The 57671-nt window shown below is 34.2% G+C and carries 50 protein-coding genes and 2 tRNA genes (1 of these 52 running past the window's edge); 34 read left to right on the top strand and 18 right to left on the bottom strand.

What is annotated here, in order from left to right; all coding sequences use genetic code 11:
- The 5 genes from RMO83_RS05535 to RMO83_RS05515 all read left to right on the top strand — a co-directional run.
- Nucleotides 1-969 carry the 3' portion of a U32 family peptidase gene (locus RMO83_RS05535; RefSeq protein ID WP_310558681.1) on the top strand. Its footprint begins 906 nt before the window's first position, so only the last 969 of its 1875 coding nucleotides appear in the window; the start codon falls outside the window, past its left edge; the stop codon is at nt 967-969.
- Nucleotides 970-1181: 212 nt separating this feature from the next.
- Nucleotides 1182-1655, top strand: a complete 474-nt coding sequence (locus RMO83_RS05530) for a hypothetical protein (protein ID WP_310558680.1) — start codon at nt 1182-1184, stop codon at nt 1653-1655.
- Nucleotides 1656-1796: 141 nt separating this feature from the next.
- Complete coding sequence (locus RMO83_RS05525) at nt 1797-2114, top strand: DUF6370 family protein (protein ID WP_310558679.1); 318 nt, start codon at nt 1797-1799, stop codon at nt 2112-2114.
- Complete coding sequence (locus RMO83_RS05520; RefSeq protein WP_310558678.1) at nt 2115-2690, top strand: Crp/Fnr family transcriptional regulator; 576 nt, start codon at nt 2115-2117, stop codon at nt 2688-2690.
- 194 nt (nt 2691-2884) lie between these two features.
- The gene (locus tag RMO83_RS05515; protein WP_310558677.1) at nt 2885-3601 is read left to right on the top strand and encodes a pirin family protein; all 717 of its coding nucleotides are present in this window, start codon (nt 2885-2887) and stop codon (nt 3599-3601) included.
- A 142-nt stretch (nt 3602-3743) separates the two neighbouring features.
- Here the strand turns inward: RMO83_RS05515 and RMO83_RS05510 are convergent, their stop codons facing one another.
- Nucleotides 3744-5372: a hypothetical protein gene (locus tag RMO83_RS05510; RefSeq protein ID WP_310558676.1), complete on the bottom strand. Its 1629-nt coding sequence runs from the start codon at nt 5370-5372 to the stop codon at nt 3744-3746.
- A 226-nt stretch (nt 5373-5598) separates the two neighbouring features.
- Here RMO83_RS05510 and fabD point away from each other — a divergent pair, with 226 nt between their 5' ends.
- Nucleotides 5599-6471: an ACP S-malonyltransferase gene (gene fabD, locus RMO83_RS05505; RefSeq protein ID WP_310558675.1), complete on the top strand. Its 873-nt coding sequence runs from the start codon at nt 5599-5601 to the stop codon at nt 6469-6471.
- Nucleotides 6472-6557: 86 nt separating this feature from the next.
- A complete protein-coding gene (locus tag RMO83_RS05500; protein WP_310558674.1) occupies nt 6558-6974 on the top strand; it encodes a hypothetical protein in 417 nt (138 codons plus the stop codon).
- 69 nt (nt 6975-7043) lie between these two features.
- Here the strand turns inward: RMO83_RS05500 and galE are convergent, their stop codons facing one another.
- Both galE and RMO83_RS05490 read right to left on the bottom strand, forming a co-directional pair.
- Nucleotides 7044-8057 carry a UDP-glucose 4-epimerase GalE gene (gene galE / locus RMO83_RS05495; RefSeq protein WP_310558673.1) on the bottom strand — a complete coding sequence of 338 codons (1014 nt, stop codon included), beginning with the start codon at nt 8055-8057 and terminating at the stop codon, nt 7044-7046.
- 2 nt (nt 8058-8059) lie between these two features.
- Nucleotides 8060-9193 (bottom strand): DegT/DnrJ/EryC1/StrS family aminotransferase, encoded by a 1134-nt coding sequence (locus RMO83_RS05490; protein WP_310558672.1) that lies wholly within the window; start codon nt 9191-9193, stop codon nt 8060-8062.
- 154 nt (nt 9194-9347) lie between these two features.
- Between RMO83_RS05490 and RMO83_RS05485 the strand changes: the two genes are divergently transcribed.
- The 10 genes from RMO83_RS05485 (at nt 9348) to RMO83_RS05440 (ending at nt 17467) form a co-directional block, all read left to right on the top strand.
- The gene (locus tag RMO83_RS05485; protein ID WP_310558671.1) at nt 9348-10589 is read left to right on the top strand and encodes a glycosyltransferase N-terminal domain-containing protein; all 1242 of its coding nucleotides are present in this window, start codon (nt 9348-9350) and stop codon (nt 10587-10589) included.
- Between the two features lie 337 nt (nt 10590-10926).
- Nucleotides 10927-11124: a hypothetical protein gene (locus RMO83_RS05480; protein WP_310558670.1), complete on the top strand. Its 198-nt coding sequence runs from the start codon at nt 10927-10929 to the stop codon at nt 11122-11124.
- A 539-nt stretch (nt 11125-11663) separates the two neighbouring features.
- Nucleotides 11664-13028 carry a phage integrase SAM-like domain-containing protein gene (locus RMO83_RS05475; protein ID WP_310558669.1) on the top strand — a complete coding sequence of 455 codons (1365 nt, stop codon included), beginning with the start codon at nt 11664-11666 and terminating at the stop codon, nt 13026-13028.
- 275 nt (nt 13029-13303) lie between these two features.
- Nucleotides 13304-14053, top strand: a complete 750-nt coding sequence (locus RMO83_RS05470; RefSeq protein WP_310558668.1) for a hypothetical protein — start codon at nt 13304-13306, stop codon at nt 14051-14053.
- Between the two features lie 85 nt (nt 14054-14138).
- A complete protein-coding gene (locus RMO83_RS05465) occupies nt 14139-14417 on the top strand; it encodes a helix-turn-helix domain-containing protein (RefSeq protein WP_310558667.1) in 279 nt (92 codons plus the stop codon).
- A 4-nt stretch (nt 14418-14421) separates the two neighbouring features.
- Nucleotides 14422-14850, top strand: coding sequence for a hypothetical protein (locus tag RMO83_RS05460; protein ID WP_310558666.1), 429 nt, complete (start codon nt 14422-14424; stop codon nt 14848-14850).
- A gap of 72 nt (nt 14851-14922) precedes the next feature.
- Nucleotides 14923-16224 (top strand): hypothetical protein, encoded by a 1302-nt coding sequence (locus RMO83_RS05455; protein ID WP_310558665.1) that lies wholly within the window; start codon nt 14923-14925, stop codon nt 16222-16224.
- A gap of 33 nt (nt 16225-16257) precedes the next feature.
- On the top strand, nt 16258-16413 hold the full coding sequence (locus tag RMO83_RS05450) for a hypothetical protein (protein WP_310558664.1): 156 nt from the start codon (nt 16258-16260) through the stop codon (nt 16411-16413).
- Between the two features lie 10 nt (nt 16414-16423).
- Complete coding sequence (locus tag RMO83_RS05445; RefSeq protein WP_310558663.1) at nt 16424-17101, top strand: hypothetical protein; 678 nt, start codon at nt 16424-16426, stop codon at nt 17099-17101.
- Nucleotides 17102-17167: 66 nt separating this feature from the next.
- Nucleotides 17168-17467 (top strand): hypothetical protein, encoded by a 300-nt coding sequence (locus RMO83_RS05440; RefSeq protein WP_310558662.1) that lies wholly within the window; start codon nt 17168-17170, stop codon nt 17465-17467.
- 164 nt (nt 17468-17631) lie between these two features.
- Here RMO83_RS05440 and RMO83_RS05435 read toward each other — a convergent pair.
- The 3 genes from RMO83_RS05435 to mutS all read right to left on the bottom strand — a co-directional run bounded on the left by RMO83_RS05435 (nt 17632) and on the right by mutS (nt 20807).
- Nucleotides 17632-17717: transfer RNA gene (locus tag RMO83_RS05435), tRNA-Leu, on the bottom strand.
- 273 nt (nt 17718-17990) lie between these two features.
- A tRNA-Gly gene (locus tag RMO83_RS05430) sits at nt 17991-18063 on the bottom strand.
- 137 nt (nt 18064-18200) lie between these two features.
- Nucleotides 18201-20807 (bottom strand): DNA mismatch repair protein MutS, encoded by a 2607-nt coding sequence (gene mutS / locus RMO83_RS05425; protein ID WP_310558661.1) that lies wholly within the window; start codon nt 20805-20807, stop codon nt 18201-18203.
- A 152-nt stretch (nt 20808-20959) separates the two neighbouring features.
- Here mutS and RMO83_RS05420 point away from each other — a divergent pair, with 152 nt between their 5' ends.
- The 3 genes from RMO83_RS05420 to RMO83_RS05410 all read left to right on the top strand — a co-directional run bounded on the left by RMO83_RS05420 (nt 20960) and on the right by RMO83_RS05410 (nt 26382).
- Nucleotides 20960-21424, top strand: a complete 465-nt coding sequence (locus RMO83_RS05420; protein ID WP_310558660.1) for a DUF1573 domain-containing protein — start codon at nt 20960-20962, stop codon at nt 21422-21424.
- Between the two features lie 70 nt (nt 21425-21494).
- On the top strand, nt 21495-22031 hold the full coding sequence (locus RMO83_RS05415) for an RNA methyltransferase (RefSeq protein ID WP_310558659.1): 537 nt from the start codon (nt 21495-21497) through the stop codon (nt 22029-22031).
- A 43-nt stretch (nt 22032-22074) separates the two neighbouring features.
- Complete coding sequence (locus RMO83_RS05410; protein ID WP_310558658.1) at nt 22075-26382, top strand: T9SS type B sorting domain-containing protein; 4308 nt, start codon at nt 22075-22077, stop codon at nt 26380-26382.
- Between the two features lie 14 nt (nt 26383-26396).
- On the opposite strand, the gene folK is transcribed toward RMO83_RS05410, so the two are convergent.
- Nucleotides 26397-27533 carry a 2-amino-4-hydroxy-6-hydroxymethyldihydropteridine diphosphokinase gene (gene folK / locus RMO83_RS05405; RefSeq protein ID WP_310558657.1) on the bottom strand — a complete coding sequence of 379 codons (1137 nt, stop codon included), beginning with the start codon at nt 27531-27533 and terminating at the stop codon, nt 26397-26399.
- A 135-nt stretch (nt 27534-27668) separates the two neighbouring features.
- Between folK and sppA the strand changes: the two genes are divergently transcribed.
- Together sppA and RMO83_RS05395 are read left to right on the top strand one after the other, a co-directional pair.
- Complete coding sequence (gene sppA / locus RMO83_RS05400) at nt 27669-29429, top strand: signal peptide peptidase SppA (RefSeq protein ID WP_310558656.1); 1761 nt, start codon at nt 27669-27671, stop codon at nt 29427-29429.
- Between the two features lie 183 nt (nt 29430-29612).
- On the top strand, nt 29613-32234 hold the full coding sequence (locus RMO83_RS05395; protein ID WP_310558655.1) for an AsmA-like C-terminal region-containing protein: 2622 nt from the start codon (nt 29613-29615) through the stop codon (nt 32232-32234).
- 89 nt (nt 32235-32323) lie between these two features.
- On the opposite strand, the gene RMO83_RS05390 is transcribed toward RMO83_RS05395, so the two are convergent.
- Nucleotides 32324-33118: a DUF2797 domain-containing protein gene (locus tag RMO83_RS05390; RefSeq protein ID WP_310558654.1), complete on the bottom strand. Its 795-nt coding sequence runs from the start codon at nt 33116-33118 to the stop codon at nt 32324-32326.
- A gap of 155 nt (nt 33119-33273) precedes the next feature.
- Between RMO83_RS05390 and RMO83_RS05385 the strand changes: the two genes are divergently transcribed.
- Together RMO83_RS05385 and RMO83_RS05380 are read left to right on the top strand one after the other, a co-directional pair.
- Entirely contained in the window at nt 33274-34800 is a 1527-nt protein-coding gene (locus RMO83_RS05385) for a GH3 auxin-responsive promoter family protein (protein ID WP_310558653.1), read from the top strand.
- A gap of 1 nt (nt 34801) precedes the next feature.
- Nucleotides 34802-34927 carry a hypothetical protein gene (locus RMO83_RS05380; RefSeq protein ID WP_310558652.1) on the top strand — a complete coding sequence of 42 codons (126 nt, stop codon included), beginning with the start codon at nt 34802-34804 and terminating at the stop codon, nt 34925-34927.
- Nucleotides 34928-35004: 77 nt separating this feature from the next.
- Here RMO83_RS05380 and serB read toward each other — a convergent pair whose 3' ends face one another.
- The 5 genes from serB to RMO83_RS05355 form a co-directional block, all read right to left on the bottom strand.
- Entirely contained in the window at nt 35005-36240 is a 1236-nt protein-coding gene (gene serB, locus RMO83_RS05375; RefSeq protein WP_310558651.1) for a phosphoserine phosphatase SerB, read from the bottom strand.
- Nucleotides 36241-36376: 136 nt separating this feature from the next.
- A complete protein-coding gene (gene clpX / locus RMO83_RS05370) occupies nt 36377-37609 on the bottom strand; it encodes an ATP-dependent Clp protease ATP-binding subunit ClpX (protein ID WP_310558650.1) in 1233 nt (410 codons plus the stop codon).
- Nucleotides 37610-37689: 80 nt separating this feature from the next.
- Nucleotides 37690-38361 (bottom strand): ATP-dependent Clp endopeptidase proteolytic subunit ClpP, encoded by a 672-nt coding sequence (gene clpP, locus RMO83_RS05365; protein WP_310558649.1) that lies wholly within the window; start codon nt 38359-38361, stop codon nt 37690-37692.
- Between the two features lie 211 nt (nt 38362-38572).
- A complete protein-coding gene (locus RMO83_RS05360; protein ID WP_310558648.1) occupies nt 38573-39898 on the bottom strand; it encodes a trigger factor in 1326 nt (441 codons plus the stop codon).
- 123 nt (nt 39899-40021) lie between these two features.
- A complete protein-coding gene (locus RMO83_RS05355; RefSeq protein WP_310558647.1) occupies nt 40022-40363 on the bottom strand; it encodes a phage holin family protein in 342 nt (113 codons plus the stop codon).
- Between the two features lie 86 nt (nt 40364-40449).
- Between RMO83_RS05355 and RMO83_RS05350 the strand changes: the two genes are divergently transcribed.
- Nucleotides 40450-41772, top strand: a complete 1323-nt coding sequence (locus tag RMO83_RS05350) for a T9SS type A sorting domain-containing protein (RefSeq protein ID WP_310558646.1) — start codon at nt 40450-40452, stop codon at nt 41770-41772.
- Nucleotides 41773-41835: 63 nt separating this feature from the next.
- Here RMO83_RS05350 and RMO83_RS05345 read toward each other — a convergent pair whose 3' ends face one another.
- Nucleotides 41836-42597, bottom strand: a complete 762-nt coding sequence (locus RMO83_RS05345) for an alpha/beta fold hydrolase (RefSeq protein ID WP_310558645.1) — start codon at nt 42595-42597, stop codon at nt 41836-41838.
- Between the two features lie 310 nt (nt 42598-42907).
- On the opposite strand from RMO83_RS05345, the gene RMO83_RS05340 reads away from it, so the two are divergent.
- The gene (locus RMO83_RS05340; RefSeq protein WP_310558644.1) at nt 42908-44263 is read left to right on the top strand and encodes a hypothetical protein; all 1356 of its coding nucleotides are present in this window, start codon (nt 42908-42910) and stop codon (nt 44261-44263) included.
- Nucleotides 44264-44315: 52 nt separating this feature from the next.
- Here RMO83_RS05340 and RMO83_RS05335 read toward each other — a convergent pair whose 3' ends face one another.
- The 3 genes from RMO83_RS05335 to RMO83_RS05325 all read right to left on the bottom strand — a co-directional run bounded on the left by RMO83_RS05335 (nt 44316) and on the right by RMO83_RS05325 (nt 48265).
- Nucleotides 44316-45170 (bottom strand): DUF4249 domain-containing protein, encoded by an 855-nt coding sequence (locus RMO83_RS05335; protein WP_310558643.1) that lies wholly within the window; start codon nt 45168-45170, stop codon nt 44316-44318.
- A gap of 3 nt (nt 45171-45173) precedes the next feature.
- Nucleotides 45174-47453: a TonB-dependent receptor gene (locus RMO83_RS05330; RefSeq protein ID WP_310558642.1), complete on the bottom strand. Its 2280-nt coding sequence runs from the start codon at nt 47451-47453 to the stop codon at nt 45174-45176.
- 95 nt (nt 47454-47548) lie between these two features.
- Nucleotides 47549-48265, bottom strand: coding sequence for a pyridoxine 5'-phosphate synthase (locus tag RMO83_RS05325; protein WP_310558641.1), 717 nt, complete (start codon nt 48263-48265; stop codon nt 47549-47551).
- Between the two features lie 134 nt (nt 48266-48399).
- Between RMO83_RS05325 and RMO83_RS05320 the strand changes: the two genes are divergently transcribed.
- The 8 genes from RMO83_RS05320 to murI all read left to right on the top strand — a co-directional run bounded on the left by RMO83_RS05320 (nt 48400) and on the right by murI (nt 57147).
- On the top strand, nt 48400-49059 hold the full coding sequence (locus RMO83_RS05320) for a CBS domain-containing protein (RefSeq protein WP_310558640.1): 660 nt from the start codon (nt 48400-48402) through the stop codon (nt 49057-49059).
- Between the two features lie 3 nt (nt 49060-49062).
- Entirely contained in the window at nt 49063-49947 is an 885-nt protein-coding gene (locus tag RMO83_RS05315; protein ID WP_310558639.1) for an NAD kinase, read from the top strand.
- A 160-nt stretch (nt 49948-50107) separates the two neighbouring features.
- Complete coding sequence (locus RMO83_RS05310) at nt 50108-50782, top strand: DUF6089 family protein (RefSeq protein WP_310558638.1); 675 nt, start codon at nt 50108-50110, stop codon at nt 50780-50782.
- A 4-nt stretch (nt 50783-50786) separates the two neighbouring features.
- The gene (locus tag RMO83_RS05305; protein WP_310558637.1) at nt 50787-51527 is read left to right on the top strand and encodes an isoprenyl transferase; all 741 of its coding nucleotides are present in this window, start codon (nt 50787-50789) and stop codon (nt 51525-51527) included.
- The gene (locus tag RMO83_RS05300) at nt 51460-54228 is read left to right on the top strand and encodes a POTRA domain-containing protein (RefSeq protein WP_310558636.1); all 2769 of its coding nucleotides are present in this window, start codon (nt 51460-51462) and stop codon (nt 54226-54228) included. Before RMO83_RS05305 ends, RMO83_RS05300 begins: the two co-directional genes overlap by 68 nt.
- A 35-nt stretch (nt 54229-54263) precedes the next feature.
- Nucleotides 54264-55748 (top strand): OmpH family outer membrane protein, encoded by a 1485-nt coding sequence (locus RMO83_RS05295; RefSeq protein ID WP_310558635.1) that lies wholly within the window; start codon nt 54264-54266, stop codon nt 55746-55748.
- Nucleotides 55749-55764: 16 nt separating this feature from the next.
- Entirely contained in the window at nt 55765-56265 is a 501-nt protein-coding gene (locus RMO83_RS05290; RefSeq protein WP_310558634.1) for an OmpH family outer membrane protein, read from the top strand.
- Between the two features lie 105 nt (nt 56266-56370).
- The gene (murI, locus tag RMO83_RS05285; RefSeq protein ID WP_310558633.1) at nt 56371-57147 is read left to right on the top strand and encodes a glutamate racemase; all 777 of its coding nucleotides are present in this window, start codon (nt 56371-56373) and stop codon (nt 57145-57147) included.
- Nucleotides 57148-57155: 8 nt separating this feature from the next.
- Here murI and RMO83_RS05280 read toward each other — a convergent pair.
- A partial coding sequence (locus tag RMO83_RS05280) for a gamma carbonic anhydrase family protein (protein ID WP_310558632.1) occupies nt 57156-57671 on the bottom strand: 516 nt, incomplete at its 5' end.

The raw sequence follows: 57671 nt of genomic DNA, 5'->3' as shown, positions 1-57671 counted from the left end.
AGGCACCAATCTATCGGTTCTTGGGAAAGTCCAAAATCGAAAGGACAGTACATTGGTAAATTGATCAAAACCACTGGAAACGCTTACGAAATCGAAAATGGCGAATTACTTAACAATGGCGACGGATTGTGTTTCATCAACGAAAACAAAGAAGCTGACGGAATTTATGTCAACAAAGTCGAAAACGGTTTGGCTTATCCCAATGTGTTGAAAGAAATCAAACCCGGAACATTCATTTACCGGAATAACGATGCGGCTTTCATCAAAATTGTAGAACGAGAAGACAGCGCAGTTCGAAAAATAAGCACTACTTTAGTACTAACCGAAAACGAAAACGGTTTTGAGCTCATCGCCACCGACGAAGACGGAAATGTGAGCAGCGTAAATTTGGTTCATCCAAAAGAAAGAACGAAAAACAACGAATCTATCGAGGAGAATTTCAAAATCAATTTGGCAAAAACTGGTTTCACGCCTTATAAAGTTGATGAAATAACCATTCAATTCTCCGAAAACTGGTTTCTTCCTATTTCCAAAATCAACGAAATGCGAAGAACCGCTTTCGAACAATTATCCGAAATTCGTGTGGCAAACTACAAGGTCAAAGAACACCAAATGATCAAAACCTCGCATCCTTATCCAGAAACGAAACTGGATTTTATGTACAATGTTTCGAACAAATTGGCACGAAAATTCTACGAACGTCACGGCGTTACCGAAATTGAAAAAGCATTCGAATTGCAATGGGATCCTGGAAAATCTCGTGTAATGACCACCAAATATTGCATCAAATACGAACTAGAAAAATGCCCAAAGTATCACAAAGACACCATGGAAACCAAACTTAAAGAACCTTTGGTTTTGAAACAAGGCGAACTCGAATACAAACTCAAATTCAATTGCAAACCTTGCGAAATGGAAATTTGGGAAAAAGATGCCGAATTTGAAATCGAGGAAGATCATTTACATTAAAATAATTAACCACTAAGTACACAAAGGTTACGCTAGGTTCGCAAAGATTTATTTTAAAATCTTTGCGAACTTTTTCTTTTGGCTAAAAAGCAAGAACTTTGTGTTCTTTGCGCAAATCTTTGCGACTTTGTGGTTAAATAAAATCTGCTGTCTCTGCAAAATCTGCTTGAGAATACATTAGTTTTTTTATCTTTACTCTCAAAAAAAATTAAATGGAGACTAAAAGTAGTATAACAAAATATTCAATTATTGCTGGAGTTTTTGTTTCCGCTATTTTTCCATTTTTAATCTTTCCAAAAGAGAGTAACTCAACCCTTTTCATTCAAATCTTAGATTTTGGCACTTTTTGGAATCCTGTTTTTTGGGGAATTCTTTTTCCATTGTTTATTATTTTTCTTTTTTGGAATTCAGCTAAAAAAATCAGTTCTTCATTAAATCAAATTTCTTATTTAAAAGCATGCTCTCAATTTTCATTTGAAGTTAGTTCAAAACTCTTGATAGCTCTTTTTGTAACTTATATAACAGGAATGTTAATTAATGGAATATCATCCGTGTTACAATCTCAAATTCCTTATCAAATTTTATTCTCTATCTTAGTAGTTTTATTTTTATCATTTCTACTAATGATTATGACTTTTATAAGTAGTTTAATAGTTATAAAAATGAGTCAAAATCCTCAGCCTTAAATTAATAAAACAATTCCCGGTAAGCGCGCAAAGAATTATACATGGTTCGCAAAGGATTATTTCAAATCTTTGCGGACTTTGCAGTTAAATAACTATTTTTGAATCGTATTTTCTAAGCTATCCATTATACTTTGCCTCCAAATGAAAAAAATCATCATCCTTTTTATTGTATTACTTAGTTTTTCTGTTGTCGCTCAAGAAACAAAAGAACAACAAAAACAAATTGTGGAAGCCTCCTGCGGACAATGTCAATTTGGAATGGAAGGAAAAGCCTGTGATTTGGCTATACGTATAAATGGAAAATCCTATTTTGTCGATGGAACGGATATTGACCATCATGGTGATGCGCACGCTGCAGATGGATTTTGTGCTAAAGTCAGAAAAGCAGAAGTGGTGGGCGAAATAGTAGACAATCGTTTTAAGGTGACTTATTTCAAATTGTTGCCCGAAACAAAGTAAATGGAGCTCATCCTTCAAAATATCGCCAAAATCGTTGCGCTAACTCCTGAAGAAGAGTTTTTATTTTTGTCTAAAACAACTACTCATAAATACAAGGCCAAAACCGTTTTGCTCAACGCTGGCGAAGTGGCAAATTATACTTATTTTGTCAATTCTGGTGTTTTGAGAAGTTTTAATATCAACGACAATATTGTAGAACACGTTTTGAGTTTTGCTTGTAGCGGTTGGTGGATTAGCGATATGTATAGTTTGCTTTCGCAAAAACCGGGAAATCTCTTCATTCAGGTTCTGGAAGATGCCGAAGTGGTTTTATTGTCTAAAGAAAACCAGGAAGCACTCTATAAAGAAATCCCTAAACTCGAACGTTTCTTTAGAATTCTAACCGAAAATTCATTGGTAGCACATCAAGAAAGATTGATGGATAACTTGAGTTTAACCGCCGAGGAACGTTTCCAAAAATTTTGTCGCAAATATCCTGATTTAATACAGAAAGTTCCCCAAAAACAAATCGCCTCCTATTTAGGAGTAACACCAGAATTTTTTAGCAAAATGAAAAGCAAGCTACTAAGAAAGTGATCAGTGGTCAGTATAGTAGTGGTCAGTCCTAATAAGAATCTGTTTTATGGTGAACAGTTATATTTTTATTAGACAATATCTCAATGAATACTAAACCACTGAACACTGAACACTATTTTCTTAATCTAGGTTAAGTGTCTTTTGCTTACTTCCATCGTAAATTTGTATCACAATAATCACAAAAATTATATAGTATGAAAACTACCCTTTTACACAAAGCAGATACAAGAGGACACGCAGATCACGGATGGCTCAACGCTTATCATAGTTTTAGTTTTGCCAGTTGGTACAACCCAGAAAGAATTCAATTCGGAATGTTGCGTGTTTTAAATGATGATACCGTTTCTGGCGGAATGGGTTTTGGCACACATCCACACGACAATATGGAAATTATTACCATTCCGTTGGAAGGCGATTTAGCTCACAAGGACAGTATGGGAAATGAATCCATCATAAAAACGGGCGATGTGCAAGTAATGAGTGCAGGAACTGGTATTCGACATAGTGAATTCAATCCCAATGCAAGCGAGCGAACCAAACTTTTTCAGATTTGGGTATTCCCAAAAATCAGAAATGTGGAACCTCGTTACCAACAAATTACTCTAGATATAACCGAACAAAAAAATAATTTTGTCCAAATTCTTTCGCCAAATCCTGATGATGCCGGAGTTTGGATCCATCAAGACGCTTGGTTTCATTTGGCCAATTTTGATGCAGGATTCAGTAAAACATACGAATTGAAAAAAGAAGGAAACGGTCTTTATGTTTTTGTGATTTCAGGAACAATAACGGTTGATGGTCAGGAATTGGAAACGCGTGATGGCTTGGGAATTACTGATTTCGAAACCTTAGACTTCAAAGCAACCACCGATGCGAAATTTTTGTTGATGGAAATCCCGATGGAACAGTAATTAATTTTTCATTGTTGAATAACCAATATTCCGTTAAAAAATCAATTGTCAATTTTAAATAAAAAAGGGAAGTTCTACTATTGAACTTCCCTTTTTTATTTTTGACAAACATCTTCGAACTATTTTAATAATAGCATAGCCTTTACTTTTTCAAGCTGATATTCTCAAAGGTAGAAACATCAACAATTTCTTCACTATCTATATCGAAGGAAATTTTCACCAAATCCCCAACTGCAGTAATGGGCAATTGATTGGATATTTGAGACGAACCTACAAAAATATTAGGATAATCTTTTACCGTAAAATAATAAAAACTATTTCCGTTTTTGACATCATTCTGAATTCGAACCACAACCGATTCGACTACTTTTCTTGCGGATTTTTCACCTGAATTTATTTTATTTCCTGAAGAGTTAAACGCTGTTTTATAAGCTGTTAAAGCCTCACGCATAGTATTTCCTGTCCCAACAATGGTGTAATCTGCAATGGAAACCATAGCATACATTTTTACCAATCCGCCATTGTCTTTTAACGTCATTACATAAGTTGGAATGTTATTAATGTTATATGGAATAGGCAACGAAGCTTGAAATCCTTTCTCTTGCACTTTTCCCTGTGCCGAGCTTTGCGCAGCAAATTCTGTGGCACCACTTTGCTTGTAAAAAGTAGTTTCTTTAGTTCTTGTATCTACTAAAACAAATCCGACTGCAGATTCATCTTTTCCTACCGAAGTAATTCCGGTGTACCAATAGGATTTATTATCTTTTCCATAAACTAAGGTTAAATCTTCTGTAATTTGAAGTTTATTTTCGTTAGAAAAATTCCAATACCCTTTTACATATTCGCCCCAATCATTCAACTGATCTTTAATAAATGAAATAGGCTGAATTCTATCTACCCATAGTGGTGTATTCTTAATATTATATTCCTTTATAGCTCCATTTTGCGCATTTACAACTACAACACCTGTGGCATCGTTGCCAGAAAAGCCAACTTTTTTAGCATATTTTGTAACTACCCAGTAAGGCACTCCATCGTCGTCAATTTCAAAACTAAAATCCGCTAAACCTAAGGTGTTATAACCATTAAAATATAAATATCGGTGCAAATTACTGCCAAAATAGGCTTCCCTTTGGTATTTTAAAAATAGTGGTTTTCCGTTTACTTCTTGTACTAATTTCACATCACGTTCATTTGTTGCCGACACCATCACGTAACCAGTTGTGCCTTGTTTGTTGTTTAACCATTTAAAAAAACCCGAATGCTCTAAAGGTGCAATCCAATATAATTTGCCGTTCACTTTCTGAATAAAAAATTCTTCTAATTGTGCCTGACTGCCCAATGCAGGTTGCGATCCTAATATTTTTTCGCCTAATAAATGCGCTAAACTTTCATCTACAACTCTAATTTCATTCATAGAAATTGGAGCGATATGATTGGTCAACTTTTCGCCGTTTGCCACTTTCCCAATTAAATTTCTAAAGTCTTGATTTCTAAAAACAGGGTGCGATGTAAAAAAAGGAAGTACAAATGAATATATAATAGAAATACCTATTAATAAAGCTGGAATTTTCCAGAAAACTGTTATTGGTTTGTAACTTTTCCCGTCAGAACTAATTGTAAATTTAGAAAAAGAGAAAAATAATATGGCAGCGATAATTAAAAGTAAGGCTGTAACTCCTACAAAACCATAATTTAATACTGGCAGCGTTAGATAAAAGTAAAATACCGTGATTAATAGAATAATTGCGATGGGGAAAATTTTTCTCATTTTAAATTCTGTTTAGTTTTACACATATTAGACATTTGTTTTTTTAGTTTGTTACAAAGTAAGTATTTTTGTTTTTTAGAATTAAATCAAATCAACGAAAATATATTAAAATAAATTTGTTTACTTCTTATCAGTGGCAAATCATATCGATTTGTTTTACAATTGAATAAAAAACTATTACTAATCATCAGTACACAATGATACTGCAACAATTTCAGCAAAAATTATGAAAGCATACGTATTTCCCGGTCAAGGCGCACAATTTATAGGAATGGGCAAAGACTTATATGAAAACTCCGAATTAGCAAAATCACTTTTCGAAAAAGCCAATGAAATTTTAGGTTTCCGAATCACAGACATTATGTTTGAAGGCACATCCGAAGAATTGAAAGAAACCAAAGTTACTCAACCAGCCGTTTTCTTGCACTCGGTGATTTTAGCTAAAACTTTAGAAAATTTCAAACCAGAAATGGTAGCGGGACATTCTTTGGGCGAATTTTCAGCATTGGTTGCTAATGGCGTTTTGTCGTTTGAAGATGGACTACAATTGGTTTCAAAACGGGCGTTGGCGATGCAAAAAGCTTGCGAAATAAAACCTTCGACAATGGCGGCAGTAATAGGATTAGCTGACAATATCGTGGAAGAAGTTTGCGCTTCGATTGACGGAATTGTTGTCGCTGCCAATTACAACTGCCCGGGACAATTAGTAATTTCAGGAGAAACTTCAGCCGTTGAAAAAGCTTGTGAAGCAATGAAAGCGGCTGGGGCAAAACGCGCTTTGTTGTTGCCTGTTGGTGGTGGTTTTCACTCTCCAATGATGGAACCCGCAAGAGAAGAATTGGCCGCAGCCATTGAAGCGACAACATTCTCGTCACCGATTTGCCCTGTATATCAAAACGTGACAGCAACTGCGGTTTCTGATGCCAATGAAATCAAGAAAAACTTAATCATACAACTGACAGCTCCTGTACGATGGACACAATCCGTGCAACAAATGATTGCTGACGGAGCGACTTTGTTCACCGAAGTGGGTCCAGGAAAAGTATTAGCGGGATTGATTGGAAAAATTGATAGAGAAGCAGTGACGGCGAACGCTTAAAATTAGTATTCAGTGGTCAGTCCCGAAGCTTCGGGATAGTTACTAGTTTTTAAATAAATATTATTCTATTTTATAAATCTAAATTCATGGGACATTATTTGAAAACTATTCTTGGCTTTCTTTTTTTAGGCATCGCAATTATTTCTTGTTCTGAAAAGAATTCTGAAAATCCCGAAGAAGTATTTTTCTTATGGTCAGGAACCAAGCCGACAAATGAGGTCAAATTAATAAACGGAAAATATTGGCAGTCAGCACATTTTAGTAATGAGTATAAAATGTATTTAGAACTAAATGCTACTAATAATTGGACCTCAGAATTTATAAAACAAAATAATTTAAAACTTTTAACCTCAACATCACTAGACATACCTAACGATGCACCAGCTTGGTTCAAAGTAAAATCTGGCTTTAAAATTTTCGTTCCTTCAGAATTTAGTCGAGGATCCCTTTACTTTGTAGATGAAAAAACGGGAAATATGTTAATTTACGAAATCCAATTATAACCAAAAAAACCTAAATCATCAGCTAGATAATTTAGGTTTTTTTATTCTAAAAAAACTGAACACTGATCACTAGCTCCTGACTTTCTGTTCCCATTTCCACGCGCTTGCCATTGCTTCATCTAAGGTAGAATCTGCTTTCCATCCTAGAACATTATTTGCTTTATCGGTATTGGCGTAAGCCGAAGTAATATCGCCTTCTCTTCTATCTACAATTTTATAAGGTAGTTTTTGTCCACTTACTTTTTCGAAAGAATGAATCACTTCCAAAACTGAGCTTCCTGTTCCTGTTCCCAGATTAAAAATCTCGACTTTGTCCAAATTCTTTTTATCCAACAAACGTTTCATAGCAATAACGTGGGCTTTCGCCAAATCGACTACGTGAATGTAATCGCGAACACAAGTTCCGTCAGGCGTGGCGTAATTGTCTCCGTAAACTGATAATTCGGTACGTAAACCCAATCCTGTTTGGGTGATAAACGGCACTAAATTTTGCGGAACTCCCAATGGCAATTCACCAATTTCCGCCGATGAATGTGCTCCAATCGGGTTGAAATAACGCAACAAAATCGCATTGATATTGGTTGCTTTGGCAGCATCTGTTATAATTTCTTCGCCTATTTGCTTGGTGTTTCCGTATGGCGACATTGCAGGTTGTATAGAAGCATTTTCGGTAATGGGCATTTTTTCGGCTTGACCGTAAACCGTGCAAGAAGAACTAAAAATGAAGTTAGATTGGGGTAATTTTTGCAATTCTTGGAGCAAATAAACCAAACTATTGACGTTATTTTCATAATACAACAGCGGATTTCCGACGCTTTCGCCAACTGCTTTTGAAGCCGCAAAATGAATTACTCCTGAAATGTCTTGATGCTTTTTGAAAAAATCCTGAACATTTGCTTTCTCGCGCAAATCCAATTTTTCGAAAAGTGGTTTTTTGTTTGTGATAGCAACAATTCCTTTTAAAACTTCTTCGGAAGAATTCGAAAGATCATCAACAATTACAACCTCAAAACCTTGATTTTGCAATTCGACAACGGTATGCGAACCTATAAAACCCAATCCTCCTGTTACTAGTATTTTCATAATTATTTATCTAAAAATTCTAAAACTGAATCCGTTATGAATTTAATTTGCTCATCGTCTAATTCGGTGTGCATTGGCAAGGCAATCACTTCTTTCACCAATCGATTGGTTACGGGAAAATGGTCTTCTTTGTAACGCACATCCAAATAGGCTTTTTGTGAATGCAATGGAATTGGATAATAAATCGCACAAGGAATTCCTTTGTCTAGCAAATGTTGCATCAAAGCATCACGATCGGCATCAATAATTCGCAATACATATTGATGAAAAACATGGCAATCGCAAATGTCACAAATAGTAGGTGCTATTATGTTTTTATGTCCAACAAAAGCTGCCGTATATTTTCTAGCAGCATTCTGACGGGCTGCGTTGTATTCGTCCAACAAAGGCAATTTGGCATTCAAAACGGCTGCTTGAATACTATCTAATCTTGAATTTACGCCCACTACATCGTGATGGTACCGTTCGTACATTCCGTGGTTTACAATTCCACGTATTTTGTGTGCCAAGGCATCGTCATTGGTAAAAATTGCTCCACCATCGCCATAACATCCTAGATTTTTAGAAGGGAAAAACGAAGTCGCTCCAACATGTCCAATTACTCCCGCTTTCTTTTTGGTCCCATCAGAAAACTTGCAATTAGCTCCAATAGCTTGCGCATTATCTTCAATTACATACAAGTTGTATTCTTTGGCAATAGCCATAATCGCTTCCATATTGGCGGCACGACCAAACAAATGCACAGGAACAATCGCTTTCGTTTTTGGCGTAATCGCTTTTTTGATTGCTTCAATAGAAATGTTCATATTAAACAGATCTACATCGACCAAAACGGGTGTCAATTGCAGCAATGCAATCACTTCCACGGTGGCGGCAAAAGTAAAATCGGCAGTAATAACCTCATCACCAGGCTTTAAATCAAGTCCCATCATTGCAATTTGCAAAGCGTCGGTACCATTGGCACAAGGAATTACATGTTTTACATCAAGATATTTTTCGAGATTTTTTTGAAATTGGTGAACTTGTGGTCCGTTTATGTAAGTGTTGGTGTCAAGAACCTCTTGGATTGAAGTGTTTACAGTGTCTTTAATTTTATCGTATTGACTTTTTAAGTCAACCATTTGCAATTTTTTCATTTAAATCTATTGTTTAAAGTTCATTTAAAACAAAATTTGCCAAACTTTCGCAATATTAGCCCGTTTTAAATTCACAACAAAAATAGGGATTTTAGGAGAATGATTTTATAGATAATTAAAAGAAAACGTATTTTTACCACAGAAATTTTTTGATATGCTTTTTATCTACAACCTAATCGTTCAAATTGCGAATTTTTTATTGAAAATCATCGCTCAATTCAGTCCAAAAATTAAACTTTTTGTCGACGGTAGAAAAGATGTTAATACTAAAATTCGAGAGAAAATAAAACTTTTCGACAAAACCATTTGGTTTCACGCTGCTTCATTGGGCGAATACGAACAAGGTTTGCCTGTGATTGAAAAAATAAAAGAGAAATTTCCCCATCACAAAATTGTAATTTCTTTTTTCTCGCCTTCAGGTTATGAAGTTCGTAAAAACAATACAATTGCCGATGTTACGGTTTATTTGCCTTTAGACACGAAAATGAAGGCCCAAATGTTTCTAAAATTGGTTCATCCAGAAATGGTTTTCTTCATCAAATATGAATATTGGCTCAATTACTTGAATGAACTTCGAAAACTCGAAACTCCAACCTATTTGATTTCTGGAATTTTTAGAGAAAACCAAATGTTCTTCAAATGGTACGGCGGATTTTACAGAAAAGCGCTTGAAACATTCACCTACTTTTTTGTACAAAATGAAAGTTCTAAAAAACTTTTATTTCAATTAGGAAAAACTAATGTTGCCGTTTCTGGCGATACTCGTTTCGACCGCGTAGCTACAATTTTAGAAAAAGACAACTCTTTGGCTTTTATGGATTCCTTCACTTCGTTCGGAAAGACAAAATGGACAACAATTGTTGCGGGAAGTTCTTGGCCAAAAGACGAAAGTTTATTAGTGGAATATATCAATCAAACTACTGAGAAAGTCAAATTCATCATTGCTCCGCACAACATCAAAAGTGAACAAATTCAAGAATTAAAAAATTCAATTTCCAAAAAAGTAGTTTTATTTTCAGAAAAAGAAACTAAAAATTTAGCCGATTTTGATGTCTTCATTATTGATACCATCGGAATTTTGACCAAGATTTACAGTTATGCTGACATTGCCTATGTTGGTGGCGGTTTTGGAAACCCTGGGGTTCACAATATATTGGAACCTGCAGCTTTCGGTATTCCGATTGTTATTGGTCCAAATTTCAGCCATTTTGCAGAAGCAACAGCATTAGTGAATATGGAAGGTTGCGTTTCTATTGCTAATAAAAACGAACTTTCTGACGCTTTTTCGAATTTAATTAGAAATGAAGACATTCGACACGAAAAAGGCCATATTTGTAGCACTTTTGTGCAAATGAACAAAGGAGCAACCGCTATTATTTTGAAACATATTTCATAAGATTAATTATAATAAATTCGACTCCTAACTTTCAAACTTATTAATTGATTTTAAATAGACCGAAATACAGGTTCACAAAACATACTAAATGAGTTGACTTTAGTTATCCAGAAAAATAAACTTAAAGAAATAGCCCGGAAATAAGGATAAAAACAGCGTTCGGTTAGAATGTCGATCATTTATTAAGTTTTTATTTATAAAGTCAAAATCCTAATAATTCTATGTTAAGATCTCGAAAGAAAAAAAAAATGAAAAAAATAATGAAAAAATATTTTAACTATTAAAAAATTTATATCTTTGCCCCGAATTAATAATTAACCTTTTATAATTAAGTAAGATGAAAAAAGTACTTTTAAGTTTAGCCATTGTTGCTGTTTTGACTGTTGTATCATGTAAACCAAAAACTGAGGAAACTCCAGTTGAAGCTGTAGACACTACTGCTGTAGCTGTTGATACTGCTGCTGTAGCTGTTGATACTGCTGCTGTTGTTGCTGATACTACTGCTGTTGCACCTGCTGCAACTCCAGCTAAGTAATTCTAAATTACAGAAAAAAAAAGCTACGCAATGCGTAGCTTATTTTTTGCCTTTAACTCAAAAATTCCAAATTAGCATTTAAATATTTACTTTGAAAGCAATTGTAATTTTCTGAAAACAGAAAGCCATACACGACGAGTGCTATGGCTTTATTGTTTAATTTATATTGTCTTCTGATTGCTACTAAAAACTTGATTTTTGTCAGTCAAAATATACTAGGAGACAGTTTGGCAACAAGGCATAAAAAAACCGCAAAGAATTAACAATTAAGTCTTTACGGTTTTCAAGAGTACTCAGAGCGGGACTACATAGCACTCTATTTGGCAGTTTTCAACACCCTAAGAAAACCCCAATAAAAAACCCCTAAACACCAATAAAATCAACTATAACAAAGGATTTAAAATATTTTTAGTTATCGAATGAAAACTAATAAAAACTAATATTATCTTATAACGGTTTGGAAAATGTTTGGAAACTTTCCAAACCTATTATTTAATTTATTATCTTTGAATTGTTCAAAACGTTTAAAAGTTCAAAAAATGGCAAAAGTAAATTTTAGGTTAAACAGTAAGGCAAATAAAGAAGTTTCTATTTATGTATATTTAACCTCAGGGCGTGGAAATTTTATTGAATTAAAGACTGGATTTTCAATAAATCCAAAAGAATGGAGCAAAGAAACCAAACGCCCGAAATACACAACCACAGAAAACAAACTAATTTTTAACAACCTCAAAAAATTAGAATCATTTATTTTTAACAACCTCAACAAAGATTTAGGCACGGGTGTAATTATTGACGGTTACTGGCTGGAATCAAATTTAGTAGAATGTTTTAATAGAGTTGAGAAAGTTGACTCGGGTTTAATCTTAAACCACACTCAGTATATTATCGATAATGCAAACACCCGCAAAGTACAAGGGCGCAATAAATTAGGATTGTCCCAAAGTAGAGTAAAAAGTTATAACACTTTTAAAAACCTTTTTGATAACTATCAAACTGTTATCAAAAAACAAGTTCACTTTTTAGACATTAACAAAACCTTTGTTGACAAATTTATAAACTGGCTCGTTAATACAAAAGGGTATTCTATGAATTATGCGGGAAAACAAATTGACAATCTAAAAACTGTTTGCCTAGATGCTGAAAAATTAGACATTCCAACAAACCCGTTTATTAATCAAATACAAGGATTTTCTGAAAATGATGACGATCGATATATTCAAACTTTATCATTCGTGGAGCTGGAGCAAATACGCACCGCCGAAATTACTAAATCTGAATTAATAAACGCCCGCAAATGGTTATTGATTGGGTGTGAAATAGGACAAAGACAGTCCGACTTAATGAATGTTACACCCGATAATATTAGATATAAAGGCGGGAATATGTATTTAGACATAATCCAACAAAAAACAAATAAAAACGTCACTATTGGCATAATTGCGCCCCACGTTAAGGACATTTTAGAGAATGATTTCCCGCATAAAATTAGCAGTCAAAAATTAAATACCTACATCAAAAAAGTTTGTGAAACTGCAAAAATTAATGAAATGGTAGAGGGGCGAAAATTAATAGTAACTAAAACAGGAAAACGAATTTTAAACATAAAAGGCAAATATATTGACGAAAGTATAAACCGCAAAAAGTTGGATTTTTATCATAAATACGAATTGATAACTTCGCACTCTTTTAGGCGGTCTTTTTGTACGAACTACTATAAAAAAATACCAACCGCCGTGTTAATTGGTATTTCGGGACACTCAAAAGAATCGTTATTTTTATCATACATAAACCAACGGGAAGACAAAGACACGAACGCCGATTTATTTATGAAATTTTATGAAGACCTCAACAAAGACAAACCCGCTCAAATGGTATTGCTACCCAACGGTACAAATGAATAAAAAATAGTTTTTTGGATTTAAAAAAAAAGCAATAGTGTAACAAAATATGTTACATAAGTAATACAAAATATTACATTTTATTGCCAAAAGAAAAACCCTTAAAAACTTAAATTATGAAAACGCAAAAACAAAATTTTTTAGATTTAACCATTAGATTAATAATAGCAATTGCAAAGTATTTTAAAATCAAAATAAAGCACTATTTATTAAAATTTTCAACACGAAATTAATACCATAATAACCACGTTCAAAGCGTAATCAATACAGGCAATAAAATGAAATTTGACAGTCCAGAAAACCCAATTGAAATGATAGAATTTATCATAAATAGTTTAATCGATTTTTCTAACAAAAACGAATATGATTATAAATTATATAATTCATTTGCTAAGAAAAAAGGCAAATCATTTAATCGTTATTTTTCTCAAATAGACAATGAAACTGACAAAGAAAAAATAATTTCAGATTTAAAGACAAACTTTCATTTTTCTATTAGAGATATTGTTACTGATTTAATGGCAAAAAAAAATACAATTGGGGATAATTTTGATGAGGGTGTAACTTATTATATTGCACAACCTATACCTGATAACAGAATACGAGGTTATGAAAGTAACTACAAAGAGTTGATAGAATTGTTTTTGGATAAAGTACAAATTGAAACAGTTCCCCCGACAGTTCCCGCCCCCGAAAACATTCAAATAGAAACAGTTCCCCCAATAGTTCCCGCACCCGAAAATAAACACCCTAAAATGTTTATTAACAATGGTTTCAAAATGTTTGAATACATTTTAAACAATCATATTACTGAAAATCGAGGGCGTATAAATGATATTAGTTTTTATTATTGGAAAATGCACAATGACAATTTTATTATTCAAAAACCCTATCCATTTGTAGAATGGTTTACAAAATTATACGATGTTGAAAGTTTTCAAATTAAAACATTAAATACAATTCAAAACCCTAACAGATTAAAACATTATTCAAATTCATTAGATTGGTTTAAACTTCAAAACCAATAACAGCCTGTAAAAAGTACAATTTCAGACTTTAAACAGTACAACCGTATTAAAACCTTTGCCTTATCAATAATTAAAAATATTAGATATGGCACAAGTTCAATTTATCCAAACAACCCCTCAGGAACTACAACAACAAATTAACGAGGGCGTAAAAATCCAGTTACAGGAATTTTTAAAACATTTCGCACCTATCCAACCAAAAGAATATTTGACCCGCTCAGACGTGGCGAAAATGTTTAACGTGGATATTTCCACAGTAGCCAACTGGCAAAAGTCAAAACGATTAAACCCGCTCGGGATTGGTTCACGTGTATACTTTTTACGATCTGAAGTTGAGGCAAGTCTTAAACCCCTAAACGTTTAAGATTATGAATTCAACAGGCAACACACCGCAATACATTAGACACGTTTACAAGTTAACAAACGAGTTAAAAAGTTATTCAGTTTATCAATTTGATGAGGTTACAAACGGATCTCTTTTATTGACTGAAATACTTAGAATTGAAAAATTTCAAGGCAAATCTTGTACAACCCGTGTAGATGACTATTTGAGATTAAGAACCGACCCAAAGAGCTGGTCACGTTCGCAATTAATTACAGGATTGCGACCTACTACAATTGACAATTTATTTAGTGGGGATTGTAAACCGATTGGCAAAAATTCAACTGTAAAAACTCTATTAATGTTTCTGTTTTCAAAAGATAGAAAAACGTTAACAATCGACGTTTACAGGGGATTTTACCCAAATCATAACGGAATACTTCAGAATATTATTAGCACCTACAAAACAAACTAAAAGGCACAAAAAAACGAGAGTTGTTCAGGCTCTCGTTTATACTTTGTTCAAAAGTTCAGTTTTCAACAGGCAATGTTAAAAAACCTCTACAAAGATAATCAATTGATCGACTTTATAAAAATAATAATTAAGGAAATGCGCCCCTCTATTTTAGAGATTAATCCCTTATTAGATTTTTACGATACCATTAACCTAACTACTGGAGAAATGAAAACCACAAACAGGAACGGAAAAAAGGTAACACCCTCAAAAAACGCCTCTTACAAAGGTTTAGAGTTTAAAATTTATGATACTGGAACTATTACACTTTCGGGAAGTTTACATAAATACTGGAATGACGGGGCGCACAATTACAATGACTTTAATAATGAGGCGGTTTTGTTTGTTTTGAGTGACCTAAATACAAAATTCGATATTGACCCAAACAAATGTATTTTGAAGTGTTTAGAGATTGGAATTAACATAACGCCCCCAGTACCCACAAATGAAATTTTAGACAATTGTTTACTACACAAAACAAAACCTTTTGAATATCAAATAAATTCAGATGAGGGCAAATATAAACAGGTGCAGCACTCCCAATACATTATCAAAATTTACAATAAGGCATTACACTACAAATCAAAAGGGTTTAAGGTTAGAACCGAGATAATGCGTTTTGAGATTAAATATACTAAAATGCAAAAGATCAATGACAAAGGTATTTTTAGTTTACAGGATTTAATTAATTACGGTTTACAAAACTTCAAAGATGAGGTTTTGAATGAATGGAAAAATGTATTGTTTTATGATAACACTATCCAAATTGACCCTTTAACTACAAAATTAAAAAAGGCAGTTTTAGAATATTCAAACCCAAATTACTGGACTGGATTACTGGCAAACAATCAAAACAAAAACTTTACCTATCACAAGAAACAATTAAAAAAAATCATTGAAAAAAACTCAAACAAAGTCCAGGATTTAACCGCCCAAATAATGAGTGAAAAGATTGATTTTTTAAATAGTAAGACTATCCAAATTGACCCTTTAACTATACTGTCAAAACGGATAGTATTGAATTATGAGAATGACACTAAAAAACACCTTTGTAAAGTGACTGGTTTTAATATTTCGATGCAAAAGGAAAACAGTATTTTACTCTCACATACTGGACTAAAATACTACTACAAAACAGATAAAAGAATCTTTGAACAAATCAAAAGACGGTACTTATCAAAAATTTGGTTTAAGTCAAATTTTCAAACCCAAATTAAGGAACTGGCGCACAATATCAGGAATACAAATAGTAATCAAAAAATAAAACAAAGTAGGATTTATAAAGAGGGACAAATTACCCTACTGGAACAATTTGAAAGTCAATTACCAGAATGAATAATCAGTAACATTTAAACAAAAATAGAAATTATGGAAAATCGAAAAGAACAAATTGAAAATCTCGAAAATGAGATTGCACAAAAACAACAAACTCTAAATGAGTTGAGAGATGCTGAAGATCAGGAACAGCAAGAAGACCCCGATCAGGATATTATTAATGAATTTGTAGACAACCTAAACATTTAAAAAAACGACTATGAAACGTATTTTAATACACGAAAACAAAAATTTATTGATTGAAATTTGTAAAGACCTCAACCAATATTTGCCACACTTGGAACAAGTCAAAAAGACTTATGAGAAATTACAATTAGGTAATTTTAATGATGACATTTTAAAACAGATTGTTAGATCAGGAACTGGACAAATTGAAAAGTTATTCAATGAATCCCTAAACGATCAAGTTGAGAAAGCGGGAATTTCAAACACTATTTTAAAAAGTAATATTTTGAAAGACTCGGAACAGTTGTATTTTTCTTTTTTAGAAAAGACTAGAGAACTGAAAAGATTTACACCCGAAACATTTAGTAGAAAAAATTATTTAAAATTAAATGTTATTTCGTTTCAAAATGGAATTTTCTATTTGAGTGACGAAAACAAAGAGCAAATTATCGAAAATGAATGTAGAATCTACATTGAAAACGAAAAAGAAAAGGAGTTATTCGATAATCTACAAAACTTCATTGAAGCCTATAACAAAGTTTCAGACAATTTAAAGGAATTAGAATTTAAATTTAGATATGAACAAGGCAAAGGCGTTACAGCAATAGCAAACGGTTTCTTATGGCTGGAGTTAGACAATACTTATTCAATAAGATTAGAAACTTTGAAATTTGCTACAAACTACAAAGAAATGAGTTTGAAATTTAATTAATAATCCAGTATTCAAAGGGAGCGCAAAAGTTCCCTTTGAATTCTACTTTAGAACAAAATAGAAATTATGACAATAAGAAAAAAAACAGGCGGGCGCATAGCTGGAACACCTAACCGCACCACAGCAACCACAAAAGAAAAACTTCAAAAAATAGTTAATGAAGAGCTGGAGAAATTAGGCAAAATTATAGAACAATTAGAACCGATTGACCGAGTTAATGCAGTCACTAAATTAATTACATTTCTTTTACCTAGACCTCAGGAAACTACCTTAAAAGGCGACAAAGAAACGCCTTTAGTGATAACGAATTCTGAAGACCGAGAAAAAAGAATTGCAGAATTAATCGCAAAAGCACAATCAAAATAATATTTCAATTATTCAAAACTAAACCTTTCAGAAATGAGAGGTTTTTTTTATGGTAAAAAGTTTAAAAAAAAGAGTGTTTTTAAAATGGTTTGGAACGGGTTTGGAAACAAGGCATAAAAAAAACCGCAAAGAATTAACAATTAAGTCTTTACGGTTTTCAAGAGTACTCAGAGCGGGACTTGAACCCGCACGAACATTGCTGTTCACTGGATTTTAAGTCCAGCGTGTCTACCAATTTCACCATCCGAGCGTTTTGCTTTTATATGTTATATCTAATTTTTTGAAAAAATTAATTAAATAAAGCACCATCCAAGCATTTTCAATTTTCTATTTTGATGTTATATTTAATTTTTAGAAAAAATTAATTAAATACGCACCATCCATGCATTTTTGCATTTAACTGTTTTATCTAATTTCTAGAAAAAATTAATTAAATACAGCACCATCCGATCATTTTTCTTTTTGATCTTAAATTCAATTGAAAATTCAATTAAATCTAAGAACTATTAAGAGTATGCTTTTGAGCGAAAAACGGGGCTCGAACCCGCGACCTCGACCTTGGCAAGGTCGCGCTCTACCAACTGAGCTATTTTCGCATTATATTTTTTAAAAGAACTTAATTGTATTGCGGATGCAAATTTAATACATTAATTCAATTACACAAGCGTTTTTTATAAAAAAAATACAGTCAAAAGCTAAGCTTCTGATAACTTCAACTTTAAAGGTAATGAAACTATTTTTTAACTAACATTCTCTTTATTTCATTGAGTTTCATTAAAGCTTCAATGGGTGTAATTGTGTTGATATCGAGACTAAGAATTTCCTCTTTGATTTCTTCTAACAAAGGATCGTCTAAATTGAAGAAACTCATTTGCATATCCTCTTTAGATGATTTAATGCCGCTCAAGGCTTCACTGGAATGATCTTTCTCCAATTTCTTCAACAATTTTTGCGCTTTCAAGATTACGATTTGTGGCATTCCGGCCATTTTCGCCACGTGAATTCCAAAACTGTGGGCACTTCCACCTTTTACCAGTTTTCGAATAAAAAGTACGGTATCTTTTAATTCTTTGACAGAAACGTTGTAATTCTGTATTCTGGGTAAGGATTCACTCATTTCATTCAACTCATGATAATGCGTCGCGAAAAGCGTTTTCGGCTTTGATGGATGTTCGTGCAAAAATTCGGCAATCGCCCAAGCAATAGAAATCCCGTCGTATGTGCTCGTTCCCCTTCCTATTTCGTCTAATAGCACCAAACTTCTATCTGAAATATTGTTCAAAATAGAAGCGGTTTCGTTCATTTCGACCATAAAAGTAGATTCTCCTATAGAAATATTATCCGAAGCTCCAACTCTGGTGAATATTTTATCTATAATTCCCATTCTCACGCTATCTGCTGGAACAAAACTTCCCATTTGAGCCAAGAGCACTATTAAAGCTGTTTGACGCAAAATAGCCGACTTTCCAGACATATTCGGACCAGTAATCATTATCAGTTGTTGCGTTTCTCTATCCAAAAAAACATCATTAGCAATATAAGGTATTCCAACAGGCAGTTGTTTTTCGATTACAGGATGTCTTCCGTTTTTGATATCTAATTCGAAAGTTTCGTCTAATTCCGGACAAACGTATTTGTTTTCGATAGCCAATTGTGTAAACGAACACAAACAATCCAGTTGCGCCACCAAATTCGCATTCATTTGAACGGGTTTGATGTAAGTTGCAATCCAACACACCAATTGCTCGAATAACTCGACTTCTATTTTGTGAATTTTTTCTTCGGCACCCAGAATTTTAGTTTCATATTCTTTTAATTCTTCGGTGATATAACGTTCGGCATTGACTAAAGTTTGTTTTCGAATCCATTCTGCAGGAACTTTATCTTTGTGCATATTGCGGACTTCGATATAATAGCCAAAAACATTATTGAAGGATATTTTCAAGGAAGAAATCCCCGTTAATTGGGATTCGCGTTTTTCGATTCCTTCGAGAAATTCCTTACCACAAGTTGATATCGCTCTTAAATCATCTAACTCTTCGTTGATTCCTTTGGCAATGGCATTTCCTTTGGCAATGGCCACCGGAGCATCTTGATTTAAAACCGTTTTAATTTTTTCGCGCAATAAATCGCAGCCGTGAAGGCTGTCGCCAATGATTTTAACAGCTTCTTGTGGGCTTGCCAACGCCAGCGTTTTTATTGGAATAATAGCATCCAAAGATTCTTTTAAATAAATGATTTCCCGAGGTGACACTTTTCCTGCTGCAATTTTCGAAATCAGTCGTTCTAAATCCGAGATCTGTTTTATTTGCTTTTGAATATGTTGCAAAACTTCCTGATTTTCTTTCAAATAAGAAACTACTTGATGGCGGTTTCTTATCTTAATAGCATCTTTCAACGGCAAAGCCAACCAACGTTTTAACAAACGACCACCCATTGGCGAAAGCGTTTTGTCAATCACATCGAGCAGCGTGACCGCATTGGGATTATAACTGTGATACAATTCGAGATTTCGAATGGTGAAGCGATCCATCCAGACGTAAGCGTCTTCGGCAATACGTTGAATAGAAGTAATATGCTGTACTTTATTGTGTTGTGTTTCGGACAAATAGTATAAAATAGCTCCGGAAGCAATAATTCCTTCTTGCAATTCTTCAATTCCAAAACCTTTAAGAGAAATGGTTTGGAAATGCTTTGTCAAGATTTCAAAAGCATAATCTTCTTTGTAAATCCAGTCTTCCAAATAAAAGCTATGATAATCCTCACCGAAAGTTTCCCTGAAATCGTTTTTTCTATTTTTTGGAATTAAAACTTCGCTTGGATTGAAATTCTGCAAAAGTTTATCAATATATTCTGCATTGCCTTGCGTAGTAAGAAATTCGCCTGTAGAAACGTCCAAAAATGAAATGCCAATGGATTTATTGGCAAAATAAATGGCCGCCAAAAAATTATTTGTCTTCGACTGCAAAACCTCATCATTCATCGAAACACCGGGAGTTACAAGCTCTGTAACTCCACGTTTCACGATGGATTTAGTCATTTTTGGATCTTCGAGTTGATCACAAATCGCCACCCGAAGTCCAGCTTTGACTAGCTTTGGCAAATAAGTATTTAAAGAATGATGCGGAAAACCGGCGAGAGCCGTTTCGGTTTCTGAACCTGCACCACGTTTGGCTAGCACGATTCCCAAAATTTTTGAAGCACGAACGGCATCTTCGCCAAAAGTTTCATAAAAATCGCCCACTCTAAACAACAAACAGGCATCAGGATATTTCCTTTTGATTTCGTTGTATTGCTTCATTAAAGGCGTTTCCTTGACCAATTTTTCTTTTGATGACAAAATGTATTCTTTAAAATTTAATAGAAAGCGAATTTATAAATTTTATGGCGAAAAATGAACGCTCTAGAACTTTAAAATATTTTTAAGAAAAATTTAGGATGGAGTTTCGATATTTTCTATAAATTTGTAAATCAATTTTAAAAAAATTAACAATGAAAAAAATTATTGCACTTTCAATAGCTCTTTTAGCATTTACTTTTTCAAATGCTCAAGAAACGTCAAAAGTTACAAAGACGACAAAAAAAATAACTACTAAAAAAGTGGCTTTGGCAAAAGTAGATGGAGCTGGAATGGTTTTCGACACAGAGACTATCGATTATGGAACCATTGCTCACAATGCTGATGGTAACCGTAAATTTGAATTCACAAACAACGGTAACAAACCATTGATAATTACAAACACCGCAGGATCTTGTGGCTGTACTGTGCCTACTACTCCGAAAGAACCAATCGCTCCTGGAGCAAAAGGTGTTATTGGTGTAAAATACGCTACCGATAGAGTTGGTCCTTTTACAAAAACAGTGACGGTAACTTCGAATGCGGAAGGAATGCCAACAAAACAGCTTACCATCAAAGGAACTGTTTTACCAGATCCAACACCAGAAACAAAAAGCTAAATTTTTTTAAGAAATAGTTTAAAGGCTTCCTAAAATTAGGAAGCCTTTTTTATAATTTATAATTGATGCTATGCGAAAGCTTGAAAACAGTGAACTCGACCGAAAATCTATTGAAGATTTTAAAGAGTCTGAAAAAACTCCAATTATTATTGTTCTCGATGATATTCGGAGTTTGCATAATATTGGTTCCGTATTTAGAACAGCCGATGCTTTTCTTATCGAAAAAATAGTTTTGTGCGGTATAACCGCAATTCCCCCTAACAAGGAGATTCACAAAACGGCTCTTGGCGCAACTGAAACTGTGGCTTGGGAACACTCTAAAAACGTACTCGAAGTTATCGAAAATTTGAAAAAAGATGGTGTTACCGTACTAGCTATCGAACAAGTGGAAAGCGCCATTTTTCTCCAAGATTTTAAAGTGGAAAAAGACAAGAAATACGCTTTGGTTTTTGGCAACGAAGTATTTGGAGTAGCACAAGAAGCAGTTGCTATTTGTGATGACTGTATAGAAATCCCACAATTGGGTACCAAACATTCTTTAAACATCTCTGTTAGTGCAGGGATTGTAGTTTGGGATTTGTTCCAAAAAATGAAATGGAATTTGTAGCTTTGTTCCAAATTGATTCTGTGCTATTTTTTTCTACTATTTTATGAAAAAGCTATTCTTTGTTGTTTTACTAATCTCTCATTTTTTTGGCTATGCTCAATATACTTTAATTCCTGATGCGAATTTTGAAAAGGCGTTGATTGGCTTAGGAATTGACAATGGTGCTATTGATGGAAAAGTGCTCACGGCAAATGTGAGTGGTCTAACTACCTTAGGTATTTCTGACACTGATGCAACTAATTTAATAGGAATACAAGATTTTACAAGTTTAGTTGAACTGCAATGTCCTCGCAACAAATTAACTAGCTTAGATATAAGTAAAAACACCTTATTAACTCTATTAAGCTGTTGGGGCAATAAATTAACTAGTTTAGATACATCAAAAAATACTAATTTAAAAATACTGTCTTGTTTTCAAAATGAATTGATAAGTCTAGACGTAAGCAAAAACAGTCTTTTGAGTCAATTATATTGTAGTTGGAATCAATTGACAACTCTAAATTTAAGAAACGGGAATAATAAAGATTTGTTCGCTTTAAATGCGTGGTCTAATCCAAACCTAAAATGCATCCAAGTTGACAATAAAACTTATTCTGAAACTAGTTGGTTACCATCAAGCAAAGATACTGCAACTCTTTATTCAGAAGACTGTAGCAAAACAGCAGCCCCTATCAGTCCCCCAAAAATCACCGCAACAGGAAATCAAACCTATTGCCCAGGAACTTCTTTAAAAATTGTGGAAACGATTTCGATAACAAATGATCCGCTTGAACCTGACACAGATGCTATTTATATTCAAATAGCTGCCGGTTATATAAACGGTCAAGACCAATTAACACTCGCTAATCCAACTGCACATTCAAACATTACAACAAGTTGGGATGCCACAGCAGGAAAACTAAAATTATACAGTCCAACAGGCATTAAAATTCCTTACACCGACTTTGTCTCCGCCATTAAAGATGTTGAGTTTAAAAATTCCTCTTCTTTACCATCAGGAATTAGAGACTTTTCTATTACACTTGGTCAAGCCAATTATCTTCCTTCAACAGGTCATTATTATCAATTTGTTTCAAACGTAGGAATCACTTGGACAAGCGCAAAAACAGCAGCAGAAGCGCTAAATTATTATGGTTTAAAAGGGTATCTGGCAACTTTATCATCATTAGAAGAAGCAAAAATATCTGGCGAACAAGCCCAAGGCGCAGGATGGATTGGCGGAAGCGACTCAGTTACAGAAGGAGAATGGAGATGGGTAACAGGACCCGAAGGTTTGGCTAATGGAGGAACAGGGATTGTATTCTGGAATGGAACTGGCAATGGGTCAACTCCAAATTTCGCCTATTGGAACTCCTCAAATAGTGAACCTAATAATCTAGGCGATGAAGATTATGCTCACATTAAATCAAATAATGTTCCGGGAATTCCCGGAAGTTGGAATGATCTAAGTAACACAGGAAATCCAAGTGGAGATTACCAACCCAAAGGTTTTATTGTAGAATTTGGAGGAATGCCTGGCGATCCTGTTCTTAAGATTTCGGCAAGTACATCAATGAAAATGTCACAACTAACCGTTACGACTCCTCGTGCAATTTGTTTTGGCGAAAAAGCAACTCTCCAAGCAAGTGCTGGATCGGGAACAATAAATTGGTATGACGCACTAACTGGAGGTGTCTTGTTGCAAACTGGTACTGGTTTTACAACACCAGCACTTACTACTGATACCATTTATTATGTAGACAATGGCTGTTCATCAAGAACTCCGTTACTTGTTCCTGTCAATCCGTTGCCAATTATCAATCCTGTTATAATTCCAAGACAATGTGATAATGACCAAGACGGAATTTTTGTTTTCAACACATCATCCCTTGAATCAACGTTACTAAATGGACTAACCAATGTTACAGTAACCTATTTTGACTCCTTAGACAATCCCTTAAAGGACTCCAATGGGAATTTAATCACTAGTCCGTTTCCGGCTAGTTTCTCGACTGCATCACAAATTATAAAGGCAGTTGTTACCGAGAATAGCCCATCGAAATGTGCTACCAAAACTAACATTTCATTCATTGTGGACGACTTACCCGAAGCATTTGTTGTTCCTGCAGCTCTTACAACAGCTTGCGATGACGAATCGATTCCTTCCAATCAAGACGGAATATTTCCTTTTAACACTTCTACTTTTGAAGCTACCATTTTAAGAGGACAAACGGGAATGAAGGTGAGTTATTTTGACAAAAATGGAACTCAATTGTCGAGCCCTTTACCAAATCCATTTCTAACCAGCTCTCAAAGTGTTTCAGTCAAAGTTGAAAACCCAATAAACGCGACTTGTTTTGCCACTACCCTTTTGAATTTTATTGTCAATCCTCTACCAATTGTTAAAGATGTTACCATTATTCAATGTGATACTGACCTAATTTCGGACGGAAAAACGTTGTTTAATTTAACCGTAAATAATGATGCTATTTCTGCCAATTATACCAATGAAACATTTACGTATTACAGTTCTTTTAACGGAGCAAATAATGCTGTGCCATCTGATTTAATTCCAAATGACTTGACTTTTGCTAACACAAAACCAACGTTAATGGATATTTGGTCAAGAGTCAGCAACAAATTAACTGGCTGTGCAAGTGTCGCTAAAATTACATTGAAAGTGCCTGCAACAAACATTCCTCCTAATTACAAAATTCCTTTTGCTCCAGTTTGTGATGATTTTTTAGATGTCAATGGAAATAATAATGCCAATAGCAATAAGCGTGATGGCGTAACCACTTTTGATTTCTCCGCAACAAAAGCGATTATCTTAGCCCAATTACCCACCAATCAAGTGTATACTATTAATTACTACAAAAACGAATCTGATGCTTTGGCTGAAACCAATGTGATTACCAATATTTCAAATTACAGAAATATTGGTTATCCTAATTCTCAAGATATTTGGATTCGTATCGATAGTGATTTGGACAATGCTTGTTATGGTTTAGGTCCGTATTTAACTCTAAATGTCGAAGCCTTACCAGTTGCAAATACAGTTACTATCCTTAGACAATGTGATGATAACAACGATGGAATTTTTACATTCAACACTTCTTCCCTTGAATCCGATTTAGTAAAAGGACAAACCAACGTAACGGTTACTTATTTTGACCAAGCCAATAATCCTTTGAAAGATGCCATTGGGGTTCTAATAACAAGTCCATTTCCGGCAAATTTCACCTCCACTTCTCAAACAATTACAGCAGTTGTAACCAATACTAGTGCGCAAAACTGTTTTGACGAAACCAATATCACATTTATAGTAGATGTTTCACCACAAGCATTTCCTGTTCTTTCTACCTTAACAACAACTTGTGATGACGAAGCTAATCCAATCAATCAAGACGGGAAATTTGCTTTTGACACCTCAACATTCGAGACTACAATTCTAGGCGGACAAACGGGCATGATTGTCAAATATTACGATTCAAATAATGTTCTTTTGCCAAGTCCATTACCCAATCCATTCGTAACAAAGACTCAAAATATTACTGTTAATGTCCAAAACCCATTAAACACAATTTGTACGGCATCGACGACATTAAATTTTGTTGTCAATCCAGTTCCAAATATAGATTTGAATTTGGATGGTCTTTCAAATGAATTGGTATGTTCAAATCTTTCGACCTTTATTGTAACCCTCGACGCAGGAATTTTAGACGGTTCATCATCGAGTGATTATGATTATGTTTGGACTAAAGATGGTCTGAGTATCGGATCAAATTTCTCAACTTTAGATGTAAATACCGTGGGAAATTATACCGTTAAAGTAATCAACAAATTGGGGTGTAGCAAAATTAGACCTATTACTGTCACTGCATCAAATATCGCAAGTATTGTCTCTGTAGATATCGTAGATTTAACGGATGTCAATACCGTAACTGTCAACGTGACCGGACCAGGAGATTACGAATACAGCTTAGACGAATCCAATGGGTTTTGGCAAGATTCTAATTTCTTTAACAATGTTCAAGCTGGAATTCACACCGTGTACGTCAATGATAAAAATGGCTGCGGTCTAGTTTATAAAGAAATTGTGATTGTAGGCGCACCAAAGTTTTTCACGCCAAACGGCGATGGCTACAATGACTATTGGAGTGTAAAAGGAGTGACTGAAAGTTTTAATTCAAAATCCATAATCTACATTTTTGACCGATACGGAAAACTCTTGAAACAATGGGTTCCTTCTTTAAAACAAGGTTGGGATGGCACTTTCAACGGAGTTGCTTTACCGGCAGATGATTATTGGTTCACCCTAAAACTAGAAGACGGCAGAGAAACAAAAGGGCATTTTTCCCTTAAAAGGTAATCGCCAAAAGTAAATTATTTACAAATTTTTTGTCTAATTTCTTCCAAAATAAAAAGATAATCTTCTTGGTTTTTTACGAAATCACGATCCGATACATCAATGATTAAAACATTTAAATCGGTTTGTGATTTGATGTAATCGAGATAACCACTATTGATTTTATCCAAATAATCGGCTGGAATATTTTGTTCGTAACTTCTGCCTCTTTTCTTAATATTGGCTAACAAACGCTCCGTATTTTGATACAAATAAATATACAAATCCGGTTTTGGCATTTCCCTGTAAACGATGTCAAACAGCGTTTTATATAATCTAAACTCGTCTTCTTGAAGTGTTACCTTGGCAAAAATCAAAGATTTAAAAATATGATAATCGGCTACAATAAAATCCTTAAAAAGGTCGAATTGTGCTAAATCATCGGATAATTGTTTGTATCTATCGGCAAGAAATGACATTTCTAGTGGAAAAGCGTAGCGGTTTTGGTCTTCATAAAATTTGGGTAAAAACGGATTATCAGCAAAACGTTCCAAAACCGTTTTAGCATTAAAATCTTCGGCAATTTTTGTGGCTAATGTTGTTTTTCCCGCGCCAATATTCCCTTCAAAAGCGATATAATTGAATTGTTCTAAAGGAATTGAATCTAAAGGATTTTGCATTTTTTGCACCTCATTGCAAACACTGTCGTCAGGAGAAATTTCGATTAATTCAGAGACTTTTTTATGAAAAACAGGATGAATCCAATTCAAATTCAAGTCCTTCATTGGCAACAAAACAAAATTTCTGTTTTGCATCAAAGGATGTGGAACTTGAAGGTTTTCTGCATCAATAATTTCTTCATTGAATGCAATCAAATCGATATCAATTATTCGGGATTGATATCCTAAAGTTGAATCACGAACACGTCCTAATTGCTTTTCAATGTTCAAAATTTTGGTCAAAATCGTAGTTGCCGACTTAAATGTATGTAAAACCACAGCACAATTATAAAACGCATCGCTGTCAAAACCCCACGACGGCGTTTCGTAAATCTTTGAAATTTTGATAACCGTTCCCACTTCTTGGTGAATCAATCCGATGCAATTTTCAATATTTCGAAGACGATTGCCTTGATTGGTTCCTAGCGATAAAACGACCTGATGTTGTGATTCCATATTAAGCACAAATTAACTAAAACAATTTTAGAAATACTCTATATTTGTGCCCGTGTTGATAACTATTTTTACGGTTTTTAAACCTAGATTTGTAACAAACCAACCGTTATTACTACTTATTAGAAAAATATAATTATGAAATTTTTAGGAAATGTATTGGCAACCATCGTTGGGTTGTTTGTTTTTTTGATGATATTCTTTTTTGGAATACTGCTGATTGCTGCTATTTTTGGTGGTGATTCTGACGAAATATCGGTAAAAAACGATTCGGTTATCGAATTGAAATTAGAAAACATCAAAAATGACTACGCAGGAAAATACAAAGATCCGTGGATGACTATTTTATCAGATGGCGAAAAAGTGGGCCTTTCAGACATTATTAACGCCATTGAAGCTGCTAAAACAGACGACGATATTAAAGGAATTTCGATTTTGAATGACGAATTTGAATTGGCGATGGCGCAAAGAAAAGCCCTTCGAGATGCGTTGGAAGACTTCAAAAAATCGGGCAAATTCGTTATGTCGTATGCTAATTCGTATTCTCAAAAAGAATATTATTTGAATTCAGTAGCCAATACCATTTATATCAATCCAGTGGGTGATTTTGATTTTAAAGGATTATCGGCAGAATTGATGTTTTTCAAAGATTTACAAGAAAAATCGGGCGTAAAAATGGAAGTTATCCGCCACGGAAAATACAAAAGTGCTGTTGAACCTTTCTTAGACAACAAAATGAGTGATGCCAATAGAGAACAAACTTTGTCGTTATTAAATTCGGTTTGGAGTTCGGTTTTAGTAGACATTTCAAAAAGTAGGAATATTTCGGTAGCCAAATTAAACGAGATTGCAAACGGGCTTTTAGCAAGAACACCAGAAATGGCAAAAGCAGAAAAATTGGTTGATATAATTGCTTATGAAGATGTCTATCACGATGCTATCAGAAAAAAATTAAAAGTAGATAAAGACGAAGACTACAACAAAATAAGCATCGTAGATTATGCTCAAAAGGTGGCTACCACTTCAGAAAGCAACGATTCTCAAGATAAAATTGCCATTATTTATGCACAAGGCGAAATTATGAGTGGTGAAGGTAATGTCAACACCATTGGCGAAGTGTCTATGAATCGTTCCTTGATTGAAGCTAGAAAAGATAAAAATGTAAAAGCTATTGTGCTAAGAATTGACAGTCCTGGCGGAAATGCCTTGACATCGGATTTGATTTGGAGGGAAATAGAATTGACCAAAAAAGTAAAACCAGTAGTGGTTTCGATGGGTAATTACGCGGCTTCAGGCGGCTATTATATTGCTTGTAACGCCAACACCATTTTTGCCGAAAACAACACCATTACAGGTTCTATAGGTGTTTTTGGAATATTGCCCAATTTCACACAATTAGCGACAAAAATAGGGATTCATACCGAACAATTAAAAACCAATGAAAATGCCGCTGAATACAGTCCGTTTGTACCAATAGACGAAAAATTCAAAGCTGTCACTTTGGAAGGCGTGGAGCGTATTTACAAAACATTCGTGTCGCACGTTGCCGCTGGACGAAAAATGACTGTTGCACAAGTGGATTCTATAGGGCAAGGTAGAGTTTGGTCTGGTGAACAAGCTATAAAAATAGGGCTTGTTGATAAAATAGGAGGTCTTCATGATGCCATAAAAGAAGCGGCACGTCTTGCAAAAACAAAAACGTACAGCACCCAAAACTTTCCTGAATTTAAAGAAGATATCAATGATCTTTTGCAAAATTTGCCTTTTGCAAAATCTAAAGCATCATTTATAAAAGAAGAACTAGGCGAAGAAACGTATCGTTTGATGGAACAAATTAAAAAAGTTCAAACTCGAAAAGGTGTTCAAGCGATGTTGCCTTTTGAGATTACAATTCATTAAAATACAGTTATATTGCAACGAAAAATCCGTTTAATCAATTGGTTAAACGGATTTTTAGCATTATATAGTTAAAGTATAGCTTATAAAAATCATTCGACAAAATACTAGATTATAAAAACACTAGTTTTGTATGATACAAGGTATTATTTTTGCTTCGTTGATCGAATCTAAAGACATTAAATTATGACAAAGAAAATTTTAAAAATCGTCGGAATCGTGTTTGTTCTTATCATTGGAACTTTATTTGCCGCACCCTACTTATTTAAAGATCAAATCAAAGCCAAAATTTCGCAAGCCATCAATGAGAAAGTCGATGCCAAAATTTCCTTTGCAGACGCTGATTTGAGTTTGTTCAAAAATTTTCCAAATGCAAATGTGACTATTCAAGAATTAGTCATCATCAACAAAGCGCCATTTGAAGGCGATACTTTGGTTTCCTTAGGTGAATTGAATTTACAACTATCCATCAAGGAACTCTTTAAAGGAGAAAAAGAAACGATGAATATTGACGGAATAAGTTCCAAAAATGGATTAATCAATATCATCTTCAATAAAGATGGAATAGGAAATTATGACATTGCCCTGAAAGACGACAAAAAAGACGACGGAAAAAGCAAGCCTTTGTCGCTAAAAATCCAAGAATATAAAATCGAGAATTTTCAATTCAGGTACTTTGACGAAAAATCGAAAGTAAAAATGGTTATCGACAGTCTAAATCACGAAGGAACTGGGGATTTTGCAGCTCAAAAATTGGATTTAGATACCAAATCGACTGCCAAAATTGTGCTTTCGATGGACAAAATCAATTATATGAAAAATATTTCCATTAGCTTAGATGCGGTTTTGGGAATTGACTTAAAAAACAGCAAATATACTTTCAAACAAAACAAAGCTTTAATCAATCAACTGCCCATAGAATTAGATGGATTTATTCAAATGGTCGATGGCGGACAGGAATATGACTTGACATTCAAGACGCCGACTTCGTCTTTCAAAAACTTCTTGGGATTGATTCCTGCTGCTTATGCTTCAAGTTTAGCCAACGTAAAAACGACAGGAGATTTTACCGTAGTGGGTTTTGCCAAAGGTTTGTACTCGGATACAACCGTTCCAAAATTTAATATTAAAATCGCTTCCAACAATGCGTCTTTTCAATATCCAAATCTTCCAAAATCGGTTCGCAACATTGTAATCGACACTAAAATTATCAACGAAACTGGAATTTTGAATGATACTTACGTCAATCTCGACAAATTGTCTTTCGCCATTGACCAAGACATTTTTAATGCTAAAGCCAACATTCGAAACATCACCGTAAATCCTTTGGTTGATGCCGCTTTGAAAGGAACCATCAATTTAGCAAATGTATCCAAAGCTTATCCGATAAAACTAAGCAAACCTTTATCCGGAATTCTAAAAGCCGATGTAACCACGAAATTCGATATGCAATCTGTCGAAAAAAGTCAATATGCAAACATAAACAATGCAGGAACGATGAGTTTGTCGGGCTTCAACTATGCGGATGAAAACGGCAAAACAATGACGATAAGCAATGCGTTGGTTCAATTTAATCCTAGTGAAGTTAATTTGAAACAATTTAACGCCACGACCGGAAAAAGCGATATTAGTTTCACAGGAGTTTTAGAAAATTTTTATGGATTTATGTTCAAAAACCAAGAATTGAAAGGCAATTTCGATATGAATTCCAAACAATTGGCCGTTGATGATTTTATGACAACAGGCGAAGAAACTCCAGGGGATGCTAAAAAAGCAGCCCCAATGAAGATTCCCGCTTTCTTGAATTGTACACTTACCGCAAAAGCGAACACGGTTTTATATGATAATTTGACATTGAAAGAGGTGTCGGGAAAACTGATTGTGAAGGATGAAAAGGTGAGTTTGCAAAACGTAAAAACTTCCATTTTTGGCGGAACAATAGGCGTGAATGCCGCGGTTTCCACCAAAGGAAAAGTGCCCGTTTTCGATATGAATTTGAATTTGAATCAAGTGGATATTGCCCAATCGTTCACGCAACTGGATATGTTGAAAAAAATTGCGCCTATTGCAGGAATCATTGATGGAAAAATCAACTCGACCATCAAAGTCAACGGAAATCTTGACGCAATAGAGTTGACTCCCGATTTGAATTCGATAACGGGAGACTTATTGGGACAACTGCTTTCCACTACTGTCAATGCTAAAAATTCGACATTGTTGAATTCTTTGGGTTCTAATTTGAAGTTTTTAGATGTGAGTAAATTAAACTTAAACGATTTGAAAGCAGCCTTAACTTTCAAAGACGGAAAAGTGAATGTAAAACCATTTGATATTAAATACCAAGACATCAAAGCGACCGTTGGCGGATCGCACGGTTTTGACCAAAGTATGAATTACAACCTGAAATTTGATGTTCCAGCCAAATATCTTGGTACGGAAGCCAATGCCTTAATGGCAAAATTATCCCCAGCTGATGCAGCAAAATTGCAAAGCATTCCGATTAATGCCACGCTTTTAGGGAATTTTACAAATCCAAAAATTACAACAGACATCAAAAGTGCTGTAACAAAATTGACTACACAGTTAGTGAATCAGCAAAAAGACCGATTGGTCAAACAAGGAACGTCAGCAATAACGGATTACCTTAATAAAAACAAGAAACCGAGCGATACCACAAAAACCGTGATTCCGACTACCAAAGCAGAAATTAAAGAAAAAGCAAAAGAAGAGGTTACTAAAAAAGCAAGTGATTTATTGAATGGTTTTTTTAACAAAAAGAAAAAAACAGAAGAGCCGAAGACGCCTTAGCGTCATTGCGAGGAACGACGCAATCACACTAACACGAGTACACAAGTTGAGCAACCTAGTCGATGGCGCCCGTGCATCGCAATGACGTTTTAAATATCAATCCTCACCACATAACCCTCGGAACTACGGACATTAAAAACGGTTCCATCTTCAAAGATTAAATATTGCCCTTTTATTCCCATTAATTTTCCTTGAAAATTGGGGTTTTTTTCTAAACTCAAACTATTTATTTTTTTTGGATATTCCAAAACTGGAAAGTGCATTTCGTATAAATCATTTTTCTCGGAGTAGAAATAGTCACGAACTTCTGCTGGAATTAGGTTTTCGACTTTCAATCTTTCGGCAATTAAATCGACTTGTTCTACATCATTTTGGAGCATTTTGCGCCAATTGGTTTTGTCGGCATAATGATTTTTCAAAGCGACTTCAGTTATTCCTGCTAAATACCTGTTGGGAACTTCCACGATAGAAATAGCTTGTGATGCACCTTGGTCAATCCATCGTGTAGGCATTTGCGTTTTTCGGGTCACGCCAACTTTTACCTCGCTTGACAAAGCCAAATAAACAATATGAGGTTGCAATTGTACTTTCTCTTCATAAACCAAATCACGATCTTGAATTCCAAGATGTGCCGTGCTTAATTCGGGTTTCATAATCCAATCGCCAACAGCTGGACTCGAATAAAAACAGTCGTAACAAAATCCTTGACGGAATATTTTCTTCTTTTTACCACAATTCAGACATTGGTAACCCAGAAAATTAATTTCCAGATTCTTGTTCAGCAGTTGATTCACGTTCAAAAAACTATGTTCAAAAACTAAATAATATTGAATTGGATTTCCAAATTCAGTTTGCATTTTAGTGAGCGTTCCTTCGTAGGTCATTGTGGGTTTTAGGTTTTAGGTTTTAGGTTTTAGAATTTGAATCAAGAAATAGAAATTAGAAATTTCAAAAACTTAAAAAAAAACACTATTTTTGATAAAGTTGTAAAGTTAGTATTTGTCAATCTAAAATCAGTAATCTAAAATCACAAATCTGAATGCCAATAACTGTCATCAATTCGTTTGCTTCTTGGATGCTTAAACAAAGGATTCATCAAATTGAACTTTTTTTGAAATACCCGAATGAAGTTCAGGAAGAATTACTGATGAATTTGATTCGAGCTTCAGAAAACACGGTTATAGGCCAACAATACGACTATGATTCGATAAATTCTTATGCCACTTTCGCTGAAAGAGTTCCCGTTTCGACGTACGAGGAATTACAACCTTTGATAGAACGCACGCGAAAAGGGGAACAAAATGTGCTTTGGGAAACGCCCATAAAATGGTTTGCTAAATCCAGCGGAACGACCAATGCTAAAAGTAAATTTATACCCGTTAGTCCAGAATCATTGGAAGATTGTCACTATAAAGCTGGCAAAGATTTGTTGTGTATGTATTTGAATAACAACGAAAATTCCGAAATGTTTTTAGGAAAAAGTCTTCGTCTTGGTGGAAGTTCCCAAATTTATGAGAACAATAATACTTTTTTTGGAGACTTATCAGCCATTTTAATAGAAAATATGCCGCTTTGGGCCGAATTTAGCAGTACGCCAAACCACAAAATCTCCTTAATGAGCGATTGGGAAACAAAAATTCCTGCCATTATCAATGAGGTCAAAAACGAAAATGTAACCAGTTTTGCTGGTGTTCCTTCCTGGTTATTGGTATTAATGAATAAATTACTCGAAGAAACTGGCAAAGGAAATTTGCTGGAATTATGGCCCAATCTCGAAGTTTATTTTCACGGAGGTGTGAGTTTTGAACCCTACCGCGAACAATATCACAAGATTTTGCCTAAAAAAGAGTTCAAATATTACGAAATTTACAATGCATCCGAAGGCTTTTTTGCCATTCAGGATTTGAACGATTCCAGCGATTTATTGCTAATGCTGGACTACGGAATTTTCTATGAATTCATTCCGATGGATACTTTTGGAACCACAAATCAGAAAACCATCAGTTTGTCAGATGTCCAACTTTTTAAAAATTATGCTATCGTCATTACCACGAATTCTGGCTTGTGGCGCTATTTGATAGGCGACACGGTTCGTTTCACTTCTTTAAGTCCTTATAAAATTCGCGTGACGGGAAGAACCAAACATCATATCAATGTTTTTGGTGAAGAATTGATGGTAGAAAATACGGATATGGCTATTGCCAAAGCCTGTCAAATTACTGACACTGAAATAGTAGATTATACTGTTGCACCCGTTTTCATGAAAGATAGGGAAAAAGGAGCGCACGAGTGGATGATTGAATTCAAGAAAAATCCAGACGACCTTACTCATTTTCAAAAAGTCTTGGACGAAACTTTGCAATCTTTAAATTCTGATTATGAAGCTAAACGTTTTAATAATATGACTTTGAATCCTTTGATAATTAATCTTGCCAGACCTAATTTATTTTACGATTGGTTGAAAGACAAACACAAACTAGGCGGCCAACACAAAATTCCGAGATTGTCAAACGAAAGAGATTATTTGGAACAATTGAAAAATAGGCAGGTAAGTGTAAACCAATAAAATGAAAAAACTCCTTTTAATGCTCTTCAGCCTTTCCCTTTTGGCTTCTTGTGCGCCACATAGAATGAGTTGCGGTGCAAGAGGAATTTGTGAAAGCAATACTAAAGTCGTTGTGGGAAATTCCTAAAACAACATTATTTAAAGTAGAAAATCCCGTCTTGAAAATTTCAATTCGGGATTCTATTTTTTATAAAAAGCCTAAGCTTACTCCTGCATCATATCAATATGTCTGTCGTGATAGCCCAATAAATATAAAACTCCATCTAGGCCTAAACTAGAAATAGAAGTCGCTGCACTTTCTTTCACTTTCGGTTTGGCGTGAAAAGCAATGCCTAAACCTGCCAAATTCAACATAGGCAAATCATTCGCACCATCACCCACTGCAATCGTTTGATTGATGTGTATGCCTTCTTTCTCGGCAATTGCTTTGAGGTATTCAGCTTTCTTTTGACCGTCGACAATTTCGCCTATATATTTCCCCGTCAATTTGCCGTCTTTGATTTCCAATTGGTTGGCGTAAACGTAATCTATCCCCAATTCCTTTTGCAAATACTCCCCAAAATAAGTGAATCCTCCAGAAAGAATCGCGGTTTTATAACCGTAATATTTCAAGGCTTTCATCAGGCGATGCGCACCTTTGGTTATGGGTAAATTGATAGCAACATTATGCAAAACGTCTTCGCTCAAACCTTCAAGTAAAGCCATACGTTTTTTAAAACTTTCGCTAAAATCTATTTCTCCATTCATCGCTGATTCAGTGATGGCTCTCACTTGTTCGCCAACACCAGCCAACTCGGCCAACTCATCGATTACTTCGGTTTGAATTAAGGTAGAATCCATATCAAAACACACCAAACGACGATTTCTTCGGTACATATTGTCTTCTTGAAAAGCAATATCTACGTCTAAATCTCCAGAAATTCGCATAAATTGAGACGTCATCATCGCTTTATCTACAATATTACCAGTTACTGATAGCTGTACGCAAGAACGAGGATATTCCTCTTTTTCTACCACCGATGTTCTACCAGTTAACCGAATGATAGAGTCAATATTCAAACTTTGATCTGACATTATTTTGGTTACAGCTGCTAACTGAACCGCGGTTAGTTTTTCCCCTAAAACATTGATGATATAGCGCTGTTTGCGTTGTCCTTTTACCCAGATTTCGTAGTCTGGAATTGTTATGGGAAAAAAAACAACCTTAATTCCCAATTCATAGCCTTTGAATAATAAATCTTTCAAAACAGCTCCCGAATTAGAACCTGATTGCACTTCAAATAAAATCCCTAAAGACAAAGTATCGTGAATATCCGCTTGACCAATATCTAAAATAATGGCATCATAATTAGCTAAAATTGATGTTAAACCAGCGGTTACACCAGGTTTGTCTTGACCAGAAACTTTTAACAAAATAATCTCCTTATCTTCTACTGCCATTTTTGATATATTAATTTACGAAAGGCAAAAATCGACAATCTATTGCTTATAAAAAAGAATATAGGATGTTTTTTCAAAAACAAACCCGACATGTTTTTAAAAACTGTCGGGTTTGAAATTTCATAAACAAAAAAATTTACGAAGCAATCTCCAATCGTTTCAATAAATTTCTATTCAGCGTTTCTTTAGCATAATCCACGTCTATTTCTAATATTTTATCATCAGAACTTGGTAATTCATACATAGCATCGGTTAGAATGGCTTCGCATAAAGACCGCAATCCACGAGCTCCAAGTTTGTATTCCAACGCTTTTTCCACAATAAAATCCAAAGCTTCATCAGAGATGCTGAATTCTACTTCGTCCATCAAAAACAACTTTTGGTATTGTTTGATTAAAGCATTTTTAGGTTGCGTCAAAATTGCTCTCAATGTTTCTCTGTCTAAAGGATCCATATGAGTCAACACCGGCAAACGACCAATAATTTCTGGAATTAGCCCAAAATCTTTGATGTCTTTAGGGATAATGTATTGCAACAAATTGTCCTTGTCAATATTATCAACATTTCTTGAAGTGCTGTAACCAACGGCTTGACGATTCAAACGTTTCGAAATAATTTTTTCAACTCCGTCGAACGCACCTCCAGCAATAAACAAAATATTTTGAGTGTTTACCTCAACAAATTTCTGGTCTGGATGTTTTCTACCTCCCTTGGGCGGAACATTAACCACCGTTCCTTCCAATAATTTCAATAATGCCTGTTGTACTCCTTCGCCAGAAACATCACGAGTGATGGATGGATTATCGCTTTTTCGGGCTATTTTATCAATTTCATCAATAAAAACGATTCCTCTTTCGGCTTTAGCCAAATCATAATCAGCAGCTTGCAATAAACGCGTCAAAATACTTTCAACATCTTCACCGACATAACCTGCTTCTGTCAAAACTGTCGCGTCTACAATTGCCAAAGGAACGTCTAGCATTCTAGCAATGGTTTTGGCGACCAAAGTTTTTCCAGTCCCGGTTTGACCCACCATAATGATGTTGCTTTTTTCAATCTCTACATCATCGTGCAATTCTTGTTGCATTAAACGTTTGTAATGATTGTAAACCGCTACGGACATCACTTTTTTGGTTTGGTCTTGACCAATAACGTATTGATCAAGAAAAGCTCGGATTTCTTTTGGCTTTTTTAATACTAAATCCGAAGGCAAATTTGCTTTACTGCTTGACTTTAATTCTTCTAATACAATTCCGTGTGCTTGTTCGATACATTTATCACAAATATGTGCATCGATTCCGGCAATCAATAAATTGGTTTCCGGTTTTTTTCTTCCACAGAAAGAACATTCTAATTTTGGTTTTGCCATCTTTTTGAGTTGGAAGATGGAAGTTTGAAGCTTGAAGATGAGAAAACTCCCAACTTCCAGCTTCTAACTTCCAGCTTTATTTATCTTCTTAAAACTTCATCAATCATTCCGTATTCTTTAGCTTCATCGGCAATCATCCAATAATCGCGCTCGCTATCTTTGTGCACTTTATCAAAAGTTTGTCCTGAATGGCTTGAAATGATTTGGTACAATTCGTCTTTTAGTTTCAACATTTCACGCAAGTTGATTTCCATATCGGTTGCAACACCTTGTGCTCCGCCTGATGGCTGGTGAATCATTACTCTTGAATGAGGTAAAGCCGAACGTTTTCCTGCTGCGCCTGCACATAATAAAACCGCTCCCATAGAAGCTGCCATTCCTGTACAAATTGTAGCAACATCTGGTTTGATGTATTGCATCGTGTCATAAATTCCCAATCCTGCATAAACGCTTCCTCCTGGAGAATTTAAGTAAATTTGAATGTCTTTTGAAGCATCTGCACTTTCAAGAAAAAGTAATTGTGCTTGAACGATATTCGCGATTTGATCATCAATTCCAGTTCCAAGGAAAATAATTCGGTCCATCATCAATCTCGAAAAAACGTCTAATTGCGATACATTTAACTGACGTTCTTCAATAATATAAGGAGTCATATTCGTTGGATTCATTGCTGCTACGATTTTGTCGTAGTACATTGCGTTTACACCTTGGTGTTTTGTAGCAAATTTTTTAAATTCTTTACCGTAGTTCATTTTTATAAGTTTAAAAGTTTAAAATTGTTTAAAGGTTTACAATTGTTCTCCCTTAAACTATTCAAAAAAAAGAGCGTCAAAAAAATATTTTTTTTCTGACGCCCAAAGATACTTAATTTTTATTGTTTAGACTTTGTAATAAAATCATAAAATTATTCGGTTTGTCTTTAGAATCTTCCATCTCCCAACTTCCATCTTCCGACTTCCAAACTTATTCTCCGTAAGACGCAGCAATAAATTGGTCGTAAGTTACTTCTTTAGTCGTTGGATTGGCTTTCTCTTTGAAAACTTCCAATAATTTCTCGGCAACTACTTGGTCTGAAAGTCTTTTTACTTCTTCTTGGTTCGACAAAACTCTAGCTACAATTCCTTGAACTTCTTCGTCAGTAGGATTAGTTTGCCCGAATTGTGCCATTTGCTGTCGAATATTTTTTGTTGTAAACGATTTTAAATCTTCGAAAGTGATTTTGATATCAGATTGCGCCATAGCTCTACCTTCAATCAATTGAAAACGCAATCCTTTTTCAGAACGTGCATATTCTACTTCAGCTTCTTCTGGCGTTAATTGTTTTTCTCCAACAGTTTGCAACCATTTTTTAAGAAATTCAGCTGGCAAATCGAATTTGGTGTTTTCGATTAAAAATTCCGTTACATCGCCCAATAATTTTTGGTCTGCTTGTTGTGCAAATTGAGATTCGGCATCTTCTTTGATTTTTGCTTTCAAATCTTCAATTGAAGCAACATTTCCTTCACCAAACAATTTGTCGAACAATTCTTGATTCAATTCCGCTGGCTCAAAAAGAGTGATAGCTTCGATTGTAAAATCAAAATCAATTTCTAAACCGTGCACATTATCGTGACCTACTTTTAGATAATCCATCAATTGGTGATCATCTTCGAATAACCCTTTTGTGTTTACTGTAACTACATCACCCACTTTTTTACCAATGAATTTATCAGCGGTAGATTTGTCTTTGAAAATTGACAATGTAATTGTAGTAGTATTTCCGATTCCTTCTGCTTCGTTAGTAAAAACCCCTTTAATATCAACACCTTCAGCAACTACTTCTTGAGAAATTGGATTGCCAAATTGTTTTTGGATGCGTTCTACTTGACCGTCGATTAATTTGTCATCGGCTTTTACAATATACTTTACGATGTCATTTTTAGCCTCTAAATCCAATTCGAAATTAGGAACCAATCCGATTTCATATTCAAACACTAATTCTTCGGCATCCCAATTGAAATTTTCGTTCTCTTTTGCAAGAGGAGTTCCTAAAAGATTTAATCGTTCTGATGCTAAAAAACGCTCTAAAGCCAAATCAACAACTTTCTTAACTTCTTCCTGTTTGATGGCTTTTCCGTATTGTTTTTCAACAAGATCTTTTGGGACTTGTCCTTTTCTAAACCCTTTAACGGTTGCCAAAGGCATTTTTTCGTTTATTCTTTTTGCTACTTGACCTTTGTAATCCGTGTGAACAACCGTCATTACAATTGTTTCGTTTACTGCGTCTAATGCTACTCGTTTAATATCCATCTTCTTCGTTAATTTACATAATAAAATTGGGTTGCAAAATTATAAAATTTTTGCAACCCAAACAAGTTTTTAATTTATTGAATTTTAGCTCCTTATTTACGCTTCAAATACAATACTGTTTTATCAATCTTTGCCGACAATTGCAAAAAAAACAGATTGAGAAAGAGAAAGTACAACGCTAAAAAATAATGCAGTCCAAAACGTATCTACACTAAATCCGCCCACAATATTAGTACATAACAAGATAATTATGGCGTTGATAACTAATAAAAATAACCCTAAAGTAACAATGGTAAACGGGAGAGTCAACAATACAAATATTGGTTTTATAAATATATTTAGTAATCCCAAGACAACAGATACAAGCAATGCTGTAACAAAACCTGCTACATGAACACCTGTCATTAAATGAGAAATGAGTAAAACCAAAACTGACGTAATAATAATTCTGACAATCAATTTCATAAACTTTTTTATTTCAAAAGTAAATTAAATATTCTAAATATGTGTGTTTTTCTCTATCTTTGTTGTACAATCTTAAATCTAATTGTATGAAAAAACTATTACTTTTCGTAATTACTATGAGTTCGTTTGCAGCAAGTGCCCAATTTTGGTCTGACAAAGCGACTGGATTTACTACTGCTAACAGAACTTTAAGCGGTATTTCAATTGTTGATACAAATGTAATTTGGGCAATTGCTTTAGACAATTCAGCAACGCCTGATTATACCATTAAGGAATTTACAAAAAGTACTGACGGTGGTGAAACGTGGACTTCGGGCACAATAAATTTGGGGGCAAATACAACCGGACTGGGCATTACAAGCATTTCGGCGGTTTCTGATAATATTGCCTTTATATCGGCTGCACCAGAAACTGGCGACCTTGGTGGCATTTGGAAAACTGTTGATGGTGGACTTAGCTGGGCTAAACTAACCACTGCTTTATTTAGCAACCCTATAGAATCTTATACGAATTTTGTGCATTTTTGGGATGCTTCTAGTGGTGTTGCCGGCGGCGATACAGAAAATGGCACTTTTGAAATTTACACAACATTAGACGCAGGAGCAACTTGGACTAGAGTTGTTGGGGCAAACATTCCCGCTTCACTAGTAGACGAAATAGGTTTTTTAGGAATGACTGCTGTTGCCGGAAACACTTTTTGGTTTGGCACTTCAGCGGGCAGGATTTTTAAATCTAATGACAAGGGGTTAACGTGGACAGTTGCCCAGTCGCCTAGTACAGACTTTAATTTGGGACTTGATAAATTTACTTTTTCAGATGCAAATAATGGGCTATTGATGAATTATTACAATACAACCGCTTTATACAAAACCACTGATGGTGGAACTAATTGGATTTCGGTTGCAACTTCAGGGTTTTTTAATACTAATATTGCCTATATTCCTGGTACTTCTAAAGTGATTTCTGCCGCATCTGCAACTCCTCTTGGTTCTTCATACAGTTTGGATAATGGATTGACTTGGACAACAATCGACACTGGTGTTTTTCACGGAACTCTAGCTTTTCTGAACGATAGTTTCGGTTTCTCTGCTGGATTTAACACCAACGCTACGACTGGAGGAATTTCCAAATACACGGGGATAGTTCTAAAAAATCCGAGTTTTAATAGTAATTACGAAATTAGTGCTTATCCCAATCCAACAAAGGGAATATTATATCTGAAATCTGGTACAGCATCAATAAAAGAAGCTTCCGTTTTTGACTTACTCGGAAAAGAAGTTTATAAAGCTAATTTTTCAAAGTTAAATAATATTAACTTAGATTTAAAATCTTTAGAAACTGGCGTATATCTATTGAAAGTAACCTCAGTTAGTGGAAAAACAGAAACTATAAAAATTATGAAAAACTAAATTTTAGTTTAATTTAATAAAAAGCCCTTTTCAAATTTGCTGAAAAGGGCTTTTTTTATGTTTTTACTTTAAAAAGGAACTTGTTATTTCATAAAACAATTTTGGGTTTTCAGCGTGAAGCCAATGACCTACATCCGGAATCGTTTCTATAGTGGAATCTGGAAAATGATTCTTTATGGTTATAAAATCTGAATCGAGAATATAATTGGAATTTCCGCCACGTATGAAAAGAGTTGGTTTATTAAAAACAGCATTCTCGGGAAGTGGTTTCCCTATTTCATCGATATGGATATTGAAAACAGCCAAATTAAATCGAAAAGCCAATTGTCCCGGCTCTTGCCAATACAAACTTTTTAACAAAAACTGTCTAGTTCCAAAATCAGTAATGTATTTTGCAACAATTTCTTCAACTTCGTTTCGGCTTGGTTTTAATGAAAAATCGACAGCATTCAATCCTTCAAGAATAGTTTGATGGTGTTGCGGATAAAATTTTGGACCAATGTCGGCAACAATTAATTTTTCGACCATTTCAGGATGAGTCACAGCAAAAAGCATAGCTGTTTTTCCGCCCATCGAATGCCCTAGAATATCGATTTTTTCCAGATTATTAGCTTGACAATACTCGAAAACATCTTGAGCCATTATGTCGTAATTGAATTCTTCGGAGTGAAAACTCTTGCCGTGATTGCGCAGATCGAGTAAATGAACCTGAAACCCATCTGTGGCAAATTGCGTCCCCATCGTTTTCCAATTATCAGACATCCCCAGAAATCCGTGAAGAATTAGCAACGGCTTACCTTCGCCTTCTATTTTTGAATACAACATTTGATTTAGATTTTGAGTTGCAAAGTTAGAAGATTATTAAATAAAAGAATATTTATTTAAAATTAGCTTAACATATCCAATCGCATACAATATTAAAAGTCTATATATCAACACTTAAAATGCTTATAACATGATATAGCAAATAGCATAAATAAAAAGTTTAAACCAAATGAGGAAAACCATAATGAATTACCTTGCAAAAGAACTAATTTTGGATTTTTAATTGTTGATTTACAAAATAATGGAAATATAATTAAAACAGGGTCGCTGAAAACTGAACAGAGTAGGCAACAAATTAAACCTATAAATTATGAAAAAAATTATTCTACTATTAGCGGTTGTTTCCCAGCTCGTAATCTCTTGTTCGAGCAGTGGTGGCACAGATGAACCTACTGTACAAGACCTAAATGATCAAATCGCAGCGATTGTAAAGCAGCCGTATTCTAATTTAACTCCTGCTCAACAAAAAGTAAAATTGGAAGCAGAAGCCAATGATATGCTTACTCAGATGGATAAGTCGAAAACATCAGGAGCAATTGAAGCAATGCAAAATCTTGAAAATTTATTAAGCATTGGCTCTATTGATTTATTTAACGGTAAAAACGATAACCAAATAGAGGATATTCTAAATGTTTCAGGAGTTTATGCAATATATACTTGGAATCGTTCAAAACAAGACTGGGTTAAAACAAGCTCAACATCTGAGTTAAAATTTGTATTTCCTGCAAAGAAAAATTTAACATCAAACAACGCTTCTTTTTCTTCTAAAGGTATTTCTTCAAACATAAAAGTTGAAATTGAAGACAGTTATAACTGGCAGACAGGAGCTGTTATAAACGACTCATTTTATTTGCCAACTTCTGTTGATGCCGTTTTAACTATTGATAATGCACAAGCCGCTACTTTTGCTGCAAATGCAAAATACACTGGTACGGTAGAAGCTCCTGATGAAGCTAGTTTTAAAATGGTTTTGAACGACGGATATTCTTATGAAATTAGTGGAGGTAAAAAAGCAACCGCAAATTTTGCAAAATCATCTTTTAGTTACAATGGTAAAAATTTAATATCATTTACCGCCGGAAGTACTGCCGACATTGATGCCTTAATAAACGATGATAGTCTTATTCAATACCAAGGTAAGGCAAATGGTTTAGTTCAAATCATGGACAACTTTCTAATTGTTGCCGATATGGATATTGCAACGCAAACTAAAGACGATCAAGCTTTAGAAGCAAGTTTAGTTTACCCTAACTATCCCGATTACGACAGTCCAACTGCTAATTTCAAAGCATATTACACAGCTCAAAACACATACAATAAAAATTATTCTGAAGGCAATGTTCTTAATTCAAATAAAAATATTAAACTAATTTTAGTATCCAAAAAAGACGGAACCAAGATTGCTGACGTTGTTAGCCATTCAGAAAAAGGAGATAGCTATGACACTGAACTACCAGTTTGGATTAAAAACTCAAATTATACGAATGGTGGCTATTGGACAAATAATGGTAATGGCGAAATAATTACTGTTCAATATTACGATACAGTGCTCTACCTGAAATTCAATGACAATACTGAAGTGGAAATGAGTGCTTACTTTTCAACAGGATTTGATACTTTGGAAACCAAGTTTGAAGATTTCTTAAAAGCTTTTGAAAGAAATTAAAACTAAAAAAACCATTTCAATAAGGTCAATCTATAAATTATTAAGATTGACCTTATTTTTTTGGAGGTGTTCTAACCGTTATTGTGCTTTGTCCATATCCCGCCCAAATACCAATTCCACCATTAATGTTTGATTTCAGACTTGTATTCGATGGATAAATAGGGTTTCTGCTATTTACAATTTCGTTTTGCCAACTATTCCAGAAATCAAGCGCATCTTTATTCATAGTTCTTAATTTCACGAAAATCAAATCGCCATCTGTAAAATACGGCTTGTATTTAGTTTTAGGAAAGATCAGTACACCTCTGTTTATCTGCATTGAAATTTTAGGCGAATCAAAATTTTTATCATCCAAATTCCCATAAAAAGCTGGTACAAAAATAGGTTCTTGACCTGCTAATCTTGTTGCTATTTGATAATAGTTTTTTTCATTCACAGGGTCGTCAAATTTCACAAAAATATATCCTGTGGTATCTGCGACATTATTTTTTATATATTCTGCACTCTTAAGAGCTACTGCACTAGGAATTGTTGTTGTAGCTGATACAATTCTGTTTAAATATTCTATTTTTAAGGTATAAGTTTTACCTTCTTCGCCAATAATTTCAGAACCATAATATACGAATGGTGGCAATCTGTCTTTATCATTTTTAACTTTCAGAACCTCTACATTTTGCCCATCAGAAACAGTAACCCTTGCAGATCGTATGGCGTGGTCAAAAACATTAGTGGAATCAATAACCTCAGTTACAGGAATACTACTAGACAATATTAGCTGAGGCACATCGCCCTCTTCAATCCAACCCTCAACAACTATCTTCGATTCAAGTTTAATTTCAGTACTAAAATCATCATTATTGCAGCTAATTGCTATTATTGTCAAAAGAAATAAACAACTATTTTTCATCTTTTAATATTTAAATCTCCAACTTATTGAAGGAAGAATTTTGTATAAATACTTCTTTTCAGTTTCTACAATTACACTTTGTTTGTCTTCATTGACTTTTACATTCAAAACATTATAAATGGGGTTTTCAATATTGAATGTATTGTAAATGGAAAAATTTAAAGCACTTTCTTTTTTAGTACTTTTTATAAAAAAATAATTTACAGACAAATCAGTTCGAATATAATTAGGTATTTGAGCATTGTTGTATTCCGCATATTCTTTGACAGGATTATTATTTATAAAGTACCACGATGTAGGCATTGTAAACCGATTTCCTGAGCTAAAAATCTGGGTAAATCCAATATTCCATTTTAGATTCAAATCATACATTCCGACAATTGCTACATTGTGACGTCTATCGTATTTTGCAAAATAAGTGTTGCCATTATTAATCTCTTCAAAATTCCTATTAGACCAACTCAGTGTATAACTCAACCATCCTTTAAACTTTCCATTAGTCTTACGAAGCATCATTTCAAATCCGTACGCCGTTCCATTTCCTACTAACAAGTCCTCTTTCAATGTTGAAATCTCATTAAACTGAGCAACTCCAAAAGGATATTCCGATAAGTTTTTCATTGAACGATAAAACCCTCCAAATGAAGTTGTAATATTTTTTGTTATAGTTTGGTTTGAACCAATAGAAAATTCATCAGATGTTTGTGGAGAAATTCCTTCAGAACTTGCGATCCAAAAATCCGTTGGAATACCTACACTCGACGTTGTAATTAAACTCAAATATTGATTTTGCCTATTATAAGAAGTATAAAAAGAGTGATTTTTATTCAGATAATAATTTAATATTATGCGAGGTTGTAAATGCAAATATGAATTTGACTGTAAACCTGAACTGTAATAATTTATTCTCAATCCTAACTCTGCAAACAAACAATCAGACAATTTTGGTTTAGCGGTTACAAAAATAGCAACCTCATTTGCTTCAATGTCATTGTTTTGCTCTGTAATTTTACTTGGAATTAGACTTTCAACTTGAATTTCTTGTGGTTGCAATTTATGAAAAGTATAGTGCAACCCTGATTCAAATGGAATTTCCTTAACCATAAACCGAACCGAATTTGCGAACCCAAAATCCTTTACATAAGAAGATATCCCCAACTGAACAGTAGCTTGTTGCATCGCTAAATTATTGTTATATTGTGTATAATAAAGCGCATTTGACATACTCGTTTTTGGAGATAATTTAGAAATCAATGTAGGCGAAAAGGTGAAGTTTTGCCATTGCAAATTAGTTTTTAAAGCAATATTGGCATCTTCAATTTTCAATTTATCGGCACTAATAAAAGCATCTACAACTACCGAATTATTTTTTGAAATCTCTGTAATAAAGGTCAAATTACCATCCGTAAACCCATATTTCATATCTTGGACATCACTTGTTTTTGAAAACGAATTTAATATTGGAGCCACCACTTCATCAATATAAGTTTTCCTGCCAGATATAAAAAGCCCTGATTTTTTGCCAAGGGGAACCGCTAAAGTAATCTGAGATGCCAGCAGTCCAATGTTCCCTTGAACCGTTAATTGCGAAGGTGTTTTTTTATTAGGAATCAATAATGTTGTAGAACTCAGTCGCCCTCCATATTTTGAGTTGGAACTTGATTTATCAAATTCAACTTCTTGTATATGGTCTGCATTGTAAAAAGGAAAAAAACCTAGCAAATGTGACATACCATAAATTGGAGTTCCGCCATATAGAATTAAATTATGCCCTGGGTCACCGCCTCGTACATACAAATATCCGTTTGCATCTCCCGAATTTTGGACTCCTGGTGTTAATTGCAAAAGTTTTATTATGTCAGTCGTCCCTAAAATAGTAGGTACAGAAGTCAATTCTTTTAGATTAAAAGACAATTTCCCTCCTGATAGTGATGTAATAGGACTCTTTTTATTGTTGGAAACTACAACTTCCTTCAAAAGCGAACCTTCTTTTTCTAATACAATCGAAAGTATCGTGTCGTTTTTTAAAGAAAAACTCAACTCTTTCTTTTTATACCCAAAATGATTAATTTTCAAGCTAACTAATCCTGCTTTATGATTTGTAGTAAAAACACCTAAAGAGTCCGTTACCGTATAGGAACTATCTTTATTTATGTCAAAAGTGACAGTAACTCCAACTACATTCAAATCTTCGTTTGACTTCACCTTTCCAAATATTCTAATACTTGATTGTCCAAACAAGTTGGAATAACAAAGTAAAAAAAGCAAAATAATTAATCTCAAAAGTTAAGTTTTTAATACGAAAAATGCTAAAGTAAACAATTCTAAACCAATACCATTGGGCTAAAACTCTTTTAATTTACTTTTTTAGAGTACTATCATTTCAGTTTCTGCAAATACATATTAACCACATTATCTAATCCGAGATAAATGGCTTCGGAAATCAGTGCGTGACCAATAGAAACCTCCAATAATCCTGGAATGTTTTGATAAAAAAATTGAATATTATCTAAACTCAAATCGTGTCCCGCATTGATTCCCAAGCCCAAGTCATTGGCCAAAACCGCTGATTTTACATAAGAATCAATCCCTTTTTTGTTTCCCAAACCATATTGATGTGCAAAAGCTTCGGTATACAATTCGATTCTTTCGGTTCCAATAATTTTGGCGCCTTCAATCATTTCTAAAACGGGATCTACAAAAATAGAAGTCCTAATGCCGTTTCGTTGAAATTCCTGAACAATTTCAGTTAGAAAATCCTTATGTTTTATGGTGTCCCAACCCGCATTTGAGGTTAAGTTGTCATTTGCATCAGGAACCAAAGTTACTTGTGTTGGATTTATTTCTAAAACTAAATCTATAAACGACCGTTCTAAAGGATTTCCTTCGATATTGTATTCGGTGTACACAATCGATTTCAAATCTCGAGCATCTTGATACCGAATATGTCTTTCGTCAGGTCTTGGATGAATGGTTATTCCTTGTCCTCCAAATTTTTGAATATCAATAGCTACTTTTAATAAATCCGGAACATTTCCTCCACGAGCATTTCGCAAAGTGGCTATTTTATTGATGTTTACACTTAATTTTGTCATTGTTTTGTTATTGTGAGACACGAAGCAATTACATTGTCTTTGTATCAATTTATAATTTTGCAAAAATACAAAGTTAAATTTAGGGGTTTTTGTATTATTTTGATTATTTTGCATCAAATATTTAGGATTGACTTATGACTGAGATTACAAACTATATTACTAATGATTATAAAGCGATTGACAGTAATGAAACTATTTCTACTGTACAAGACTTTTTTGAAGAGTTACCTTTTTCCCATTTTCCAGTGGTTGAAGAAGGAATTTATATTGGTAGCATAGCTTCTGACGATATAGAAACATTCGATAGTTTCAAAAAAGTTTTGGATTATAAATACTCTCTTGAAGGTTTTTTTGCCAAAGAAAATATGATTTGGCTAGATGTTTTAGAAGTTTTTGCTAAAAATCATTCTAATTTAGTTCCTGTTTTGAACGAGAAAAACAATTATTTGGGTTATTATGAAATAAGAGATATTCTGAATTTTTTTCACGAAACTCCTTTTTTACAAGAATCTGGCGGAATACTTGTGGTCAAAAAAAATACCTTAGCGTATTCAATCGGAGAAATCACGCAAATCATTGAAAGTAATAATGGCAAAATATTAGGTTTATTTGTGTCAGAAGCCGATTCTGATAGCACGCAAGTAACCATAAAAATAAGTTTAGGGGTAATGAACGAAATTATTCAATCTTTTAGAAGGTACAACTATGAAATTATTTCAGAACATTATGAAGACAATTACATCAACACATTAAAAGAACGCTCCGATTATTTAGACAAATATCTTAATATCTAATAAATGAAAGTAGCAATTTACGGTCAATACTATCAAAACAGTACAGAACCCATCATAAAAGATATTTTCGCTTTCTTGATTAAGAATAATGTAGAGATAATTATCGAATCTAATTTTCTCGAAATCTTATTCGAAAAAAATCTTATTTTAAAAGACTACCCAACTTTCGAATCACATACCGAATTAGACAGCAGTTTTGATATCCTAATTAGCATTGGAGGAGACGGAACAATTTTGAGAGCAGCAACCTTAGTAAGAGATTCTGGAGTTCCTATATTAGGAATAAATGCGGGTCGCTTGGGATTTTTAGCAACCGTTCAAAAAGACAATATTGCTGAATTTTTGCAGCTTATTATTGATAAAAAGTATTCCATATCTAAAAGAACCTTGCTCAGTTTGTCTTGTTTGCCAGAAAACGAAGCCATTAAAGATTTGAATTTTGCCATAAATGAAATTTCTGTAAGCCGAAAAGAAACCACATCGATGATAACCATCGAAACGTATTTGAACAACGAATATCTGAATTCCTATTGGGCTGACGGCCTCATTATAGCCACGCCAACAGGTTCTACAGGATATTCTATGAGTTGTGGAGGACCAATTTTGACTCCAAATGTGCAAAGTTTCGTAATAACCCCAATTGCTCCGCATAATCTAAATGCACGGCCACTTGTTGTAACGGATGAAACAGAAATTAGACTCAAAGTTTCTGGTAGAGACGACCATTATTTAGTTTCTTTGGATTCAAGATTATTTTCTGTTACTAATGATACCATTTTATGCATTAAAAAATCTCCCTTTGAAATAAATATGGTAGAAATCCCAGATGCAACCTTCTTGAAAACATTGCGAAACAAGTTGTTTTGGGGTGAAGATCGCAGAAATTAAATCAAATTAGCTCCACTTCATACAATATTTCGTTTTTTCCCGTTTCTCTACTTGAGAGTACTTAATTTCCAAATAATTTTAGTTTCAATTATTCAATAAGATAGACAATGAGTGTCAATTGGCGTTGATAATTACTATATTTGCACGCAATTTTAATTAAATGTATAAATTTTTCAATCTAATTTTGTTGCTATTCATGTTTTCAATGAACGCTCAAATTCATGAGGTCGGTCTTTTCGTTGGCGGAAGTAATTTCATTGGCGACGTTGGTTCAACCAAATATATTGCTCCAAACGAACCTGCGATCGGAATATTATACAAATGGAATAAAAACCCCAGACTTGCGTACAGATTTTCACTAAATAGCGCCAATTATTCAGTAAATGACCTTGATTCTAATGAACCAAGTAGAAATCAAAGAAAATATCAATTTAGAAATAATATAAAAGAAGTATCTTTAGGCATTGAATTTAATTTTTTTGATTTTAATTTGCACGAAGTAAAAAGGAAATATACGCCTTATGTTCATTCGGGATTAAGTTATTTGAGATTTCGTGATTCCTACTTAGATTCTAATATAGTTATGATGCAGGAGACAACAAGTACGTTCGCCATTCCTATAACGTTGGGAGTAAAATCGAATGTTTCGCCACACGTGATTTTAGCTTTAGAAGTTGGCGCCAGATATACTTTTACGGATAATTTAGACGGTAGTAATCCAAAGAATGAAAGTTTTAAAAAATTTGGGAATATAAATAATAATGATTGGTATGTTTTTTCAGGAGTAACGCTTACATACACTTTCGGAAATAAACCCTGCTATTGCGCGGAATAATAAAATGGATTTAAAAAATAAAATAGACTTAACCAATTTACCCAAACATTTAGCCATAATAATGGATGGCAATGGTCGTTGGGCAAAAAAACAGGGGCTTTTAAGATCTCTTGGTCACGAAAGCGGGAGTAAATCTGTTATAGAAACGGTAAAACACTGTTCAAGACTAGGAATTGGAAACCTTACACTCTATGCGTTTTCGACTGAAAACTGGAATAGACCAAAAATTGAAGTGGAAACTTTAATGAAAATATTGGTACGATTATTAAAGAGAGAACTTAAAACCCTTCAGGAAAACAATACGAGATTTAATGCTATAGGCAATTTAGAAAAATTACCTAAATCTGCACACAATGAGCTTCTAGAGGTAATCGATAAAACCAAGAACAATTCTGGAATGACCTTAACTCTAGCATTAAGTTATGGATCAAGAGAGGAAATTGTAAATGCTGTAAGAAACATTTGCGATAAAGTTAAAAATAATATAATTTCAATAGACGATATTGACGATTCAATTATAAATGAGCATCTTTACACGCGAAATTTACCGGAGGTAGATTTATTAATAAGAACAAGTGGAGAGCATAGAATAAGTAATTTTTTATTATGGCAAATTGCTTACGCAGAGTTATATTTTACTGATGTATTATGGCCAGACTTTAAAGAACAAGATTTGTATGAGGCTATCATTAGTTATCAAAAAAGAGAGCGTAGATTTGGAAAAACAAGTGAACAAGTTAAATAATTTTTTAGTGTTACAAAAAAGCATAAAGATACTCATAGGCCTATTGATTTTTGGAAGTTTTTCACAAATTAAAGCCCAAGAACGAGTACCATTCGACCAAGGAAAAACATACATACTAGCTAAAGTTGATATAGTTGGAAAAATAAGTTTTAATGCTAATACCGTAACTACATTTGCAGGTCTCGAAAAAGGTCAAGAAATAACAGTTCCAGGCGAACAAATAAGTAACGCCATCAAAAAATTGGGAAAACTCGGGCTTTTTGATGAAATTTCGTTTTACATAAATAAAATTGAAAAAGACAGTATTTACCTTGATTTATATGTGGAAGAATTACCCAAATTAAACGAAGTAAAATTTGTTGGCATCAGTAAAAGTAAGATTGAAGGATTAATCAAAGACAATAGTCTAACAAAAGAAAAAGTTGTAAATGAAAATTTAATCACTACGACAAAATATTACATTGAAAATAAATATAAAAAAGACGGCTTTTACAATACCAAAGTAACCATAAATACCGTTATTGATACTGCTCAAATAAACCACGTAAACATGGTCGTGAAAATTGATAAAGGATCAAAAGTCAAAATTAAGAATATAGTATTTGAAGGAAATACTAAAATAAAGTCAAAAACCCTACGTGGGTCAATGAAAGATACAAAGCAGAAAAAATTGCTAACGCTTAAATCGTCCAAATATATTCAAGCAAAATTTGATGAAGATTTGGATAAAGTAATTGCTGCATACAAAGAAAAAGGGTATCGAGACGCCAGAATTCTTTCTGATTCTGTCGCTTACAATAAAGATTTAAAGGCTTTGATGATAAAAATAAAAGTTGAAGAAGGCAACAAATATCGTTTTGGAAACATTAAATTCCTCGGAAACACTGTATATTCTGATGAAGGTCTTCTTTCTATGCTAGGCATCAAAAAAGGAGATACTTATAATGGTGTTCTTTTAGAAAAAAGAATCGCAGATAAGTCAAAACCTGATGGCGATGATATTACCAATTTATATCAAAATAACGGGTATTTGTTTTCCACCATTAATGCCGTTGAAACAAAAACAGCCAACGATTCAATTGATTTTGAAATTAGAATAACAGAAGGACCGATTGCGTATTTCAACAAAATTACTGTAACAGGAAATGATAAAACCAATGACCACGTAATCTACCGAGAATTAAGAACTAAACCGGGCGAAAAATACAATAAAGATTTACTCATTAGAACAATTCGTGAAATTGGACAATTAGGATTTTTTGATCCTGAATCAATTGAACCAAAATTTAAAAACGTAGATGCGGCTGCGGGAACTGTTGATATTGAATATCCGCTGACCGAAAAAGGAGCTAGTCAAATAGAATTGCAAGGTGGTTATGGCGGTGGTGGTTTCATTGGAACTTTAGGATTGTCATTTAATAACTTCTCTGCCAGGAATTTGTTCAAAAAAGAATACTACAAACCTCTTCCGATGGGTGATGGTCAAAAAGTATCTCTAAGACTGCAAGCAAGTTCTTTCTTTAGAACTTATAGTCTTTCGTTTTCAGAGCCTTGGTTTGGAAAAAGAAAACCCGTACAATTAAACACATCAATCTCTTATACTCAGCAGTATTTTAACAACTTTCAAACTCAAAGCGTTGACAGAAGCAGAAGTTTTAATATCTTAACTTTATCCGCAGGTATTTATAAAAGACTTACTGTACCGGATGATTACTTCGGATTATCACAAACCATTAGTTACCAGCACTACGACTTAAACAACTATAATACTGGTTTATTCACATTTGGCGATGGAGCTTCCAGAAATTTAGCCTACACCATAGGGTTTTCGCGAAGTAATAAAGGAATCAATCCAATATTTCCAATATATGGCGCAGAATTTAGTCTAACAGGAAAATTTACACTTCCTTATTCCTTATTTAATGGAGTAGATTACGGTACCCTAGGCGATCAAAAGGAGTATAAATATATCTATTCTGGACCATCCTACACAGGAAACAATGGCATTAGAGTAAATAGCGGTGATTACGTAGAGACAATCCCAAGCCAAATTAATCCAACGCCAAATAGTGTAGCAGATTATAAAGATGCTGCTGCTGACCCAGCAAAAGTCGATCAAAAAAAATACAATTGGCTAGAATATTACAAACTTAAATTTAGAGCTGATTGGTACACAAAAATAGTTGGGTCTAATAAGAGTCCATTAGTATTGCGTTCTTTGGTTGAATTTGGATTTTTAGGAGCCTATAATCAACAAAGAGGAATTATTCCTTTTGAAAGATTCTTTTTAGGAGGTGACGGGATGCAAAATTTTGCAATGGACGGTAGAGAGGTTATTGGCTTGAGAGGATATCCAAATGGATCATTAACACCTGTCAGCGCAACTGGTGAATCAAATGGCGCCAACATTTATAATAAGTTTTCATTAGAATTGAGATATCCTATAACATTAAAGGCGGCTGCGTCAATATATGCGCTAACATTTTTAGAAGCAGGGTCTTCGTTTGATACCTTCAAAAATTACAACCCATTTGCTTTAAGCCGTTCTGCTGGAGCTGGATTAAGGGTGTTTATGCCAGCATTTGGATTATTAGGAATCGATTTTGGATATGGATTTGATGGATTGCCATTGCCTGGAGGTCTATTAGCTCCAAAAGCAAATGGCTGGGAAACACATTTCATAATAGGACAACAATTTTAATAGTTTGATATAAATTTTTCTAACACATCATCGTTATGAGAAAAGAATTTTTATTTATATTCGTAGCCTTTGCTTTAGCACATACAGTTCAGGCGCAAACTAAAGGCACTAAAGTGGGCTATATTGATATGGAATACATTTTGCAAAATGTACCCGCTTACACTGAAGCGCAAAACCAATTAGAACAAAAAGCCCAGAAATGGAAGCAAGAAATTGAAACGAAAAAAAATGAAGTTAATAAACTAAAAGACGCTTTAAAAGCAGAAAAAGCCTTATTGACAAAAGGTCTTATTGATGAAAGAAATAGCGAGATTGTATTCCTTGAAAATGAAAATTTAGAATACCAACAGAAAAGATTTGGTCCAAACGGCGATTTGATGACGCAAAAAAATGCTTTAACAAAACCCATTCAAGACCAAGTATTTACTATGGTTCAAGATATAGCTGAAACCAAAAAATATGATTTTATTTTTGACAAAACGTCAGATATGACGATGCTTTTTGCAGCAAAAAGATTTGATATTAGCGAGCAAATAGTTCGTGCTCTAAACCGAACAGAAAAAAGAGAACAACTAACAAAAAAACAACTCAAAGAAGAAGAAGCTAGAGAAGCTAAACAAGAGGCAATCGCTGATAATCCGAACTTATCCGAAAAACAAAAAGCTTTAGAAACAAAAAAACTGGCAAGAGAAGCGGATATTGCGGCTAAAAAATTAGTGTTAGAAGAAAGGAAAAAAGCTGCCGAAGATAAAAAATTACAAATCATTGCAGATAAAGAAGCAAAAAAAAATGGAACCGCTCCTTCTTCTACAGCTAAAACCAAAACTTCATCAGACAACACTCTTGATAAAGAAGCTGCAGCAAACGCAGCAGCTGAAGCAAAACAAGCACAAGCAGATCAAAGAGCCGAAGCGCTTAGAATTAGACAACAAGCAGTTGAGGACAAGAAAAAAGCAGCAGAAGAAAGAAGGCAGCAAATTCTAGATGAAAGGGAAGCGAAAAAAATAGGTGCACTTCCTAAAACAACCGAAACTGATGATGCAACATCCAACCCAGATGCAAAAAGCGAAGCTGCTAAAACTGCAGCTACAGCAGCTGCCGAAGCAAAACAAAAACAGGCTGATGCTAGAGCAAAAACACTAGAAGACCGCAAAAAAGCGGTGGAAGAAAATAAAAAAGCACAAGAAGAAAAAAGAAAACAAGCTTTAGACGCAAAAAAAACTGGCACGGTTTCTGAGAATGTCGAAAAGGGAGATGAAAAAACTCCTACATCAGCTGAAAAAACAGAAACGGAAACAACTGATACAAAGGAAGCGACTGCTAAAACACCCGCAGAGGAAGCAAAACAAAAACAAGCTGAAGCTAGAGCAAAAGTAATTGCAGACAGAAATAAATCATTTGAAGAACGCAAAAAAGCTTTGGAAGAAAAAAAGAAAAAAATACTCGAAGATAGAGAAGCAGCCAATAAAACTAATGAAGAAAAATTAAAAACAATAAAAGAGAATACAAACAATAATTAATTAATATTTTAAAAAGATGAAACAAATCAAAACTTTACTAATTGCTGCAATACTTTTTTTAGTAGCTAGCCAAACAATTAATGCTCAAGCAAAAACAGCTCATGTTGACGTAAGCGACGTAATGACTAAGATGCCGGCAATGATTGATGCCCAAAAACAACTAGAAAAATTAAGCGCAACTTATGATGCAGATTACAAAAAAATGGCCGAAGAATTTAAAGCTAAATTGGCGAAATATGACGCCGAAGCAGCAACTGTTACTGATGCTGTAAATGCTGAACGTCAAAAAGAAGTTCAAGATATGCAAAAAAGAATTCAAGATTTTGGTCAAAACGCGCAAAAAGAATTGCAAACCAAACAAGAAGAAATAACAAAACCAATTTACGAAAAAGTAAGAACAGCAATCCAAAAAGTGGGTAAAGCGAAAGGTTTTCAATATGTTCTTGATGGTTCAACTCTTTTACTTGCTGACGGTCCTAACTTGACTGTAGATGTAAAAAAAGAACTAGGTTTCTAACATTTATAAATCTTCACATAAACGCTCAACTAATTTATTTGGTTGAGCGTTTTTTTTACCATCGATTTATAGGTTTTTAAAAAAGTTGCACCTAACTTTGTTACTATGATTAACAATAAACCCATCGGAATTTTTGACTCTGGTATTGGAGGAACCTCTATTTGGGCTGAAATTCATCAATTACTTCCCGACGAAAAAACAATCTATTTAGCCGATAGTAAAAATGCTCCTTACGGTCAAAAATCAAAAACAGAAATAATTGCGCTAAGTTGCAAAAATACCGAACTTTTGCTCGCAATGGACTGCAAATTAATTGTAGTGGCTTGCAATACTGCAACAACAAATGCAATTCAGGAATTAAGGAATAAATATAATGTTCCTTTTATTGGAATAGAGCCTGCGATAAAACCTGCCGCAACTCATTCGAAAACCCAAACTATAGGAATTCTAGCAACGCGAGGCACTTTAAATAGTGAACTTTTTAATAAAAATGTCGAAAAGTTTCACAACACAAAAATTATAGAGCAAATAGGTAACGGATTAGTACCCCTAATTGAAAATGGCAAAATTAATTCACCCCAAATGACAACTCTTCTTGAAGACTATCTCACACCAATGATTGATGCCAACATTGATTATCTCGTTTTAGGATGCAGTCATTACCCCTATTTGATTCCTCAAATTAAAAAAATTCTTCCACCTCATATTCAAATCATAGATTCGGGTGAAGCTGTGGCAAGACAAACTCAAAATGTTTTAAAGGAAAAAGTAGGATTGTCAAATCTAAAAAATAGGGAACCACTATTTTATACTAATTATGAACCTAAAGTGCTTTCTGAAATTTTAGGAAACCAATATGAAGTAATTGAAAAAAATTTTTAAGAACTAGATTATTCTTCCGTTTTGTACCAACTAGAATACATCACATAATTATTGGCTATGCGCTCAATTTCGCCTGCAAAATCAGATTGATCAATATCTTTTACCTTTTTTGCAGGAACTCCAGCATAAATACTTCCAGATTCAACGACCGTGTTTTGAGTGACAACAGCGCCTGCTGCAATTATAGAATTACTGTTAACAATACAATTATCCATAACAATTGCTCCCATTCCAATCAATACGTTGTCATGAACCGTACAACCGTGTACAATGGCATTATGACCAATTGAAACATTATTCCCTATAATTGTTGGATGTTTTTTATACGTACAATGAATAATTGCACCATCCTGAATATTAACTTTATTCCCTATTTTAATAAAATTGACGTCGCCTCTAATTACGGCGTTGAACCAGACACTACAGGAAGAACCAAAACTAACATCACCTACAATAGTAGCATTTTCGGCTACATAACAATCCTCAGGTATAGAGGGAGATTTTCCGTTTACAGACTTAATTAA

This window comes from Flavobacterium sp. (genome assembly GCF_031423415.1).
Lineage (GTDB): Bacteria > Bacteroidota > Bacteroidia > Flavobacteriales > Flavobacteriaceae > Flavobacterium.
This window is presented reverse-complemented; position numbering and strand designations above follow the sequence as displayed.

Bases quoted from the DNA above. Each gene is read 5' to 3' on its own strand.
- RMO83_RS05530 (WP_310558680.1), top strand. From the start codon at position 1,182: ATGGAGACTAAAAGTAGTATAACAAAATATTCAATTATTGCTGGAGTT.
- RMO83_RS05525 (WP_310558679.1), top strand. From the start codon at position 1,797: ATGAAAAAAATCATCATCCTTTTTATTGTATTACTTAGTTTTTCTGTT.
- RMO83_RS05520 (WP_310558678.1), top strand. From the start codon at position 2,115: ATGGAGCTCATCCTTCAAAATATCGCCAAAATCGTTGCGCTAACTCCT.
- RMO83_RS05515 (WP_310558677.1), top strand. From the start codon at position 2,885: ATGAAAACTACCCTTTTACACAAAGCAGATACAAGAGGACACGCAGAT.
- RMO83_RS05510 (WP_310558676.1), bottom strand. From the start codon at position 5,372: ATGAGAAAAATTTTCCCCATCGCAATTATTCTATTAATCACGGTATTT.
- fabD (WP_310558675.1), top strand. From the start codon at position 5,599: ATGAAAGCATACGTATTTCCCGGTCAAGGCGCACAATTTATAGGAATG.
- RMO83_RS05500 (WP_310558674.1), top strand. From the start codon at position 6,558: ATGGGACATTATTTGAAAACTATTCTTGGCTTTCTTTTTTTAGGCATC.
- galE (WP_310558673.1), bottom strand. From the start codon at position 8,057: ATGAAAATACTAGTAACAGGAGGATTGGGTTTTATAGGTTCGCATACC.
- RMO83_RS05490 (WP_310558672.1), bottom strand. From the start codon at position 9,193: ATGAAAAAATTGCAAATGGTTGACTTAAAAAGTCAATACGATAAAATT.
- RMO83_RS05485 (WP_310558671.1), top strand. From the start codon at position 9,348: ATGCTTTTTATCTACAACCTAATCGTTCAAATTGCGAATTTTTTATTG.
- RMO83_RS05480 (WP_310558670.1), top strand. From the start codon at position 10,927: ATGAAAAAAGTACTTTTAAGTTTAGCCATTGTTGCTGTTTTGACTGTT.
- RMO83_RS05475 (WP_310558669.1), top strand. From the start codon at position 11,664: ATGGCAAAAGTAAATTTTAGGTTAAACAGTAAGGCAAATAAAGAAGTT.
- RMO83_RS05470 (WP_310558668.1), top strand. From the start codon at position 13,304: ATGAAATTTGACAGTCCAGAAAACCCAATTGAAATGATAGAATTTATC.
- RMO83_RS05465 (WP_310558667.1), top strand. From the start codon at position 14,139: ATGGCACAAGTTCAATTTATCCAAACAACCCCTCAGGAACTACAACAA.
- RMO83_RS05460 (WP_310558666.1), top strand. From the start codon at position 14,422: ATGAATTCAACAGGCAACACACCGCAATACATTAGACACGTTTACAAG.
- RMO83_RS05455 (WP_310558665.1), top strand. From the start codon at position 14,923: ATGTTAAAAAACCTCTACAAAGATAATCAATTGATCGACTTTATAAAA.
- RMO83_RS05450 (WP_310558664.1), top strand. From the start codon at position 16,258: ATGGAAAATCGAAAAGAACAAATTGAAAATCTCGAAAATGAGATTGCA.
- RMO83_RS05445 (WP_310558663.1), top strand. From the start codon at position 16,424: ATGAAACGTATTTTAATACACGAAAACAAAAATTTATTGATTGAAATT.
- RMO83_RS05440 (WP_310558662.1), top strand. From the start codon at position 17,168: ATGACAATAAGAAAAAAAACAGGCGGGCGCATAGCTGGAACACCTAAC.
- RMO83_RS05420 (WP_310558660.1), top strand. From the start codon at position 20,960: ATGAAAAAAATTATTGCACTTTCAATAGCTCTTTTAGCATTTACTTTT.
- RMO83_RS05415 (WP_310558659.1), top strand. From the start codon at position 21,495: ATGCGAAAGCTTGAAAACAGTGAACTCGACCGAAAATCTATTGAAGAT.
- RMO83_RS05410 (WP_310558658.1), top strand. From the start codon at position 22,075: ATGAAAAAGCTATTCTTTGTTGTTTTACTAATCTCTCATTTTTTTGGC.
- folK (WP_310558657.1), bottom strand. From the start codon at position 27,533: ATGGAATCACAACATCAGGTCGTTTTATCGCTAGGAACCAATCAAGGC.
- sppA (WP_310558656.1), top strand. From the start codon at position 27,669: ATGAAATTTTTAGGAAATGTATTGGCAACCATCGTTGGGTTGTTTGTT.
- RMO83_RS05395 (WP_310558655.1), top strand. From the start codon at position 29,613: ATGACAAAGAAAATTTTAAAAATCGTCGGAATCGTGTTTGTTCTTATC.
- RMO83_RS05390 (WP_310558654.1), bottom strand. From the start codon at position 33,118: ATGACCTACGAAGGAACGCTCACTAAAATGCAAACTGAATTTGGAAAT.
- RMO83_RS05385 (WP_310558653.1), top strand. From the start codon at position 33,274: ATGCCAATAACTGTCATCAATTCGTTTGCTTCTTGGATGCTTAAACAA.
- RMO83_RS05380 (WP_310558652.1), top strand. From the start codon at position 34,802: ATGAAAAAACTCCTTTTAATGCTCTTCAGCCTTTCCCTTTTGGCTTCT.
- serB (WP_310558651.1), bottom strand. From the start codon at position 36,240: ATGGCAGTAGAAGATAAGGAGATTATTTTGTTAAAAGTTTCTGGTCAA.
- clpX (WP_310558650.1), bottom strand. From the start codon at position 37,609: ATGGCAAAACCAAAATTAGAATGTTCTTTCTGTGGAAGAAAAAAACCG.
- clpP (WP_310558649.1), bottom strand. From the start codon at position 38,361: ATGAACTACGGTAAAGAATTTAAAAAATTTGCTACAAAACACCAAGGT.
- RMO83_RS05360 (WP_310558648.1), bottom strand. From the start codon at position 39,898: ATGGATATTAAACGAGTAGCATTAGACGCAGTAAACGAAACAATTGTA.
- RMO83_RS05355 (WP_310558647.1), bottom strand. From the start codon at position 40,363: ATGAAATTGATTGTCAGAATTATTATTACGTCAGTTTTGGTTTTACTC.
- RMO83_RS05350 (WP_310558646.1), top strand. From the start codon at position 40,450: ATGAAAAAACTATTACTTTTCGTAATTACTATGAGTTCGTTTGCAGCA.
- RMO83_RS05345 (WP_310558645.1), bottom strand. From the start codon at position 42,597: ATGTTGTATTCAAAAATAGAAGGCGAAGGTAAGCCGTTGCTAATTCTT.
- RMO83_RS05340 (WP_310558644.1), top strand. From the start codon at position 42,908: ATGAAAAAAATTATTCTACTATTAGCGGTTGTTTCCCAGCTCGTAATC.
- RMO83_RS05335 (WP_310558643.1), bottom strand. From the start codon at position 45,170: ATGAAAAATAGTTGTTTATTTCTTTTGACAATAATAGCAATTAGCTGC.
- RMO83_RS05325 (WP_310558641.1), bottom strand. From the start codon at position 48,265: ATGACAAAATTAAGTGTAAACATCAATAAAATAGCCACTTTGCGAAAT.
- RMO83_RS05320 (WP_310558640.1), top strand. From the start codon at position 48,400: ATGACTGAGATTACAAACTATATTACTAATGATTATAAAGCGATTGAC.
- RMO83_RS05315 (WP_310558639.1), top strand. From the start codon at position 49,063: ATGAAAGTAGCAATTTACGGTCAATACTATCAAAACAGTACAGAACCC.
- RMO83_RS05310 (WP_310558638.1), top strand. From the start codon at position 50,108: ATGTATAAATTTTTCAATCTAATTTTGTTGCTATTCATGTTTTCAATG.
- RMO83_RS05305 (WP_310558637.1), top strand. From the start codon at position 50,787: ATGGATTTAAAAAATAAAATAGACTTAACCAATTTACCCAAACATTTA.
- RMO83_RS05300 (WP_310558636.1), top strand. From the start codon at position 51,460: ATGAGGCTATCATTAGTTATCAAAAAAGAGAGCGTAGATTTGGAAAAA.
- RMO83_RS05295 (WP_310558635.1), top strand. From the start codon at position 54,264: ATGAGAAAAGAATTTTTATTTATATTCGTAGCCTTTGCTTTAGCACAT.
- RMO83_RS05290 (WP_310558634.1), top strand. From the start codon at position 55,765: ATGAAACAAATCAAAACTTTACTAATTGCTGCAATACTTTTTTTAGTA.
- murI (WP_310558633.1), top strand. From the start codon at position 56,371: ATGATTAACAATAAACCCATCGGAATTTTTGACTCTGGTATTGGAGGA.